Genomic DNA, 57,671 nt, shown 5'->3' on the forward strand with positions numbered 1-57,671 from the left:
CATTAAACGTTTCTTCGGTGTGCATCTCCTCGCCATTCATCGCGACAAATTGATAATCACCTTGTGAAGTGATGGTGAGGTTCACCCCTTTTTCTTTGGCCGTTTGTGTGATGCTCTCCAATTCAACTTCTTGCTTTTGTGCTAACTGATTTTTGAGTTTTTCCGCACGGCTATAATAAATTTCGTTATCAAAGGCTAATGGAATCCCTTTGACTAAACGCGCCATCAACTTTTCAATATCTTGGCGTAGCTTAACACCAATACCATTGGGCAACTTGAGCACTTTAGGCGTACGAATATCTTCAAAGTTTGCCACATAACACCAATCAAACAGCGCTTCGCTGCTATGTTGATGACGGTTTAAATAACGGAGAATCATGGTTCGTTTGCCCAATCCGTTTCGGCCAATGGCATACATGTTGTAGCCTTTTTCCCGAATGGACATGGCAAATTCGACCGCTTTTTGTGCACGCTCTTGACCGACGATTTCATCGATAGGCGGCAATTCCTTTGTTGACTTACATGGCAACACATCAAGGTCTGCAACCCTGTACAGCTCCTGTGCGGTTAGAGTCTTAATCGCCATCACTCCCCCTCCATTCATTGGTATGAATATTGTTTTAGCCTAAGTCTAGAATGAAATCATCGAATATTTAGTGACTTACCCCTTACCCCAGTTTAAGTGAACAAAAATCAACCAACTTGCCACTTATAACAATAACTATCATTTGCAATTGATAACCAATTGCATTTAAATATCAGTTCATCTGAATCCTTGGAGAACCGAAGATGGATTTACAACAGTGCTGGTCATGTTTCCTTAAAGCAGAAGAATTGCTCAAACAAGGCCACTGGCCGCAAGCTCATTATTTGCTTGAGGATGTATTACACGACTTGCCCGGACATATTCATCAAGCAGCCAGTCATCAAGACACTAAGCCGTGTCAGTTTGCCTGCCTGATTGCAGGCCTAAGAGATACCGCCGTTTATCAATCGGAAATTCTTAACAACATGGGACAACAGAGTCGCGCTTTTGAGGTTCTGAATCAGTCTTATGGGCTATTGCAGTTTCTCGCTATCGAGTCTTCAGATCTTATTGGCAGTGTTTCGCTTGTGCTGGAAAAACACAGTGAAGACCTGCTTAAGCACATGGGTGCGTTCTGCCACGCCCAGCGCAATGCGCAGTGGCAATTAGAATATGAACAAGTCGAACGCGCACACCATCATTTTTCTCAACTTAAACGTTTTAATGAATTGCAGCCGAGTTCGGTCGTAATAAATTAATTAGGAAGTATGCATGTCACAGACACCACTTTTACAGGTACGTAACTTGTCGGTCAGCTTTACCACCAACGATGGCATTGTCGACGCCGTACGTAACGTCAATTTTGACTTAAACATCGGTGAAACCTTAGCCATTGTAGGCGAGTCCGGCAGTGGTAAATCAGTCTCTACCAATGCGGTAATGCAGTTACTGCCAAAGAATGCGATATTGCACGAAGGTGCTAGCATTCTATTTGAAGGCGAAGAACTACTTAATCGAAGTGAAGCCGAAATGCGCAAGGTGCGCGGCAATCGCATGGGCATGATCTTCCAAGAACCGATGACCTCTCTAAACCCTTATATGCGAGTTGGGGGACAAGTTTCCGAAGCGGTAATGTGCCATCAAAACGTCACTCGTTCTCAAGCCAAACAGAAGGTTCTTGAGCTATTTGAATTGGTAAAACTACCAAATCCTGAAGGCGCCTACACTAAATTCCCTCATGAATTCTCAGGTGGTCAGCTACAACGCATCATGATTGCGATGGCTCTGATTAATGAACCCGATATTCTGATTGCCGACGAACCTACCACCGCTTTGGATGTGACGGTTCAAGCCGAAGTTCTGAACCTAATTAAAGAAATTCAAGCCAAGATGGGCATGGCAATTCTGTTCATCACTCATGATTTAGGCGTGGTTAAGCATGTAGCCGACCGAGTATTAGTCATGTGCACCGGGGATGTGATTGAAGAAGGACAAACCGAACAGCTGTTTCGTGACCCTCAAAAAGACTACACTCGTATGCTGATTAACTCTATCCCGCGCGGACAAAAGACGCCGGTAGAAGCATCGGCACCACTGCTATTAAAAGCTGATGACATTCGCGTCAAATTCCTTGTTAAGCCGCATTTCCTTGAAAGCCGCAACGAATATTTCGAAGCGGTAAAAGGCATTTCTCTTGAGCTCAAACAAGGAGAAACGTTAGGGATTGTAGGTGAATCTGGTAGTGGCAAATCGACACTTGGTCGTGCTTTGATTGGCCTATTACCTTCCACTGGCAATATTGAGTTTAAAGGGCAAGATTATCGCGCGCTGTCTAACAAACAGAAACTGAGCCTCAAAAAAGACATTCAAATGGTCTTCCAAGACCCATACGGTTCATTATCTCCTCGTATGACCGTTGGCGATATTATCACTGAAGGCTTGACGGTCCATCGCCCTGAAATGGGCAAACATGAACGTATGTTAAAAGCTAAACAGGCTTTGGAAGAGGTTCGTCTTGATGCTAGTGCAATTAACCGCTATCCCCACGAGTTTTCAGGTGGTCAGCGTCAACGTATCGCGATTGCGCGCGCTTTGATTCTTGAGCCGTCATTTATCTTACTTGATGAACCGACGTCAGCATTAGACCGCTCCGTGCAGTTAACCGTTATTGACTTACTGAAAGACATTCAGCAGCGTCGTAATATCGGATTTTTATTTATCAGTCACGATTTGAGCGTGGTTAAAGCCCTATCGGATCGCGTACTCGTGATGCAAAAAGGGGAAGTGATGGAAGAAGGCACAGCAAGTGACATTTTCTATCGCCCGCAGCATGATTACACGAAAAAGCTGATCGCTGCATCATTTGATGTGGAAGACGACGAAGTCGCCGCTTAATCCCCCCTAATGATCATCAGTTAGCAATCCAAATGCGCTGATGGTCATTTGTACTGACACGGCGACTAAATTTGCTCCGTCGCCGTGCTCTTGGCTGGAGCACGTTTTAACATTAGCAGTACGCCTGCAAATACAATCAATACCCCACCTAATAAGCTCTCATGTGTCGGTACTTCATCAAACCACCAATAACCCAGTAAACAAGCAAACACAATTTGGAAATAGAAGAATGGAGCCAAATACCTCTTCTCTATGCCAAATTATTTGGTAAAAGAAACCGCAAATTTTATTTACGCTTAACACTTTCTATTTTGTTTAAAGGCTCACATAGTGAGCCAGAATCTGCATGGTAAAGTCTTATACACTGAGCCAGCATCTTGAGGTGACTCGGGTATATTTAAAATAACAATGCAGTCTCTGCACTAGGAAGTCATATGTCCGCAAATGTTGTTTCATCTCAATCACAAACCAACCGTTATCCACTCTTGCTCGAGCGCTTGAAAAGTCAGCTTGAACCTGAGCAAATCATTACCGACTCAACCCGCCGCCTTGCTTATGGGACCGATGCCAGCTTTTATCGCCTCATTCCTGAGTTAATTTTACGTTTAGATACGCTAGAGCAAGTCATTTTTACCATCAAGCAATGTCGTGAATTGGTTATTCCTTATACCTTTCGCGCAGCAGGGACCAGTTTGTCGGGGCAAGCAATCTCCGATTCCGTCTTGATTACGCTTAGTGATAAATGGCGTTCACACCAGATACTCGATCAAGGTGAGCGCATCCGTCTGCAGCCAGGAGTCATCGGCAGTGATGCCAACCAATACCTAGCCCCTTTTCAACGTAAAATTGGGCCAGATCCTGCGTCGATTAATGCCTGTAAAATCGGCGGCATTGCGGCAAACAACGCCAGTGGTATGTGTTGTGGTACTGCGCAAAACTCTTATCAAACCATCGATAACATGAAAATCGTGTTTTACGATGGAACACTGCTCGACACAGCCTCTTCAGACAGCATTGAGCAGTTCTACCAAAGCCATCCAGCGTTGATTGCTCAGCTCTCCACGTTAGTAAACCAAACCCAAGCCAATAGCGAACTGTCGCAACTCATCAAACACAAATACCGCTTAAAAAACACCACAGGCTACGCGTTAAATGCCTTAGTGGATTATCACGATCCCATCGATGTGATTAAACATTTGATGATCGGCTCTGAAGGTACATTAGGCTTTATCGCTGAAGTGACCTATCGCACTGTGATAGAACACAGCCACAAAGCCTCCTGTTTAATTGTGTTCGCCAATATCGAGCAAGCGAGCCAAGCCGTTACAGCGCTCGCCAAAACAGAGATTGCAGCGATAGAGATGATGGATGGACGCGCAATGCGTTCGGTTGCCGATAAAGCGGGAATGCCTGATTTTATCGCCGAGCTGGATTTGGAAGCCGCCGCTCTCCTGATGGAATGTCGTGCCACCGAGCATGAGGCACTCGTGACACAGTGCGAACACGTTATGGCACTGCTCAATCAAGACCAAATGCTGCATTCAATCCCTTTTACTTCCGATGCCAAGACCGTCGAAACGCTATGGGGGATTCGTAAAGGCATGTTTCCAGCTGTGGGCGCCGTACGAGAAGTGGGTACTACCGTCATTATTGAGGATGTCTCATTTCCTATCGAACAACTTGCCCAAGGCGTTCGCGATTTACAAACTTTGTTTGACAAATACCACTACAGTGAAGCGATCATTTTTGGCCATGCTTTGGCGGGTAACCTGCATTTTGTGTTTACCCAAGCCTTTGATGACGAAAAAGAGATCACCCGCTATGGGGCATTTATGCAAGATGTGGCAGAGTTGGTTGCGGTCAAATATCAAGGTTCACTTAAAGCAGAACATGGTACAGGCCGTAATATGGCGCCTTTTATCGAATTAGAATGGGGAGAGGAAGGCTATCGTTTGATGCAAGCCATAAAAGCCCTGTTTGACCCAGAGAGATTGCTCAATCCGGGCGTTATCATCAACGATGATCAAAGCGCCCATCTGAAAAATCTTAAACCGATGCCAGCGGCCGATCCTTTGGTTAACCGCTGTATCGAATGTGGTTTTTGCGAAGCAGTCTGCCCCTCTCGCGGGTTAACCCTAACGCCAAGACAACGTATTGTGCTCTATCGTGAACTGCAAAAACGCCGCCGCGATAACGACATCGAAGGCGCGAAAAGTTTAGAAAAAGAGTTTGATTATCTTGGCATTGAAACCTGTGCTGCCACCGGATTATGTGCCCAGCGGTGCCCTGTTGAAATCAATACTGGCGCCTTAATCAAACAACTGCGTACCGCCAAATATCGCCGTTATACTTCCATTGCACGCTGGACATCAGAACACTTCTCAACCACCACGAAACTGGTTAACGCTAGCCTCAAAGCCAACCAAATCACTACATCGCTTATCGGCACCAAAGCCGTTGGTGCGATTACCTCCAGCATGCGAAGAGTCTCTCTCGATACGATTCCCAAATGGATTCCAGAACTGCCAACGGCAAACCGTTTTCCACTGAAACAAGAAGTTCAAGCGATGCATCAAGAGGGCAAAAAACGCGTGGTCTACATGCCTTCGTGTGCCAGTCGCAACATGGGACAACAACAAGACAATCCCGACCAACGTCCTATCACCCAAGTAGTGCTCTCAGTATTAAATAAGGCGGGTTACGATGTTATCTTGCCAGCCGCACTCAATGACACCTGTTGCGGTATGCCATATGACAGTAAAGGGATGACCGAAATAGCCACGCAAAAAGCCCAGCAGCTAGAAGCCATCTTATGGCAAGCCTCCGAACAAGGCCGCTACCCTGTCTTGATGGACATGAGTCCGTGTGCCAAACGCAGTATTGAACTCTTTCATATGCCACTTGAGATCTATGAACAGGTTGGTTTTATTACCCGTTATTTATTGCCTTATCTTACTATCGAGCAAAAAGAGGAAACCATCATGTTGCATATTACCTGCAGCACGCAACATCTGGGCTTGGCCAAAGAGATGCGGCAGATTGCCGAGCAGTGTGTGAGCCATGTGGTGATCCCTGAACACATCACTTGTTGTGCTTGGGCGGGAGATAAAGGATTTGTGACACCAGAGCTTAATGCTGCGGCGGTAGCCACATTAAGAGAGCAGGTGCCCGCAGATTGTCATCGCGGTTTTAGTAACAGCCGTACCTGTGAAATTGGGCTTTCTCATCACAGTGGCATTCCCTATCAGTCACTTTTTTATCTGCTTGACGAAGTTGCCAAACCTCGCTTTTAAACGTCATGACAACCTTAACTCCTTCTCTTAGGTTCGCGATTTAACCTAAGAGAAGTTGGTAATAAAAGGTCTTTGAAAAATGAACCGAATATGAATACCACTGACAGCTTTCTGACACTACGCTAACAGTGTTGAAAAACCCCTTACTAAACCGTGAAATCGCAAAAATCCCAAATGTTTTCTATCCAACAACTGACATTGCCTGACAGACTCCTAACTTAAGCATTGATAGGATGAATTCGTGTTCAAAAGAAACATCACGAAAACAATACATGAAGGAGATTTCGCATGAAGAAGACGATTTTTATCCTAGCCGCAATGACAGTTAGCGCAGGGGCTTTCGCAGCTCAAACTCATCTTAACGTCGGTGAAACGACCATCGATTCAGGTGTCTACAGCACTAAACAAGAAGCTTATGATGCTGGTTTACAGAAAATTCATGACCTACAACAGTTGCCAGGCACCAAGCTGAAAAACAAACTCGTAATCTACAACCCAGATATGGTTTACGGCAGCACTCGACTACGCGATATGGAAGTAAAAGTAGAACCATTTATGGAAGAAAGTGGTAAAACACAATACCGTTCAACAGTGGATGTCAACTACCACTATAAAGTGCATGAAAGTAAAAACAGCTAATGCTGGCGTTTTACCTAAATCATGATAACACCTGTAGCAAGAAGGCAAAGGAATGCCTGTTACAGCACTCCCTTACTCATATTCATCCAATCAGGCTTTAAATTGCTGAATAAGACGCGAAAGATCTTCTAAGTTATCAACCAAATCACGCGTGCGATCAACCGATTCACCTGAAGAAGCAGACGTTTTTTCGGTGAGCAGTTTGATATTCATCGTATTAGCAGCGATCTCTTTGGTTACAGTGGCTTGTTGCTCCACAGCTGCCGCCGTCTGCTGACTTTTGTCGGTAATCAGACCCAATTTATCAGAAATACTGCGGATAACTTGCCCTGTTTCATCAGCGCGCTGTTTACAGCGTTCAGATAACTCTGAACCTTGATTCATGCTGGCGACCACTTGATCGGTCAATTGTTGGAGCTCACCGATCATCGCTTGAATTTCATGAGTAGAATGACCCGTTTTAGCCGCTAACTGGCGCACTTCATCAGCAACAACTGCAAATCCACGGCCAGACTCGCCTGCGCGGGCCGCTTCAATTGCAGCATTTAACGCCAGCAAGTTAGTCTGCTCTGCAATGGTATTAATCACATCCAAAATCATGTCCACTTTCTGCGTATGCTCTGACAAACTCGTCAAAATAGCACGGCTATTGGCCAGCTCAGCATCCAGTACCCGAATTTGCTCAATTGTATTATCAATTTTTTGCAATCCAACCTGCGAAACTGACTGAGCATCTTCGGTAAAGTTGGAGCTTTCTGCCGCATTATTGGCAATATCATTGATCGCATAATTCAACTCTTCCACTGCCGTGGCCACTTGATCGGTTTCGTGCTGCTGAGATGTTAAGCGTTGCTCTACCTCTCTCATGTTTTCAAGCTCTTCATTGGCGTCCGAGAGAATACGTTCGGATGTATCAGCACAACGAGCCACGACAGCTCTAAGTTCGGCTTTGCGCATCATTAATGACAACTCAATCGCTGAAAAGTCATCAAAATGCCCAGTGTAAACCGTCTCCATAAGTGGGTTATCGTAAGCTTCACACGCCAATTTATTCACTTGATTCATACGCATTTTGCAATAAAAACTCGTGAGTAGAGCTCCAAGACCCAGTATTGTGCTGGCGGCAGTTAACCACCAAGGACTAGACATGAAGCTCCCTACCAAAGAAACAAGCAATGATGTGACAAGTAAACCTTGAGTCAGAGATAAAGAAGAAAAACGCCAAGATGATACCTTTTGGTTGTTATTCATTTTGGCATAGAGTGCTTCAGCACGCGCAACTTGTTCTGCGGTCGGTTTAGAGCGAATCGACTGATACTCCACCACTTTACCATCTGCATTTTTGATTGGCGTAACAAAAGCAGAAACCCAGTAGTGACGAGGCCCTTTACAACGGTTTTTGACTAATCCCATCCAACTATCACCACGCTTCACATAACTCCATAATTGAGCAAATGCGGCTTTTGGCATATCTGGGTGGCGAACAATATTGTGGGGATTTCCTCGCAACTCATCAGCTGAATACTCGGCAATGTCGCAAAAATCTTTATTCGCATAGGTAATATAGCTTGAACAATCGGTAGTAGAGATAAAGCTAATACTCTCTGAATACGATTTATTGCTCGTCGTCTTTGTCATGTTTTGAAGCTCAGTTGCGGCCTAGATTATTCATGGAATTTGTCAAATATTATCATGGGATAGATGTCACATAGTTGACAAGAATCAAGCACATTGGTTACTTTAACATTAATCTCAAAAAAGAGATTGAAGGTCAAATAGTTACAGATTGTTGTGATTATTATTCCTAGTCCTGTTTCTAGGTGAATGAATTTTATTCAAGAATATTTTGAAGTGAAACTTAGATAGGTAGTATGCAGCCTTTCTTTTTATACTGCCTAAGCGCAATCATGTTTGATATCAACTCCCATCGAGTCGATTGAATACGTAGCTAGAGGAATGAAAAGAAACCGATGGTCTATGAAAATCACTATCAAAATAAAAAATAATTTAAATTATGTGCTCCCTATTTAAAGGACGTCATTAATACGTGCTCAAAATAGGTAAAGCACTTATTGTCGCTAGGTATAATGTGTCGTACTGACGGGTTACACTGTCAGATCCGAAAGGATGAACACTTTTAGTATTTGCTCATCAGTTCAGCACGGATGCATTAGGCTTTATAAAAACAACGCTGTTTACTAAACAGCGTATGGGATGGATAGAAGAACTCAATGAATAATGCTGAACTTACCCGCTCTATTCCCAACGATCAGGCGCAGTTAATTGCGCAAATTGTTAACCAGTGCCCTTCAAGTATCGCTGTGGCACATACAGATGGATCGCTCATTTACTGTAACCACACTTTCTCCCACACCTTTGGCAATCAGCAAGGCGAATCCATCCTCAACATTTTTCCTCATACTTTTGCACACTATTCGCTAAGCCATGTCGTTGAACGATTACGAGCCAATAGTGAGCCGATTCATGTTATCGAAAGTCAATCAGATAATGAATGTCTACATGATGGAGAACGACACGATTGGTGCGTCATCAAAATCAGTTTGTTACAGATTCAAGATCGCACCTTGCTGCTGTTTTTTATTGAAGAACTGACTTCCACTGTCGTGAATAATCTTCGGGTTAATATCAAACTAGAAAGTATCGTCGATCACCTTCCTGTCTTGATTGGTCATGTGGATCACCAAGATCGCTATATTTTTGCTAATCGGACTTATGAAAAATTTTTCGACTGTTCACTTAATGACGTCATTGGCAAAAAAGTAGAAGATTTAATTGGCAAAGACGCCTACTTGGAGAGGAAACCTTATCTAAACCGAGTTAAGCAAGGGGAAAGCGTGGTGTTTGATAACGCCTTCTTTATGGGGGATGACATTCGCCTCTTGCAACTCAAACTAGTGCCTGGAGATAGTGAGCTCAAAGATTATTACATCTTTGCCCAAGACGTTACTGAGCTGCGTTCATTCCAGAAAAAACTTGAATACAGAGCCTATCATGACTCCTTGACCGGATTAACCAATCGAACCTACTTCGTGCGTTCACTACGACAAGCTATCGAACGTAAACAAACCGACATTGGACTGCTGTTTATTGATGTCGATGGTTTGAAAAACGCTAACGACCGATTCGGTCACGATGTAGGAGATGAGCTTCTCAAACGGTTTGCTGAATTACTTAAAAACACCCTTCGTCCCAACGATGTTGTCTCTAGATTGGCGGGAGATGAATTTACGGTATTACTGGCCAATTTGGATCGCCCCGAAACCAACTTAACTGACATTTGCGAACGAATTCAAGCCTCACTCCCTTCTGCCATGGTCATCGACAACAACATCGTTCCATGCAGTTGCAGCATCGGCGCAACCTACATCAATACCGAACTGGAATTCGATGAAGAAAAGTGGTTATCCATCGCGGATACTGCCATGTACCGAGTCAAAAAACAGGGCAAAGGTGGGTTTAATATTCACCTAGAGCTTTAGCACATTCACCTAAGCTTTAGGGTAACTGGCTTCACCTAGCTCTTTTTACAGTAGAGATAGAGGACCCGTAGGTCCTCTATTTAGTCGCAAGAACAATTAGGCGACGTTGAAGTGATGGCGCATAAAAGCATTGATCAGCGCGATGAAATCTTTTTCCGCCAACTTAGCGCATTTCAGCGTTTGCTCGTGCGATAGAACAACATCACTCAAACCTTCCGCCATATTAGTAATCGCACACACGGCCAGCACAGGCAGACCACAGTGCGCTGCTGAAATCACTTCAGGAACCACTGACATACCAACCACATCACCACCAATGATTTGCATCATGCGAATCTCAGCAGCGGTTTCAAAGTTAGGGCCAGTGTAGGAAACAAACACACCTTGATTAAGATGAATATTCTGTTGTTGAGCAACATCTAATACTTCGGCACGCAAATCTTTGTCATATGCGTTCGCAACACTAAAGAAACGTGGACCGTATTCATCATCGTTTGGACCCGTCATTGGTGATTCTGGCATGGTATTAATGTGATCGTTAAATACCACTAATGACCCCACATCGATGCGATCCGGACGTAACGACCCCGCGGCATTGGTCACCAACATGAATTCACATCCCAACCGTTTAAAAGTACGTACCGGGTTGGTCATCACTTTCATAGTTTGGTGCTCATAATAGTGACCACGACCTTTCATGCAGGCAACTTCAATACCAAACAGTTTACCTAGCACCAACTCACCAGAGTGCCCTTCCACTGTGCTTACCGGGAAACCCGCTAACTCCTCGTAAGGGATGACCACTTTTTCTTCTAAAGCATCGGCAATCACACCAAGGCCCGAGCCTAAGATAAAGCCCGCTTTGGGCGCAAAGCCGGGTTTACGAGCATAAATGGTTTCAAGAGCTTGATTCACTGGATCTGCAGACATGTTTTTTCCTTCGCTGTAACCGTTTTTTTCACTTTACCCTAATAATCATGCTGACAAAATCTCAAAATTCGGCACAATTATCCTGATTACCAACACAATAGAAAACGTTTGCTATGGATTTTGCCACTCAACGGGTCACGTTAAAAATGTTGCGTTACTTTTATCAAGTCGCGCACACCGAAAATTTCAGCTTAGCGGCACAGCAGCTTAACATCACCAAGTCGCCACTCAGTGCCCAAATTCGCGAATTAGAGCAATTAATGGAAGTCGAATTGTTTCTGCGTGATACGCGTAACGTGCAACTGACACCAGCAGGCAAGCAATTACAAAAAGAGTGTCGTTTGATTTTTGATGTGCTCGATACCTCCATTAGCCGAGTTAAACAGCGCTATCGGGTCGATCACCAAACAATCAATATCGGCTTGATGAGTTCAATTTTCTGGGCAGGTTTTGGCGACGCACTTTACCAACTCCAACAGCGTTATCCTGCGACCAAATACAATCTGATTGAGATGTCACCAGAGAAACAGAAACTGGCACTAGAACAAGGGCGTATTGATATTGGTTTGGTGCGGTATGCCGATACGGTCAATGTTGCACCACTCACGATGACCTCACTTTATCGCGAGAAAATGATGGTCGCCCTACCAGAACATCACCCTTTGGCTAACCATAAATTGCTCAGTCTAAACCATCTTAGTGAGCAAGAGTTTGTTATGCTCAGTCGCGAAAATTCATCGTCCACAGATTGGATTATTCAACGCTGTCAGCAAAGCGGCTTTCACCCTAACATCGTGCAGCAAGTGGTGGAACCTAATACGCTATTGGCGGTGATTTCCACCCGAGGCATTTTGTCGATTGTGCCGGAAAGTTACGCAAGTCTTGCTTGGCCACATGTCCGTTTTATCCCACTGCGCGAGATGATTGCCGCGGATATCTGTGCGCTCACCGTACAAGACACCCCTTTATTAAGACCAACTCTAAACGAGCTTAAGCAAGCATTACAGTAACAAAACCATGGTGTTCATTCACTTTAGGGGACGTAAGAGCTAGGAAAGGAAATGACAAACTATGAGGTAACTCGCTGAAATCAAAAAGCCTTGCTTCTAAAATCACCAGCTCTTTGAACAATGAGCATCTTAAATGAAACAGGTAAATCAACTCAATTTTCTGGTAACAGGAGCGACCTCTGGCATTGGCAAACTGCTGACTCAACAGTTAATCAACATGGGAGCAAATGTAGCATTTTGCGGTCGCTCTCCGGCAAAAATGGATGACCTGTTACAGCAAATAGGCGCGACTGGTAACACTCTTTATCACGATAGTTTTGATGCCACTGATTTTGCTCATGTAAAACAGTTTGTCGCTAACGCCCATGCTGCTTTAGGGGGTATCGATGTACTGGTTAACTGCGCTGGTGCTAACACCGCTCGCAGCACCGTGGCTGATTTAGCCATTACTGACTTACAAAATCTCATCACCTTAAATACCGTATCCCCATTTGTCTTTATGCAAGAAGTATACAATTTAGCCATGAAGCCCCGCGAGCAAGGCACCATCATCAACGTTCTTTCAACCGTGTGCCAATTTGCCAATGAAAATATCGGTGCTTACACAGCCGCCAAATCAGGGTTTGATGCGCTCACTCAAGTCTTTCGCAAAGAAGTACGACCAATGGGCGTTAAAGTGTGTGCTCTCTATCCCGGCGGCGTTGATACGCCATTTCGTAGCGCTGAACGCCCTGAGTATCTCGATGCACAAAGTGTCTGCGATGCGATTCTCTTTATGGCCACCCAAGAAGGCGTAGCCACCGTGGACGAATTAACCATTCGCCCACTGGTAGAAAGAAACTTCCGCTAAACGCTACGAGGACACTCGAAATCGCTACGAGGACACTCACCCAAAATTGCCGCCGCAAACGCTACAAGGACACTCACCCAAAATTGCCGCTGCTACAAAATCGCAAACGCTACGAGGACACTCACCCTAAAATGAGTCCTCCTTAAAAAATCGCTACGAGGACACTCACCTTAAAATGAGTCCTCCTCAAATGGATCTGGCACTGCTTATTGCAGTGCCTAAACTCAGAAGATAAAACGAGAACGCAAAGCCAATTTAAGAAAACAACACTTACATCACGTTGAATTTATGCCATTTTTCTAAGTACTGGTTATTGCTTAAATGAAACAACGGGCTTATTAAGCGTCACCAGATAGATACCACTGCATACCAAGATTAAGGCGATGATGTTTTTTGCTTCCAATATTGCTTCACCCAAAAAAAGTGATGACAAACTGCTACCAAATACTGGCACTAAAAAATTGAAGATAGTCACTTTACTTACTGAATTATACTTCAGCAATACACTCCAGAGAGCGAATGCAGCGGAAGACAATCCAGCCAAATAGATCAATAAAACGGTACTCGCAAGGTCGAATTCTCCCGAGTGTCCACCCAATATTAAACCGATTAGCAATAGCGCTAACCCACCAATCGCGAGTTGCCATGCTGTCATAACCATTGCATCAATCCCCTGAGAAATTTTCTTTCCGTAAATTGATGCAGCCGCAAGGATAAAAGCGGCGAAAACGACTGAACCTTCTCCTAGTAAACTAAAATCAAAATTGAGGAGTGATTTGTTGAAGTTTACAATGAAGACACCTAGGAAGCCGATAATGACACCTATTGTTCTTCTATGCGTTAATCGGTCATTCTGATAGATAAAATGCGCCAATAGCACACTGAAAAAAGTGCCTGTCGAGTTCATGATGGACGCTTTTACCCCCGTTGCAAAAGCAACACCAATATAAAAGAAAATGTACTGCAAACTGGTTTGGGTTAGACCTAACACTAAGATTTGCCGCATTTTTTGACGAGTTAATGAGCGAAATCGTTTCCTAAATAGAACGCATAGGATGATAAGAAATAGACCTGCAAGTAAAAAACGCTGCCCCGCAAATACCATCTGAGAAGCAACATCATGTGCTTCAATATTTAATAGTACATAGCCTGTTTTAATCGCTGGATAAGCACTTCCCCACAACAGAGTGCAAAGTGTCGCAAGACAAAAAACGATAATTGGCCGCGAAAAAAAATGTGTTGGTTCAGCAGGCATAAAATGAGATACCTATAAGTAAAAACGTAGTAGTGACAATACCTCAATAATGCCAATTGATCAGTGCATGCTTCAGTAAAATAAGCAAAAAACAATAAAGATGAAGTGGAAAAAGAAAGAGGACACTCACCCTTATTCAATTCACATGTAGCTTGAAAACACGCAAAACATCACCAGTGGTTCTTTGAAACGCCTCGAATAATCACTGCTTCACTCTTACGTTTACTTCAGTAAATCGTCACGCTAAAGCTTTCTATTTCTCGGAACAGTAATTTATGACTACCGCTCGCTCACAGCTAATTTGCCCCGACATCACGCCGTATTATCACTGCGTATCTCGCTGTGTTCGTCGTTCGTATTTGTGTGGTATTGATAGTCTTACCGGAAAATCTTATGAGCATCGCCGAGATTGGATTGAGCAGCGCATTCTTAGCCTTGCCAATGTTTATCTGATTCAAATATGCTCTTATGCAGTAATGAGCAATCATTACCATTTGGTCGTTCGTATTGATAAAAAAAGTGCTTTAGCTCTATCTGATTTAGAGGTGGTTGAACGCTGGCATGCTGAGCACCAACTGCCACCGATTATCCACCGTTGGTTAGCAGGAGAGATTCAATCGGACACAGAAAAAGAAGTGTGTAATCGATTTATTAGCGAGTGGCGAGAACGACTTTATTCCCTTAGCTGGTTTATGCGTGAGCTTAATTACGGCATTGCCGTTCAAGCCAACAAAGAAGACCAATGCACAGGTCGTTTTTGGGAAGGGAGATTCAAATCACAAGCGCTGCTTGATGAAAAAGCCTTGCTGGCAGCCATGGCGTATGTCGATTTAAACCCAATTCGAGCCAAGATGGCTGACACACCCGAGCAATCTGACTTTACCTCAATTAAAGCGAGACTAACGAGTTTAGAGAAAGGAAAAACCACCACACCATCGCTCGCCAATTTTATGGGCTACGAGCATCAAGATAAAACGCAAGGGGTCCCCTTTAGACTCAGCGACTACCTTGAGCTAGTAGATTGGCTTGGCCGACAAATAAGGCCAGACAAATCCGGTTATATCAATGATTCACAACCAAATATACTCGCAAGACTCACGCTGACCCAATCGGACTGTTTAACACTTTGTACCGAGCTAGAGAAAAAGCCAATAGTTTGGATTGGTTCTACTCCGCGTTTGCATCAAGTAAAAACCGCATTGAATAAGAAACGGATGGTCGCACTGCATATCGCCTAATTTATGAGCCAGCTTGCATAACTAAAGCCCTCCGCTACCCGCAACACTCTCGAAAATAGATAGCCCAATTATTCAAATTCAATTAGTTGATCACACTATCTAAATTAACCGCTACAGAATCAGAACAAACCATTATCGAGAACTGCTTTGCCATCATGGTTCGAAGGTGTGGTTCGAAGGTGTGTGTCCTCATAAAACTGCTCATAAAACTGATGGTGTGTGTCCTTTTAAAAAATGCTTTTTAAAAAATTGGTTGGGAATTTGTAGTATTTTCAGTAGGATGAATCTTATTATCTAGAGAAGGAGTCTCTCTATGTTTGTGGTTTCTTTGACCTACACCAATGGTATTGAGCAGGTTAACCAACATCTTGAAGAGCATCGTCGCTATCTTGACGAGCACTATGCCAAAGGTCATTTTATTGCATCGGGACGTAAAGAGCCGCGTACCGGCGGGGTGATATTAGCACATGGAATGACGCGCGCAGAGTTAGAAGAGATGATTACGTTTGATCCTTTCTATCGTAACCAAGCGGCAAGCTATCAAATCACCGAATTTGTGCCAAGCAAAACCAGCGAACAGCTAAACTTTTTACAAGAAGCATAAACCCGCATTACAGAAGAAAAGAGAGCCTCTTTCGCAGCTCTCTTTCTGACTAAACCCTTCAGGCCTAAAATTATTTTGCTTTACGCGCGGCAGCAACAAGACCATCTAACCACTCTTGGTGACCATTGATCATTGGATTTGGCTTAGTGTTTGCTAACTCTTTAGCTGGATTACCTTTTTGCGATTCCTGAGTCAGAATACGTACGCGATTTTCCGACAAATCTTCAATCAACCATGCGTGGTGCACATCGAGACGTGTTTCACCTTCACCAGCCCAACCGTGCCAAGCAAGACGTGCTGGTTGACCGGCAACAGGAGCTACGCACTCAACACATTGAGATTCAACAGGAAAACCGAAGGTTTCAAAGTAAAAACGTACGCCATCGGTTAGTTCAGGCCCTTGGTCATCATAGAAACGGGGATTGGCTGAGTTAGCGTAGTAAGTTGGCCATTGTGCTGGGGTATTTAATAGTGGCCAAATCTCTTTTGCAGACAAACCAACCACAATCACTTCATTAGAACAAAAGTTGTCAGTGAACCCTGGTACAAAACCTTCAGGCCAAATAATATCGCTCATGATCATTTCCTCTCGTAACACTAGATTAAACGGATTATTTCGTTGAGGTCGATATCATCTAAGATTTGCCGGGTTCACTCCAATCACATTAAACGATACCTAATATAACGAATCTTTAGATCAGAGACGTTCTAGGTAGCAAGGTACGCTTGTGTTTAAACAGCGGTATCGCTGCCCAAAAATCGTCGTGACTATTTTATGGCAGCCACATATTTGCCGCAGGTATGTCCTAAGCGAATCTCAGTAAGCGCATCGGGTATGTCAGCCAACTCGATCACGGTAAGTTTAGGGGCTTGAATTTTTTGCTGTTCCATCAACAAATTCATCGTCATTCCCGCATTAACAATTGAACGGAAACCACGGTCACCGTAGACATGCCCTGAGCCTAAACTCAGTTGATGAAGCGTCAGACCACGTTCAAATGCTCGTTCATGTTGAGCAGAGTCGATGGTATTGACCAACTCCACTAACTGCCCATCAAAGCCCAAACTTGCTGAAAGCACTCTTTGCCCCTTTTGACCAAAGCAATCCAGAGCGCAATCAACACCATCCAACCCCACCACCATTGCCAGTTTCTCAAGCAGCTTTTCATCGCGATAATCGAAGCAGTGAGTCGCCCCCAGCGATCGCACATAGTCAAAGTTTCGCTCAGAACAAATGGCTATCACTTGCGGTACGTTGAAGTAACGACAAAGCTGAACAGCGTAACTCCCCACCCCGCCACTCGCACCGTAAATCGCGACACTCTGTTTATGACTCGCCATATGCAGTTTATCGTTAATGGCTCGATAAGCCGTCCACCCCGCACAAGGTGAAGCTGCAGCTTCGCAGGCATTCACCTCAGGGTGCGGCGTGAGTGTACGTGAATCTTGTACTGCCAGCTGAGCAAATCCACCTTGGCGACGGCGCATGTTGCCATGATAAAGGACGCGATCCCCTAGCTGCCATTGGTGAACCTCTTTACCTTTAGCAATAATGGTTCCCGATACATCCAAACCACCCACAAACTCACGAGCCCCGTCAGACACTATTCCAAACCAGTAATTGACTTTGGCATCGACTGGGTTAAGACCAACCGCATCGACTTCAATCAATACATCGTAAGGCGATTCAAGCTGCGGTGTCGCCATATCACAGGCGCAAAAAATATCATTATCTGGTTGATAAATAATGGCTTTCATAGACAAGTCTCGATTTAGTTGTAAGCGCCGCTAGAGTAAGTTAATTCATAACTGTGGCTGTAGATTTCTAGGATATTGCCAAATGGGTCTTCCATATAAATCATGCGGTAAGGTTTCTCACCCGGGTAGTAAAAACGTGGTGCTTGCATGCGTTTCTTACCGCCAGCTGCAACGATTTTTTCTGCTAACTCTTCTACATTCGGATCTTGCACACAGAAGTGGAACACACCGGTACGCCAGTATTCGAAGTTGTTTTCTGGATTTTGTGCATTTTCAAATTGGAAGATTTCCACACCAATGCGATCACCGGTAGAAAGGTGAGCAATACGAAAACTCCCCCAGCCCTGACCAAAAACATCAGTACACATTTCACCAATCGGGCTTTCATCTTCAACGATGGTAGTTGGCTCCATAATGAGATACCAACCGAGCACTTCGGTATAAAACTTAACGGCCTTATCTAGATCGGGAACAGAAAGTCCGATATGAGAAAAGGTTCTTGGGTATTGCGTTGGGTTAGACATCAAAGATCTCCTCACTGCTTTTTCTTGGTGTTATTGACCATGGTGTTTCTGATCATGACGTCATTCTACGAACCCATTTTTCAAATAAAAAATTATTAATTTTTCTATTTTTAATAATTATACATTATGAATAAATTCCTCAATAATGCTTAGATAGAGCGAATTAAGCTATCACTCAAACACTTAACAACTCACCAATGTGAATCGATGTCGTAGTTTGACGAATGTGCAATCGCTGCTTAATGTAAATAACACCGAGGGGGTGTATCTAACGAAGATAGCCCTGATTTAACTCGATATGACGGACGAAGGAGCCAGTTAGAAGGTGAACAACGACATACGCAATTTAGATCTGAATTTATTAAAAGCGTTCGATGCCTTGATGGATGAAGGAACCGTCACCCATGCTGCGCAACGTCTCTCGCTAACTCAGCCAGCGGTTAGCGCGATGTTGACCCGCCTACGCGACTATTTTAATGATCCTCTTTTTGTACGTGCTCAACGTGGCATGATCCCGACCGAACGTGCACTAGCGCTTGCTCCCCCGATCAAACAAGTCCTGACCGACATCAACCTGCTTTTACAACCCGTCCATTTTGACCCTCTCACCGCAGACATGACGTACACCATCGCGGCGACCGACTATGCATTAAAAGCGGTGATCGTACCTTTGATGTCCGAGTTAAAGAAACAAGCTCCAGGGATTCGCGTCGCCGTGATTGCGATTAATCCCGAAACCATGGTGAAACAGATGGAGCAAGGGGATGTCGATTTGGCCTTAATGACCCCAGAAACTACGCCAGTCGATCTGCATAGTCGCTCTTTGTATCAAGAACGCTATGTGTGCATGATGCGCGCCGAACATCCAGCAGCGCAAACAGGACAAATCACGCTAGAACAATTTTGTGCCCTTGAACATATCTTGGTCTCCAACCATGGGGGCTTTTGGGGGCCAACTGACGATGCACTAGAAGAAATTGGAGTGAAACGTCGCATCGGGCTGTCCGTGAATAGCTTTTTGGTACTGCCAGAGATTCTGCGGATCACCGACATGATAGCCGTGGTGCCACGCCGACTGGCTTGTCGCCATGATCACGTGGTGATCATGGACACTCCATTGGAAGTTCAAGGGTTTACCAAGAGCATGGCTTGGCATGAGCGTTCACATCGCAATCCCGCCCATCAATGGATTCGCGCACTCTGTTTGGAAGCGAGCCAAATTCATCATCTCTGATATAAATTTTATTTATTTGGCAAATAAACAGATCGCCATTTTCCTTCCAATCTCATCGCACTAGCATGGTTCTGTTATACCCGTTCAGTTAACCGTTCGGGTATTTCCTCAATCTGTCATTTACCAGAGGAACCTAATATGACCGTGCTTTTTGATGATTATGTTTTAAGCGGAAAACCACTCAAAAATAGAGCGGTTGTCGCGCCGATGACCCGTGCTCGTGCGCCTGGTAATGTGCCAAATGAGGCCACTGTGCGTTACTACGCTCAGCGTACCGATGCCGGACTGATTGTGACGGAAGGAACGCCAATTAGTCAGCAAGGCTCTGGCTTTGTCGATTGTCCGGGGATCTGGAATCAGCCGCAGATAGAAGCTTGGCGCAAAGTGACGCAGCAGGTTCACGACTTAGGCAGTGTTATTTTTACGCAGATTTGGCATGTGGGTCGAATCAGTCATGTGTCGCTGCAACCCAATGGTCAAGCGCCGGTGAGTTCAACGGCAACACAAGCCATTCATAGTAAAGCGTTTGGGTATGATAAGCAGGGACAACCCGGTTTTGTTACCGCCAGTAAACCACATCAACTCACTACCGAAGAAGTGCAAGCCATCGTGAATGAATTTGCTCAAGCCGCCGAGAACGCCATGGCAGCCGGTTTTGATGGCGTAGAAATTCACGGCGCGAATGGCTACTTAGTCGAACAATTTATCAATGGTGCTGTCAACGATCGCCAAGACCAATACGGTAGCGAAAGCATCGACAATCGCGTGCGTTTTGCGTTGGAAGTGGTTGATGCCTGCATCGCTCGTATCGGTGCAGACAAAGTTGGTATTCGTCTTTCTCCTTTTGGACGCCTGCATGAATTAGGTGATTTTCCACAAGAAGCCGAAACCTTCCTTCACCTTGCCGCTGAATTAGATAAACGCCAGATAGCTTATGTCCACATCATGGACCAAGCCAGTCGCGGCGCACCAGCCATGCCCGAGGGATTTTTAGCGCGTTTTCGTCGCGCCTTCACAGGCCCTTTAATTCTCGCTGGCGGGCTTGATTTAGCCAAAGCCAACCAGCTTCTGGACTCTGGTGTGATTGACTTAGCGGCCTTTGGTGCAAGCTACATTGCCAATCCCGATTTGGTGGAGCGTTATCGTCATGGTTGGCCGATTGCTATCCCTAATCAAGACCTCTATTACGGTGGTGATGAACACGGTTATACCGACTACCCCACCTACAGCGGCCCCCAAAGCTAAGCCTATTGTTTACGAGCCACACCGGTTGTGGCTCGTTTTTAAACAGTTGCAAAATTCATTTTATTTTTTACATAACAGCCTGATTTAAGAGGTTCTATTTATGCCAGCGGCAAATCTAATCAAACCTGTACTCTTTGTCCTCACCAGTCATAAAGACTTGGGTCAAGGTCATGATGATTCGGGATTTTATCTTCCTGAATTGACTCATCCACTACACGTTCTTGAACAAGCCAACATCCCCACCGCATTGGCCTCGATTCAGGGCGGTTTACCTCCCGTTTATGGGGTTGACCTTTCTGATCCAATTAACGAGCACTATTGGAACGATGAGACGTTTCAAGATCAATTGCGCAATTCTATCGCACTGGATCAAGCCAAAGCGGAGGAATACAGCGCCATCTTGTTTGTCGGTGGACACGGCACAGTATGGGATTTTCCACAAAATCCAGCAGTATTAACCCTAACTCGCACACTGTTCGAGGCCGATAAAATCGTGGCTGCGGTATGTCATGGCCCTAGTGCCTTAGTCAACGTCAAACTCAGCAGTGGGGATTACTTAGTCGCCGGCAAAAAAGTGGCAGCGTTTACGGATTCTGAAGAACAAGCGGTCGGTATGACTGAGCTTGTACCGTTTCTTCTGGAAACCACTCTAAAACAGCGTGGTGCATTGCATCAATCCGCGCCTGATTGGACCAATAACGTGGTTGTCGATGGCAAGTTAATTACCGGACAAAACCCACAGTCAGCGCTAAGTGTCGGTGAAGCACTGCGCGATGCCTTATTAGCTTAACTTTATGGAGATATGTCACATGAAAGGGTTCAAACTTAGCTTACTCGCTTCTCTATTAATGGCGACAAGTACTTGGGCTAACGCAGCTAATGTGTTGGTCGTGTTGTCTGATAGTGACCATTTAGACCTAAAAAATGGTGTCACCTATTCAACGGGATTTTATCTTAATGAACTAATGCAACCAGTTAAGGCACTGCTTGATGCGGGTGATACCTTAACTTTCGCCACACCACTTGGCAAAGCCCCGACCTTAGACCAACACTCAGTTAACGTGAAAGATTTTGGTGGTGATCAGCAAGCATTCGACGCACATGTAAAATTGCTTAAAGACCTCAAACTCACCGATCCGGCACACTCTCCCGTCATCAGTCTTTCCCGTGTTGAGCAAATTGGCTACAACCATTTTGACGCGATTTTTGTCCCTGGTGGTCATGCGCCAATGCAAGATCTCTCCGTTAGCCCAGCAATGGGTAAACTGCTTCAAGCTTTCCATGCGGCCGGGAAACCAACCGCCTTAGTTTGTCATGGTCCAATCGCCTTAGTGTCCGCTTTGCCTGATGCCCAACAATACACGCAAAAATTGGAACAAAACCCCAAAGCAACCGATGCTCAGTGGATCTATGCTGGCTACAAAATGACATCGTTTACCAATAATGAGGAAGAAGCAGCCAAAGGTATGTTCAATGGCAGTCAGTTGAAATTTACCCCACAAACCGCATTGACCAACGCTGGAGCCAAATTCTCCATGGGCAATCAGTTTAAGAGCCATATTGTTCAAGATCGTGAGCTGATCACCGGGCAAAACCCTCAATCGGCATTAGCTGTCGTTCAAGCGTTAGAAAAACAGTTAACCCACTAGCCTAATACGGTAAAGCTTTCGATGAATCTGTTCTATTTTGTCATCGCTTTAGCGGGCGGTGCTGGCCTATCCATACAAGCGGCGGTGAATAGTCGTTTAAGTGTAACGGTCGGCTCACAACCTTTGATCGCCGCCTGTATCTCATTTGGGATTGGAGCCTTGTGTCTTGGCGTTGCTTCACTTGCCTTTGCCAATTGGCAAGGCACGGCTGTTAATTTAGTACACCAAGCCAGTTGGAAATGGTTAGGAGGCGTGATTGGTGCCGCCTTTGTCTTCACCTCCATTTTCCTTGCTCCAAAAATCGGCATTACCAACGTGATGTTTCTTTTTATCATTGGCCAATTGGCAACCGGTTTATGCATCGATACATGGGGTTGGCTTGAAATGCCGACGCGCCCTGTACACTGGTGGCACTTTACAGGGCTAGCGATTATGTTGAGTGGACTGGTGTTTTTTGTCTACGGTGAACGCCTGTTTGGCAAGATGTAACCTCTCTTAGTCGGTGTTTACAGAGTATTGTTAATAAATAAAACGGGCATCCTGATCAAAGGATGCCCGTATATTTTGGAATGACCTAACGCAGCACTTTTACGCTTTTACGCTCAATTAACGTCGGTTCTAACTGAATGATCTGCGGGGCACTTTCTGGATGTTGCAATTTGGCCAGCAGCGCTTCAACCGCCGCTTTGCCTAATCGATATTTAGGCTGATGAATGGTGGTCAGAGACGGCGTCATAAATTGGGCGATGCGAATGTCATCGTAACCAATAATCGAAATTTGCTCCGGCACGCTGATTTGCTGCTCAGCCGCGGCATTGATCGCTCCCATCGCCATCATATCGTTACTGACAAACAGTGCACTGGGGAATGAACTACCCGCCATGAGCTGATTCATCGCGGCAAAGCCACCTTCGCATTCAAAGTTCGACTCAACCACCCACTCAGGGTGCTGTTGCAAGCCGGCATCACTGAGCGCTTTTTGGTAACCTTCATAACGACTTTTGGCCTGATGTTGATTGAGCGGGCCTGTAATACAACCAATGCGCTGGTGCCCACAATCAATCAGATGCTGAGTCGCCATATAACCGCCGCGAAACGAGTTATCCAAAATCTTATCGCTACCGTTCACCATTGGCCCCCAGTCCATCACCACTACAGGGATATCTGGATAGCGCTCAAACTCATCAAGATGCTCGCCTTCGAGGGTAGTACACATCAGCATTAGTCCATCAACCCGCTTTTGTAATAGTGTATCAATCGAGGCACGCATGCGCTCACTGTCCCCTTCGGTGTTACATAAAATCAGGTTGTAACCTTGGTGATAACAGCTCCGCTCCACCCCTTTCACCACCTCGCCAAAGAAGGGGTTAGTTGATGTGGTAACGAGCATACCAATGGTTTTGGTGCGATTCATTTTCAAACTGCGCGCCAAAGCAGAAGGCGCGTAGTTGAGTTGCTTTGCAGCGGCGTTGACCTTCTCGGCAATTTCGTCACTGACAAAGCGGGTTTTATTGATCACATGGCTGACCGTGGAAGTCGATACTCCTGCAAGTTTCGCGATGTCTTTCATGGTCGGCATAAGATTCGTTCCTTACTACTGTTTGAGATGCTGCGCCAAAAACTCATCCACTTCCTGACGATGAGGAATCGAAGTTTGCGCGCCAAAGCGTGTTACCGAAATCGCGGCGGCAGCATGGGCAAATTTAATCGCTGATTCTAAAGGCATTTTCTCTAGCAGACCAGCCACAAACGCACCATTAAAAGTATCACCTGCTGCTGTGGTATCAGTCGCTTTAACGCGAAAACCAGCGATAATGCGACCTTGTCCTTGTTCACTCACCCAAACGCCTTTAGCGCCAAGGGTAATCATTACGGTGTGAATACCTTGGTCATGCAGTGCTTGGGCCGCTTTCGCAGCGGATGCTTCATCGATTACCGCAATGCCAGTTAACTCTTCTGCTTCGGTTTCATTTGGAGTAATGATGTCGATATTGGCAAGCAATTGTGCGGGTAGAGCTTTCGCTGGCGCAGGGTTTAAAATCACTTGTGTGTGCGCTTGTTTTGCCATGGCCGCTGCCGCAATCACCCCTTCCATCGGAGTTTCCAGTTGCATCAGCAGATAATCGGCTTGCTCAATCGCTTGGCGACTTTGGTTTACAACCTCAGTGGTCAAATGATCATTCGCTTCTGCGGAAATACAGATGGTATTTTCACCTTCGTCAGAGACTTGGATCATCGCAATGCCAGTTGGGCAATCTTGCTCAATACGCACATGCTCGATGTTCATACCGTCTTGAGCAAAATGGTCGCGAATATCACGGCCAAAGGCATCATCGCCGACACAGGCAATAAAGCCGATATCGGCTTGCAAACGGGCTGCCGCCACTGCTTGGTTTGCACCTTTACCACCAGGGATAACTTGATAACGATTCCCGTGAAGCGTTTCACCAGGACGAGGGAAACGAGGAACCTGAAGTACGTGGTCTGCGTTAACGCTGCCTAACACCACTAACTTATTCATAGAAACTTTCCTTTACGTGATAAAAACTGAAAGAAATACGCTCTGCACCCTAACTGTTCGTCACTAGACACCATCGCATGGAATCAGTAAATCAGAACCTATTTCTTTCAGCGCTGCTCCCCATTGAGGAGCAGCCTGAAACAATAAAATTATTTAGTCACTATCTTCAATGGAACGGGGATAGATTTTTCAACGGTTTGACCTTTTAGCATTTTATCTGCTGTTTCCACACCTAATGCACCAATCAAATCAGGTTGCTGGGCAATGGTTGCGCCCAATTTGCCACGTTTTACCGCTGCAATACCATCTTTTGTCCCATCAAAACCAACAATCAATACTTTCTTGCCTGATGCTTGCACAGCGCGTAAAGCACCCAATGCCATCTCATCGTTTTGTGCAAATACCGCTTGAACATCTGGATGGGCAGCCATTAGGTTTTCCATAACGTTCAACCCTTTAGTACGGTCGAAATCCGCAGGTTGGCTAGCGAGCAAGTCCATTTGTGAACCTTTAACTGCTTGCATAAAGCCTTGACCACGTTCACGCGCCGCAGAAGTTCCTGCAATACCTTCAAGTTGAATCACTTTGGCTTTTTGACCTACTTTTTCCATGATGAAACGACCAGCCATTTCACCACCAGCAACGTTGTCCGATGCAATGTGCGCAACCACTTTGCCATGACTTGCGCCACGGTCGAGTGTGAGCACTGGAATATTTGAACGGTTAGCCAGACGAATGGCGTTTGATACTGCATCAGAATCGGTTGGGTTGATCAAAATCGCTTTCACACCGCGTACGGTCAAGTCTTCCACATTAGAAAGCTCTTTACTTGGGTCATTTTGCGAATCAAGCACAATTAGGTCGTAACCTAATTCTTTCGCTTTTGCTTCTGCGCCTTCTTTCATCGATACGAAGAACGGGTTATTTAGGGTAGATAGAACAATCGCCATAGTATCTTGCGCTTGTGCCGCTACTGAAACAGTTGAACTCAAAAGAGCTGCTGAGATAAGCATCGTCAGTTTTTTCATTAGTAGGTTCCTTTGGGAGAGAGGTGGAGTCTGGTCATGGCCAGACTCATGTGTTGTTATTTGTTTTTATTGTCTACTAGCACAGCCAGCAGAATGACAACGGCTTTGGCAATCATTTGGTAGTAAGACGACACATCCAAAAGGTTAAGCGCGTTATTTAGGAAACCGATGATAAGCGCACCAATCAAGGTTCCCATGATTTTGCCTTTACCGCCCATGAGGCTGGTACCACCAAGCACCACGGCAGCAATCGCATCCAGTTCGTACCCCATACCAGCGGTAGGTTGAGCAGAAGATAGTCGTGAGGTCACAATCAATCCTGCCAGAGCCGCTAGCAGACCACAGATGGCATACACACCGATTTTGACGCGATCAACGTTAATCCCAGAAAGGCGCGTCGCCGATTCGTTACCACCAAGGGCATAAACATAACGACCAAAACGAGTGTGATTCAATAGATACCAAGCCCCTGCGAAAACAAAGACCATCAACCATACTGGCACAGGAATGCCCAGAAGATAGCCAGTACCAAACCAAGCAAAAGCATCCGCGGTATCAGTAAAGCCCGTTGAAATTGGTCGACCGTCGGTATACACCATGGTGACGCCGCGCAGTAAGGTCATGGTAACCAAAGTAGCGATAAAAGCCTGTACTTTGCCTTTTGCGATGATCACACCACTAATAGCCCCAAGTGCAGCTCCTGCCAATAAAGAGACAGGAACAGCCACAAGCACAGGTACTTCTAAAGCGATCATGCTGGCGGCAAATGCACCAGAGAGAGCAAGCACTGAGCCAACACTTAAGTCGATACCGGCAGTCAAAATCACCAAGGTCATCCCTACTGCGATGATCGCGTTGACAGAGGTTTGACGCAGGATGTTCATCAGGTTGCCAAAGGTGAAGAAGTTAGGGTTAAGCACCGACACTACAATCACAAGAACAAGCAACGCGATAAGCGATTTTTGCTCAACTAATGTCTCTTTGGTTAACCACTTCTTACTTGGAGTCGCGGTGGATTTATTCATGGTTTCGGTACTCATGCTGGTTCCTCGTTAGATACGTTTTTTGGCTGATTTTCAGTTGGGCGTTGAGGGAGTCGCCCTACCGCACAGGCCAATAAGTTTTCTTGGTTTGCTTCGGTAGCGCTAAATTCGCCACTGATGCGACCTTCATGCATCACTAGAATGCGATCGCTCATACCGAGCACTTCTGGCATTTCTGAGGACACCAAAATGATGCTCATGCCTTCCGCTTTAAACTCATTAATCAGTTGGTAAATCTCTTTTTTCGCACCGACATCGACACCGCGCGTCGGCTCATCGAGGATGAGAATTTTTGGTCGTGTCATCAAACCCTTAGCGATCGCCACTTTCTGCTGGTTACCACCAGAAAGGTTGCCAATGATCTGCTCGCGTTTCGGGGTTTTGATGTTGAACAATTGAATAAAGTCGTCCACCGCGAGTTTTTCAGCACCATGTTGAATTTGTATGCCTTTACTCAATTGTGGTAGAGCGCACAAGCTCATGTTTTCTTTTACCGATAAACCAAGGATCAAACCATCTCCTTTGCGATCTTCGGAAATATAGGCAATCCCTGCATTCAAACCATCTTGTGGTGAATGAGCGTCAACCAATTGCCCATCGACTTTCACTTCGCCAGCGGTTTTAGGCAATGCGCCATAGATGATCTTCATCAATTCTGTGCGGCCAGCGCCCATTAGCCCAGAAATACCTAAGATTTCCCCTTTGCGCAAAGTAAAGCTCACGTCATGCACGCCTTGGCCGCTGAGATGTTCAACCGCAAGAGAAACATCGCCTTCCTTTACCGAAACTCGTGGGTACTGCTCATCCAAACGGCGCCCCACCATCATTTCAATCAACCCTTCTTCATCGGTCTCTTTTACTGGACATTGACCGATAAATTTGCCGTCACGAAGCACTGTGATGTCATCACAAATTTCGAAGATCTCCTTAAGACGATGGGAGATATAAACAATGCCGCAACCTTGATCGCGCAGTTCATTAATGACGTTAAAGAGTGATTGGGTTTCTGTATCGGTTAGCGCATCGGTCGGCTCATCCATAATGATCACTTTGGATTCAAATGAGAGCGCTTTGGCGATTTCCACCATTTGCTGCTCACCTAAACTCAATTCACCCAGCAAAGTGTGGGCACTGTGCTTCACATTCAGACGCGCCAATAACTCATCCGCTTTGCGATACATGGTCTTCCATAGGATACGACCAAACGGCGATACCATTTCTCGCCCCAAAAAGATGTTCTCAGCAATCGTCAACTCAGGAATCAAATTCAACTCTTGGTGAATAATACTGATTCCGGCATGTTGTGATTCTCTTGGACCTTTAAACTTAACCGGTAGCCCTTGGTACTCAATGCTACCCGCGTCTTTGTTATAAATACCGGTGAGGACTTTCATTAGCGTGGATTTTCCCGCGCCGTTTTCCCCCATTAGCGCCATAACTCGTCCCGAATACACATTCAGACTTGCCTTATCCAACGCTTTCACGCCGGGAAACGCCTTTTCAATCTGCGTCAGAGCTAAAATTGGCTGGGTCATGTTCGGTCCTCAATTGTTCTGTTCTTACTAAGCTAAACTTCATTACTGCACACGTAATAGGCGTGAGTTAAAACACCACACCAACTTGGAAAATTACGTTGGCATAAGGCGTACATTCACCAGTACGAACCACCGCTTTGCTGTGGTGTGTACGGGTTTTAAATTCTTCGTGTGGCAAATAGGTAATAGAAAAGGCTTTACCACATTGCTGCTCTTCTTTATGCAGAACCGATAACAACTCATCGTGCAATTTAGGGCTTACTTTGGCGAACTCTTCCGCCAAAATCACACCTTCAATTTGCGATTCAGACAACAGTGTTTTAACCGTATCGATAAAAGAAGGAATGCCTTTAGTCAACGCCAAATCGATACGTTGTGCAGAAGCTGGAATCGGTAAACCGGCATCGCAAATGGTGTATTCATCGGTGTGGCCCAGAGTCGCCACTAAATGGGAGAGTTCAGCGTGGAGAAGTGTCGCTTTTTTCATGATTTCACCTTATATGGCATGCGATTCATATACATTTGGTGGCAAAAGAGCCGATCATCGAATCTTCATAAAATCGCCATCGAAACGTTTCGATGGCATAGTAATGAGTCAGCGAAACGTTTTCATCACGATCAAAATCAGAGTGTGAGATCAATCAGTAAAAATTGTCATTTTATAAAAATTTGAGTGATGAGGATCACGTAGACTTGCAATAAGCTCAGGACATTTAGCAGCGATTTAACATAGCAACAGCAGATCCCGCTAGACTTGATGAAATAGACATGCACAAATCCTATTCCTATAAAGACATTGGATACTCCTCATGATAAAACGAACGCTGTTATTAATTGTTACTACGATGGCACTTTCCGCTTGCGGCGATGAGGTCGGAAGCCAGTCTTGGTGTCAAGACTTACGCGATAAACCCAAAACCGATTGGAGTAGCCAAAATGCCATCGATTATGCTAAGCATTGTCTACTCAATAATGAAGTGGGCAGTGAACAGTGGTGTAAAGGCATGGACGACACACCTAAAGGAGATTGGACAGCAAACCAAGCCACATCCTACGCAAAACATTGTGTTTTGTAGACTGTACGATTCAACATGCAACAGAGCCACACTCTGTGTGGCTCTTTTTTATGCTAACCCTTTTATATATTGCGCGTTGGTAGTCGGGGCGACCGAGGCGAGTAACTGCTCACTTGCGCTCTCTCGTGATTGAGGTTCACAAAGCTGTTTAAACAGTGCCACCAGCGTTTCACGATCCAAATTCACCTTAGTTTCGGTCGGCACGTCACGCAAATCAATAAACAGATCGGTAAAGAGCTGTGGCAGATCCTGCACCACTTGCACGTTCATATTGTGATGCTGATGATAAATACTGTTGTGCTCACCTCTTTGTTTATCAATCACATAAGACGAGCCATTAAGATTGATAATTGAAGCCGATTTTTTACAACTCGCTAAACACCCTTTGGTCACCCGTTTTTTCCGGCATCCAATGGTTTGCTGGAACATACATTGACGACTGGTCAGTAGCACCAAAGGCTGATAAATGCTGTAACAGAGACGAAATTGCTCCGGACGTACCACATGTTTCATTTGTTTGGCGGAAAGCTCATTCGACAAGAAGGCCCCCGCACATTGATACTCTTCTTTTAAACAGTGCAATGCATAGGAGTTGGTTAAGTTAAGCTGTGGCCCCGCAACCCACGCGAGACCGAGCTGGTTAGCTAAGGTGGCAACACCAGTGTTATTGGTCACGATAAGCGCAGGGGATAAAGACTCGAGCAATGTTTGCGCTGCATCGAAATCGTCACCAATCAGTACCGCTGGGAACCACGGAATCAGATGCGGATGCTGTTCAAAAAGCTCAAGAATTGCAGGTAATTGGCGAGCTAGTGCAGATGGCAGAGCAAAGTAAACACTCACTTCTTGTCCATGATAACGCTCCACATCGGCACGGTCGCTAATCAACACATTCAACTGCATAGCGTTGGTTTGATTCGAGCTGTTTTGTGCTTTAAGGGATGGCACCTGAATATCAGCAATCTTATGTTTGCGGCTTGAGTCTTTATGCACTTCGTGGTCAAGGTCCGCAATACGCTGCTGCATTTGCGCCATGATTTGCGTGTTATCGTCGTACACCTTCTGTTTAATAAGACGCTTTTGCTCTTGATCAGACACACCCGCCAACTGAGCAAAATGTTCGCCCGCATGGTTACGCGGGTTATCAATGTACATATCGCGATTAATGGTGCCAGTTAAATAACCGGCTGAAAAATCGCGGTTAAACACCTTGTACAGCTCACTTGTATCGGTCAGCAACTGCCCTTTTTGCTCATAGCTGTCGATCTGCTTACGCCACTGATCCACCACGGTATATACATAGTGCGATTGCTTCATGCGCCCTTCCACTTTGAGGGAATAGACGCCAGCATCGGCCAATGGCGCAAAATCTTCGTAAGCGGAATTGTCTTTCATATTCAGCGGATGAGAGACGCCTACATCGGTTTTTTGGTAGGTATCGCGACATGGTTGGCTGCAACGCCCGCGGTTACCGGAAGCGCCGTTACGCGCCGAACTCATGTAACACAAACCCGAATAACCAATGCAGTAAGAGCCGTGCACAAACACTTCCAGCAGCATATTGTGCTGGCGGCCAAAATTGGCTAAACGCGTAATTTCGGGTAAGTCCAACTCACGGGACACATTGACCCGACTGGCATTGAGATGACCAAGAAACCGCACCTGCCCTTCGTTGTGGGTGTTCAACTGGGTCGAAGCATGCACGTCAAGCATCGGGAAATAGTGTTTGATGATGTAGCCCAAACCTAAATCCTGAATAATCACCCCATCAATCTCCGTGTGCACAAGCTGATTCAACAGGCGCACCACTGCTCGAATTTCACTTTCGAGCAAAATAATATTGAGGGTCAGGAATATTTTACAGTCGTGGTCATGAGCGATCACCAGAATGGCTTTGAGATCATCAAGGGTTAAATTGGAGGCGCGGTTACGAGCATTGAATCGTTCTAACCCACAATAAATCGCATCGGCACCTGCCACGATAGCGGCCTTAATCGACTCAAGATCACCACCGGGGGCCAACAATTCAAACTGACTTTTACTCACAACAACTTCCACTGACTTACTATTAATTTTGGGGCTGGGTATTCTACTACTCAAAGTAAGGGAATTACCAATAAGAGAGGACAATAGTTACGGAAAGAACAATTGAAAACGATAACCCCAATAGCATCAAACCATCAAGGTTATCATCGAATTAGAATAACTCGGCTAATGAGATTCTGATGGAGCAGATTGATTAAGACCTTGTTTTATCATTGGTTGTGATTCTCTCTCGCGAGATGCGAACAACAATGTAAGCAGCACTACTCCAATAATAGTCCCCGCAGGCCATCCCACTAATAGCAACAAACTAAAGGCATATTTGCTTGGGCGATGCTTTTTAAATACCGACCAAAAACCCAAAATCGCGATGATCAAACAAATAGCAGGAATAATCATCATGAGTGCCCCTGCCGAAGAATCAAACCCAAAACTCCCCATCACTCCCGATAGAAAAAATCCTGCAGCGGTAAATGCCACCATAAATAAGCTCATGATTGTAATTAGAATATTGATTAATGTATTCACGGTATTTCCTAATATCTATCTCATTTCTAGTTAAAACTACCTACTCGCCTTCGGCTAATGCTTTTGATAACGCCTCATTAAGATCATCAACAGACTGGTTAATAATTGGTTGGGAGCGCTCTCTTTGGGTGCATCCCGACTTGGCATGGCTAAGCGCTCGACTTATCGTTTCAGTCATAAAGAACGTTACATTTTTCACCTTCTCTATCGCTGGAATTTTATCTTTGCAATCTAGAGCTTCTGATAGCTCTATCTGCCAACAGGGTAATGTGTCTCGTACAATATCTTGGATATCATTATGTAGTATCTTGTTCCCTTGCTGCGTTAAATTCAGTTGAGGCATGATATTCATGGCGGCAAACCGAGACATCATGAGGTGATAAACACGCTCATCTAATTGCATTACAGCTTGAGACGCTTCTTGATAATGTTGCGAATCAAGAATATGACCGCTTTTTTGAGCTTGTTCTTGCAACTGTGGCAACACTGTGTGATTGAGTTGCGCTAAACGCAACTGCCCTGCGTCAATATGCACTTCCAGCTGTAAGAGCAGGTTTTCACAATTTCGACTTAAGATATCAATTTGCTTTACTTCATGCCCAAGCTTAGATAAGTGCTTTTGTAAACGATAAGAAAGTACATCGAGTTGAGTTTTAAGCACATCAAAATGGTGTGAACACAGTGGTAAAGACACAAATCGTTCACCCAACAAGGGGAGCTTAGAAAAAATAGATGGCTGGCTAAGTTGGTCAAGCCCCGAGTTCGCCACCGTATCGCACATTGCTTGCAAAACATTAACAGCGTCAACTACTTCAGTGGTCTGATGCCTCGGAGTGAACTGCGAGGTCAGTTCAGCTAGCTTTCCAACAATGGCAATACCAAAGTTCTTCATCGCACTCACATCAAGTGGATCAAATGTTTCGGCCAAATCCAGAGCGGCTTGCGATAAAACCAGTTCAGGTGCTTGTACAAAATTACTACTGGATGTGATTGAAGCTAACGCCATCTCATTCATAAGCATCTCCTAAGCATGACTAAGGCCAAGTTGTCGTGAAAACGAATTGGAATGAAAGACTAGGGAGAAAACGGAGCATAACTCTGAAACATCAGACAACAACATTGCTACCGGAGGCGCCATGCAAACGTCCATAACGATAAGGACAAACAGCAGTAGTGGTAAACAGAGACGTAAGACAAGTAAAAGCCTGTAGATTCATTTTTACCAACTGGACGTTAATTTATCTAATAATCGTTATAGTGTTCATACTCTTCATATACGGTATGAATCTGGACTAAAGCATCAAGCACCCGAAATTATTATCGGTTCTGTATTCACCTGATATGTTTATTTCGTTGTACTTAAGCAAAAACTTAACAATGCTATATTTTAAGCTGAGCTCGCTATAAGCACTTACTCTTTATATATTTCCTAGCCAAGAAATAGCCTACTTGATCCTTACTTAAGCACGTAGCAGCGCGAATATAAATTGGGTACAAGTTCTCATTTTTTCAGCACTGGTAACAACGATACTGAAATCAAATTGGGCTCTTGCTTCACAATCTTAAGTGGCGTATTTGCAATCGCCATAGCAAGTGCTTGACGTATTGACATTCGACCTCTAACGGGATTTACAGCAACAGCAGCTGTCTCTGATAAATCGGTTTCAACAAAGCACCCTGTGGCATGCGCTAGCTGTTGAGCTGTTTCGTCAAAACGCACAAAGTCGATATTGTATTGAGCCACTTTGTCACATGCCCCTGATAACTCTGGTATTTGACTCTCCGACGAGGCATGAAATAGTGAGCAGCCCGACAAAACAACACCAACCACCACTAACCATACATAGCGCATTCTTCTTCTCTCCTCATACAAGCAAGCGACTGTATCGACCACCTCACTCACTTGGTTTAATGAGATAACATGTTACACTCACTTATGGCACATTGTCTCATCGCTACTAATACTGTGATGTATAACCTGTATCGATAATCATCAATTCATACAAAAGGTAAGCCTAATGCTCGATATCAAAACGCTCACTAGCTCACTGTCGGTTAGCCCACAAATTGACAAGATGGATCTAAAGAAAATCGCCGATATGGGGTTTAAAACCATCATCAGCAATCGGCCAGATGGCGAAGCAGAAGAACAACCTTTGAATGGAGAGTTGGGAATGTTATCTGAACGCCTCGGTATGGCGTTTATCGAACAACCCGTGCTAGCAGGCGCAATTTGCGATGAAGACTACGTTCTGTTTTCTCAAGCACTAGAAACAGCAACGCCGCCTGTACTGGCTTTTTGCCGCACAGGCACACGTTGCACTACGCTTTGGGTAAATGGCACTGAAGACATGAATAGCCGCGAAGAACGCCTAAACCACGCAGCGGCACTTGGTTTTGTGATTAAGGCGTAACTTCCCCTACTCAAAAAAATTCGATAATGGTAATGCTGCAGCTTGCTTGTGCAGCATTCTCCTATCACTGATTTATACATCGTTTTGTTGAATGACATCTCCTTCATTAGCAAAATGAGACATTTCTCCAAAGAATGCACACTGCCCGCATAGAGAATTATATAACTCAATAATAACCGAATCATTTTAACTAACTGTTTTTATTGGTTTTACATGGTGAAATCTTCAATACCCCTGGCCTCGTAAAAGATGTATTACATACCTCTACTCTTTAGTAGATATTTACTAATTGCGACTCACTCGATATATTCTCACCATAAAAAAACAAATGGTTATTTAAATTTCAGTTAACTCCATATTTATAGTTATTATCGTAAGTATCATAATAATAAAAGTTATTATTGATATTATATCCCCGCTCAAGAGAATTCAGAAACGGCGAGAAAAACACATTGAGGAGTATGAATTCCCTCAGTCCATATTTGATAGCATTAAAATTAAATATAATCACCTAAGTGAAGATGATATTCATTTAACCTTAACAGCTTTAAAAGAATATTTTCTTATAAATTCTCGAGCCAAGAACTCCCAGATAGCGATGCCATCTAAAATAGTTGATCTAGCATGGCATGAGTTTATTCTTCATACTAAACAATATTCTTATTTCTGCTATAAATCCTTCGGTCATTTCCTTCATCATTGCCCAACAGCTTCAATATCTAAAGATGTACGCGTTCAACAAAAATCGGCGAGAAATGGTATGCGTTTGGCGTGGCAACTGAGTTCGAAAAGTCCATATACGCAAATTGAACATTTATCGATGCCATTACTCTTCGCAATTGATGAGCTATTAAAAATACCTGATGGACAGTTTTATCGTTTAAATTGCTCAAATGAAGACCAAAACAGTCATTCCACTAAGTGGTCTAAATCGGCAGCCAAGAAGAGATATAATAAACCCGACAACCCAATGTTTATCTGCGTAAGTGAGTTTGAAACAGAGAGTAACACCGAATCGTCAGATAATGATTGTAGTTCTTGCTCAAGTGATTCTGACTCTTACTCAAGCGATGATTCACATCGGTATAATGACTGCAGTTCAAGCACAGACGTAAGTAGTTGTAGCAGCTGCAGTAGTTGTAGCTCAGATTAGTATATTTTGTCTCAGCGAGAATGTATTTGAGCGTAGATAAGGTGATGGGTAATCTCATCACTTTTCTATTCTCGATATCACATCAGAAAATCCTTGGTACTCCAGGTACCCTTTCTTCATACGTTTCATTCGTCAATATATAATAAAAATACTTATTAAATGTTGAGACAACTGTTTCCGAAAGAATAACCTCACTCTCAGAAAGATAAGGACGCTCATTAATTATTGAATTTATTGCAACATGAATATTCAATAACATTGACTTAGGAACACACTCAACATCTTTTAAAGTAACGGTGATATTTTTTAGTACATCTATCAGCCTAAGGTAACAATTTTGGTCCAATTTCTTTTCAACTTGAACACTTAAAACCAATGATGTCACTTCCCGTTTTAATTGCTCAGCCAAAAAATCAATATCATACGTATCCATATAGTCATCTTGCTAATAAATTTATATCTATGCACTAGAAACTTAAACGGAAGTGAATACGACTACTGCCTTCGTATTCACCTCTCAATCAAATCGCCAAATTCAAAATCAAGTTAGGATCGGGGCAGTTGGTTAAATAGAAGTCCGCTTTAGCCGGATCAACCACTCCAGTGTAATCATCAGTTTGACCTTGCATATCACGCACTATTTGAAAATGTACGTGAGTAGGCCATCCACCGTTTTCACTTGATTCACCAATCGTTGCAAACTGCTCACCTTGGGCGATTTTTTGCCCAACTTGAAGCGTTGTTAAGGAGGTGCGAGATAAGTGTCCATACAAGGTGTGAAATACATGACCTTCTAACTCATGACGTAGAATGACGGTAGGACCGTAGTCTCCTTCAGCAGCATGATCAGCAAACCCGAGCACTTCGCCATCAAGCGGCGCAAAAACAGGATTGCCAGCTGGAATGCCCATATCAATACCAATGTGCAGCGTACACTGCTCACGCCCACTGAAGTTGTCCGTATCTTGGTAAATCATACGCTCTTCGTTGTAGCGCCCAACTTCCACTGTTGCATCAATTTCAGCGGCTAAACGCTTAATCTCTGCTGCATAGCAATGCTCAGCATTGATGCGCTGCCAAAGTTCACTGCTCGGTGATAAGTCGATATTCAATGGCGTGCCATGCTGAAGTTGCTCTGGAATCACAGGATGAAAGGTATGACGTTTTAAGATCTCTTCTAATGAATCCTTCATGCAGTAACCTCTTTTAATTCAGTTTGTTGCGTACGCGGAACTATCACAACGGTAATGATGTAGCTAACCGCCGCAACAATCGTTGGCAGAATAATATTTACATTGACCATAATGGCAGTGAGATATCCGGTTAGCGTCCAAGAAAGGCCAATCATGGTACTTGCCAATGCCATGACCCACCCTTGGTCTTGAGCGCTAGCTCGGTCTGACAACGCAGTGAAATAAAGCGGGAATGACAACGCCACCAACGTCGTAGTAAATACCATTGCAATAACGTGTGTTGTAAACGTGGGTGTATAGGCCAACAAAATCATGCCTAGAGCGGCCCCGCTCAACACAACTTTTAGTGCTGGAATGAGAGGAAAATAAGAGAGCACGATTCTTGGTACAAACAACAACGATGCCATCATGATGATACCAATACCCATCATGTAATATTGATAAGTGGTGCTCGCGACGGTTAAATCAAAACGCTCAGGAAAGATAAATGAGATGTTTTGGAAATAGAGGCTCCAGCTAAACTGACACAAAAACACAATGATTAAGCAGCGAACAATACCCGGCTGGCTGCGAGACAGTGGCGCAGCCATTGACAGTGGATTTTCCTGAGTGGTAATCACCTGCTTGGGCACTGAAATCATATTCAGTAAAGCAAAGCAGACCAGAGCAATGATTAAACACGCATAGAAAGGGGCTTGCGGACCATAAAGTGCCGACAATTTACTGCCTAAAGCGGGGCCAAATGACATCGCCGCTGTCATCACTACTGCTACCCAACTCATTAACGTCGCTTTGGTTTTACCTTGGCTATTATCTGCCAAAATAGCCTGAGCAATAGGCTGGCTAGAAGAACCGATACTGTTGATCATATTGCCCGCAAACAGCAGAGCAACTGAGCCAATCACTATCGCATAGATGGGAATAGCAAAGCCCAGCGCGCCAATCAACAAACAAATACTCATAACGAGTTTACGGCTAAAACGGTCGGCAAAGCGCGCAATAAAAGGTGTGAAAAACATAGAAATAAAAGGCGCGGCAGACATTACGGTACCAAATAGGGCACGACGTTGTTCCAATGCCATATTTTGCGATATTGCCATCGATTGGTCATTGGTAAGAAACAGTTCTACATAAGCAGGAATCGTGATGAAAAAGCCTGCAGAACCCAAGAAAATAATAAGGTATAAAACAAACAAGGTCGTTTTAGACACACTGGAAAGAGTTTGCGTGTTCATTGATATCTCCAAAAATTTACCCGAGTATATTACTCAGGTAATGACATCAATGCCATCAGTTCTACTAGGCATTTACATTTATAAAGTAGAAAACAACACATTGAAATTGACTAACGGAGACATCTACTGAGAGCCTTTAGTAATCTAATAATAAATCTAGTGAGGACACTCACCAATAAATGAGTTGATTTCTGCTTTTCACCACAACCTCCAGTGGATTTGTTCAGCCATTTACTTTATGGTTTTTGCCAAAGTCACCGCCAAGGTAAATCAAGATGGAACAATCTTATACAGAATTTAATCGCCATAAAAAACAACTGACAGCTGCTTATGAAAAAGCCAGCCCAGATGTGATGGCCGGATTTAGAAAGCTCCAACAAGCGGCACTAAAAGAAGGTGCATTGGATGTTAAACAAAAAGAGCTGATTGCACTAGGGATTGCCATCGCCGTGCGTTGTGACGGCTGTATCGGCGCACACGTGGCTGGTGCTATTCAACACGGCGCAACCAAACAAGAGCTAATTGAAACCATTGATATCGCCCTATTAATGGGTGGTGGCCCTTCTATCGTCTACGGCTCAGAAGCCTATGCTGCAGTTGAAGAACTGATTGGTGAGTAACGGAATCAGTCACATAAAAAAGAGCGCTGTAACAGCGCTCTTTTTAGATCATTTAGGTTTATTGTTCTTTGGGCTCAACCCACAATACACCCACTTCGGTCTCGACCACTTTGACCCATTGCCCTTTTACTAACGGACTGCGACTACGCACTTTCCAATTAATCCCAGAATAGGAATACAACACATCGTTTGACCCGCTGTTTACATCACCAGTTAATTGAAACGTTTCTTGCGCAAAGTCCGACTCTATCTTGTTCGTGTCAGGCTGACTTTGCATACGACGTAGCGGCTTCCATAATAGCAACGCAGAACCGAATGTAATGATCGTAATAGACCACATTGTATGGTTGATATCGACCGCAAGCCAACCGAACTGCATCATCAAACCAGTTGCCAAAAACCCTAACCCGAGGAAGAACAAGATAAAGGTCGCAAATCCCAATATCGCGACTTCAACCGCAAGAGCGACAATACCACTAGTAATCAATATTTGAGGAAGATAGTCGAGAAGCATAATTCGCTTTACCCTTTCGTGCTCAGTTTGTTAATAATAGACATTCCCTGCGCGACAAGAGAACTTGCATCGTAACCATTTTCAGGCAACAGTACGACCGAGGATTCTTTAGCAATCGCTTGTTTGGCTTCGATGGCTTTGCCCGCCAATTCTAACTGAATCGCTTTTTGGCCTTCTTCAGTATCAGCTGCTAAACCAACAATATTGAGTGCTTTTGCCTTTGCTTCAGCGACCGCCAAGATGGCTTGCGCTTCACCTTCCGCTTTAAGAATTTGCTCTGCTTTGTCTGCTTCTGCCGCAAGAACTTGGGCTTGCTTTTGACCTTCCGCAACGTTGATAGCTGCTTGGCGATCACCCTCAGATTCAAGAATTTGAGCACGTTTAACACGCTCAGCCTTCATCTGGGCTTCCATTGAATCCATGATGGATTGCGGTGGTACAATATCTTTAATTTCGTAACGTAATACCTGAATACCCCAAGGCTCAGAAGCTTGGTTAATAGCAGCAACGATATTAGTGTTCAGTACATCACGTTCTTCGAAGGTTTTGTCCAACTCCATCTTACCTAGCTCAGAACGCATGGTGGTTTGTGCCAACTGCGTCACCGCGAAGGTATAATCGTCGACACCGTAAGTTGCTTTGTAGGCATCAAGCACACGAAAATACAGCACACCATCAACCACAAGAGAAATATTGTCTTTAGTGATGGCAGATTGAGACGGAACATCTTGCGCCTGTTCTTTTAAGCTACGAACCGCTGCGATGCGATCAACAAAAGGAATAATGAAGTTTAAACCAGCCACTTTGGTCGATTGAAACTTACCAAACCGCTCTACAATCCAAGCTTGGTTTTGCGGCACAAACTTGATGCTGCTTTTGAGGATGATAATGATGAAAATCAGCGCCACAACGGGCACGATATTCGAAAATAAAAGATAGAGGATACTTTCCATAAACTAGCCTTCTGATTGTTATGTTTAAATAATTTTTTTCGATAATACTGCACATTTACGGAGTGACCGTGTGATTTCATTAATAAATGGGGAGCAAAGCACATCTTTACTCTTGCACAGCCTTTAAACACTACAAAGAAATCATTTTTCACACTCATTGCTGAGTCGTATGCAAAGGTTTTTACCTCTGAGTTCTCACTATCTAGCTATCTAAAATGACTTAATCTAGTGGTGTGTGTCCCGTTTAAACTCTTAAGTTGAAGTATCAACTCCAAGACAGTTTCGACATCAATTATCACCTATATCGCATAAGTATCACGAAGCCTAAACAAACACGCTGATAAAGTGGCTTACTCACTTGTTGTGATGATCTTTTCTCTGCGCTTTCCATAAGTAATAACGTCCAGTGTCAAGATGAGCTGGTAATGCAGCACCTAACTTTATGGAACATGTAAATCAGGAAATGATGATGAAAAAAATCGTATCAAAATGGTCTAAACGCCTAGCTGTTATCGCTCTAATGACAGGATCCTCATTTTTAGCTTTTGCCGGCGGTCATATGATGGATGTCGGAGTCTATGGAAACGAACAAGAGGTCTCCTCTGGCACTGTTTCTGCAGATATGATTCAAGCAGCAGAAAACGGCTGGCTTGTCGTGCACCGGACAGACAAGAAAATGAAACCTGGCCCAGTCATTGGCTATGCTCCAGTTAAAATGGGCAGCAATTATGATGTCTCTGCTATTTTAACCGAGACAGTCAAAAGCGGTGAAATGCTTATGCTGATGCTACACAGTGAAAAAGGTGGCATGAAAACGGGCGTTTTCGAATATACATTGGGCGCAAAAACTGATGGTCCAATTAAGGTACATGGCAAACTAGTGATGTCTGTCATTACAGTAAAGTAGGGTAAGAAAGAGATAAAGCGAACTCAGAGTTGAGTTCGCTTTTTAGCCGCTTCTCGACAGAGTTGGTCGACTTTTTTAAGTAATACTGGATTACGGTGTTTACCCGCCATAGACAGGATTGCCTCTTTGGCTTGTTCAACATCACCCGTTGAGGTCACATACAACGGTTTTTGACTACCACCTCTATACACAGCAAATTTTTCACTGATATCGACAAATGGTTTTTTCGCCACACCAATAATTTCCACCTCACCACCTAAACTGTCGTAAAGATGCTTACCTAAACCACTTTTGGCGACACCGTCTAAATAAACATAACCATCGACGACGATGATATCTGGCTTTAATTTATGCTCTTGAAGCAATTGCAAGATACAAGGAAGCTCCCTTTTGTAAAAACTCCCCGGCTCATATTCCGCAACCTGTGCAACCTCGGTTAAATAACACTGAGTTGCATCTAACGAAGACCAGTTTTCAAAAAGAACACCAGCAACATCCGCCTTATCATCGGTGTATTGAACATCTATAGCTAAAATCATTGTGTTAATCCAACCACTAATAAATATCAATTTTAACTCTAGGATTAGATTTTTCTATTTTTTTCATTATAGATAAATCTTTACGCTGCTATTACTTACCCTCAAATAATTAACATGAGAAAAGCTATTATTTTCCACAAATTCATCCAACCACGATTCTTTTATGGCATCACCTGAAATATTCACTCTAGGATAAAAACTATACTTTAACAACCTTGAAATATCGATAATATTTTTAAATTTAATTTTTTCATCTGACATAATTGAAAATTGTTTCCAATCACCTTCACATCTAAAGGTTTTAATAGTTTCACCATCAAATAGACAATACCAAGAAAATGTGGGATTTATTTTTATTGAAAATGAGCATATAGCACCTTGAGTATTGAATTCATAATATTGATAGATACCATTTTCCTTTCCGATGTGCTCATAAGATTCTATATTTCCATTTTTATAGAAAGTAACTTCCTCAATAACAACACCACTATCAATTCTTGCTTCACCAATACAATACGACATATCAAAATCATACGCTAAACCAGTGAACTTTTCATTTTTAAACAAAATAGGCTCACATGAGTAATCATCATCACTTTCATCTAAAGCATATCTTAAATAGATAGGATTGAACTTATTCTTATTCAAAAAACCTTTATATTCCCCAACTTCATCTCCATTTAAATATTCCTTCGAAAACAAAACCTGTACACTATCACAAGTAAATGCAATACCAGTAAAAAGAATACCATCATAATAAGCTTTATTAGCATTTATCGTTAGTTTTGAACTATCTATCTTCAACATTCTAATGTCATCTTCCTGTCGTTTAATAGTGTGTGTCCCAGTTAATTTTGTTAGGATTAGACAGAAGCAAAACCTTTAATATCAGATAAAAATATATTCTTACAATAAGAAGAAAATAATAACTCTTGTTTTAATGAATCTCGATAAAATCTCACACATATATCAGGGACACTTCCAGTACTTTCAACATAACAATTACAAGAAACATTACCTCTGATAATAGTATCTTCATTTAATGATGCTAGTTTTAGGTTTAGTGAAATAGAATCAAACCCTTTACTAAGCCAACGTTCTGGGAGTTTAATATTAGGTCTAAATATTGAAAAAACCACACTAACACTATCTCCTTTAAATATAATATTTTCAATGAAAAAACTTTCATTGATTTCATAACCCCCAAACAAATTAAACCATGTTTTATCTGACTTATCAGCAATATCTAACCAGTTCATCTCAATAACCGTTTTTTAAAAGATAGAGATTAGCTAAAGATTTTAGCTTAAATCGCTCGTTTGACAAAAGCGTGATTAAAGCTATTACCTCAAGAAAAACCCCAAAAACCTACGTTAACATGGGGTCACGTCTTGCTTTTTGCCACTATTCGACTGATACGAGAATAATGTAATCCAAAGTATTCCCCATATTCACCCGTATCGGATTGAGCAAAATATAACGCCCAACCTCAAGTAAATAGGCATCCTTATCAACCAATATCACTTTATAGCGCCCTTGGAATACATGTTCTACCCGATTATGCTTAAGATTGAATTTCTGGGTATACACACCATTTAGTTGACGTATACCTTTACTCAGATTGCCGTCTGGTGTTTAGACTAGAAGATGATAATGGTTGGTCATTAGACAGAAACTGTGAATCACCCAATTAAACCGTTCATAGGTTGAGGCTAACACCTCAAGAAAAAGCCCAAAATCCGCCTCATCCAAATAAATCGGCGGCTCGGGCATTTCCTCTGGATGTAACGTGATACAAAGATCCGGCGTACTCAATCCTTAATGGGCGACTCATCTTTTCTTACCTACTACTGTATGGAAGATAAATGCAGTCCATCTCAGCTAGTTAGGCAAAAGGCAAGATTTGGCCCATTATTCAAAAATATTTAATGGTGTTTTCCCGTCCTAGTTATTTAATGGGCTTTCCTGTTTATTTACTTGATACAAATATTATAAAGTTCACTGCGAAGTTCGCTGAATCGTAAATTATCTTTTAAATTCGGAACACCATTCTGATGCAAAACGATATCATTTAATGATCCCATTCCGCCGTACATCGAAACAATTCTTCTTTTCGCTTCTAAAGGTGAATCACTCATATATGACACATTCGATTTCAATGCCTTTGCCCAATCAAAATATCCATAGGTTTCTAGCAATTCAATCATGTCTGAAACAATAGAACTAATATTTTTCATATAAATATCCATAAGTTACTTCAGTGCGTTTGAACTCACAACTTCAACGCCTTCTAAAGCCCACGGCTGCAAAACAACAATTTGTTCTGTTCCACCAATAAATGCTTTACTCTGTGAGCCTACTTCCCCCACATAAACTTTCGTACCCGCAGGTATTTTTAATGCAAATACAGTATCGATTGGGGATTTTGCTCCTCCGGGCCATACGGGTAATACAGCCTTATCTATTCGTGTTTGAATCTCGCTAATTGGCGGCTCAACACTAAAAAATTGTCCATACGGATTACTTTCAGTACCAGCACGATAAAGTATTGTATCTTCTTTCAGTGAAACTACTTTGTATCTCCCTCCTGAAAATGTACCAGCAATTCCATCGTCTAAAGGTCCTGGGTCTATCGCCGAATATTCACCTTCTATTTCACCTAATTTATGGGAACTATTACTATAAGGAGGACAATCCCCCGGAATCTGCTGTAGCCCCAGCGGATCCACCCACCCCATCGGGTTTTTCACGTACTGATAGTTATTTAAACCACCCGCCAAACCAATGGGGTCTACCGTGATAAAACGCCCTGTTTCAGGACTATAATAGCGGTGGCGGTTGTAATGCAACCCTGTTTCTTCATCAAAGTACTGACCTTGAAAACGAAGTGGGCTTTTTACTACTCTCACGCGTTCACGAGCCACGTTACCGTAGGCTTGGTAATCCACCGCCCAAGCAATCGAACCTTCTACGTCAGTGATCTCAAGTGGCGTTCCCACTTGGTCTAAGTGGTAGAAGTAAGCTTGAGCCTGTTCCGCTCCTTCACCGGTTATCAGTGCAAGAGGGCGGAAAGAACCATATTCGTAGAGATAAGTTTGATAGCTTTCTTGTGACGATTCAGCAAGCAGTTTATTACCTTGCCATAAAAACTCAGTAGTCTTGTTCTGACCGATTTTATCCGTGACCGATTTTTCGATACGGCGACCGAATGCATCGTATTGATAGGTCGCAACTGTGCCATCATGTTTTGTGACTTTAATCAGTCGATGCTGAGCATCGTACTCATAATCCGTTACTAACTTACCACCATGACCACGGCTTTCACGAACAAGATTCCCAAACTCATCATATTGATAATGTTTGTCACCTTGGAACAGTAATTTGTTGCCTTCAACGTTGGCTTTACGATCCAACAGCAAGTTACCAGCCGGATCGTGCATAAACGTTTCGTTGATCACCCCACGAACCGCCGTTAATCGATCAAGCGGATCATATTCATACTCCGTTTGACCCCGTTGAGCATCTTCTATCTTGGTAAGGTTACCCGCTTGGCTGTATTCGTACCGACGACGCAGTTTCAACTGTGCTTGTTGATGCGATGTATGCTCAAGCAAACGCCCCATATCGTCATACAAGAATTGGCTGTTTAAGCTTCCTTGTTGGCGACTGGTCTCTAATCCGTTGGCTTTGTAATGGTGCGTAGTGAGCTTTTCTCCGTTGAGGTTAACCTGCTGCACTTGCCCTTTTGCAAATTGGTACTCCACCACCTGACCATCAGGCAGCAACATCGCACTTAATTGCCCCATCGGATTGTAGCGATAGCCTTGGCTTGCCCACCCTTGATGCTCCGCTTCCAACTGCCCGAGTAAGTTATAACGGTAAGCAAGAGGCCATTGGCCATCATCTACTTGTGTTAAGCGACCATGGTCGTCGTAGCTGTAATGCACTTCACTTTCATCGGGTAACGTTTTAAGCACCACATTGCCGAGCGCATCATATTGATATTGGGTGACGAGTTCCGTGCCTTCACTACCCACTTCAATTTTGGCGATCAGCTGGGTGTGCGCATCGTATTCATAACGAAACTCACGACCGTCAAAAGTGACTTCTCGACTTACGTGTCCTGTCGGCGCGTACTCTATGTGGTAATGTTCGCCACGTTCATTGACAATCTCACTCAGGAAATTGAAGCGGTTATTGTATGCATAGCGAATTGATGAACCATTCGGATTCACTCGACGGGTTACTTGGTGGTTTGGCCAAGCGTATTCAAACTCAGTCTTGCGCCCTTGCTCATCGGTCTGCTGAGTGACCTTACTATATGCATTGTATTGATAGGTCCGAACATGGCCACCCGGCAATACGTGTTTAAGCAGTCGTCCAACAGGGTCGTAGTGCATTTCACTTACGCCCATCGAATCCTGACGATAGCGCAAACGTCCCATCACATCGTAGCGATAACGAATGGTTTCACCTTGAGGCGTCACTTCCTCAATGAGGTGTCCATTCAGGTTCCACACCAATTTATGAACGCTGCCATCAGCGTAAGTGATTTTGTCGATTAAACCGTGTTCGTTGTAACGATAATGCGTGCTATGCCCGAGCGGGTTAACTTGTTCAGTAATATTACCGAAATCATCATGGCGATAACGCCACTTCGCTCTGTCCTGTATGACTTCAGTCAACAAACTTTTGTGATAGCTAAATTCAGTTACCAATCCGTTCGGATCGGTTTTGGCGATCATTTCGCCTTTCTTGTTGTAGGTAAATTCCGTTTTATTACCTAATGCATCAATCTCGGCCGTTAGTCGACCTTTTTCGTCATACTCTTTGAGATATTCACCGCCAGAGGCATCCACTTCTCTGACTAAGCGCGCATTGTTATCGTGCTGATAAACTTGTTGAGTGCCATTACTACTAGTTAAGGTAACGGTATTAGACGCGTCATCCCATTCATATTTGGTATCAACGTTGGCCAAGTTACTGTACTGGCGAATGGCTCGTACATCTTTACCCACGCCTTCCCAATCCCAATAGAAAATTGCGCCACCCGCTAATTCTCGAGATTGAATAACATGCAGCTCATCATAAGTGTATTTTTCTACTTCACCATTGGCGTTCATCGCAGCAATCAATTGCTGCTGTTCGTTATACGAGTAACGAACTTGTGTTTGCGCTAATTGCCACTCAGTGGTATTGGCCTGACAAGCATAAAGATCAACTTGTTGAATAAGGGAGGCATCGGTATAGGTGAGAACATACTTAACATTGGTATCACCACCAACTTCCACTGGACGCTGGTGTTTATCGTAACGAATGCGCAGTTGATGGTTATATTTATCGCGGATAGTAATTAATCGCCCGGTGTCACCATCAAGTTCAAACACATACTGTTTACTATCAGCAATAACAACGATGTGGTCATCGCTGTCGAGGAAGATGGCTGAGCCTGCAACAATATTGGTCACAGCAGGTAGCTGTTTCGTTGGCTTAGGGAAACGGGTTAACTTACTTTCACTGTCTTTCCATACTAATTCATCGCCATCCACACGCAGAGAATGCGCTAAGGGGTGTGTCCAGCCAAAACCTAAACCTAAGTTATGCTCTACGGCACTGGTGCGGTACAAGCGCTCCCACGAAAATGGCAAAAGCCCAATCAACTCCCCATCTACAACGGAAAGCAGTTCCTCTCCCGTTGCCATGGAAATTGGATCGTCATCGCATTTAGTTTCTTCTTTTTTCTGAGTGGGTTTCTCACTTTCCGTCTTCGGCGCACTACTCTCATCATGGACAGCTTTACTAGTATTAGTCTCATCCAATGTGGAATTGATTTTATTATCTGCCTTAATGTGAATATTGCCGTTATGGTACTCTTGAGTCCCACCTTTATTTATCGCTAGTCGCTTAAATTTAGCGCCTGCTTTTTCAACTAGATTTTTAGCAAATGTTAATAAATCATCAAAAATTTTGATGAAAGGCTTAAGCGCATTCCACGCCGCTACAGAGATATTTTTAACGATTTTAAAGCTAGCGTAAGCGACACCTAAAGCAGGAGTTGCTATAAAAGAGACAATGACGCCACCTAATAATCCCAATAACAAGTTAACGACGGCTTTACCGCCGAGTTCCGCTAACTCTTCGAAAAATGGCATCATGGGTGCCATGGAAAGATAAGTGATGATTGCATTGGTAAACAGAAACATCGCCGCTTCATCAGAAGCAAACAACATCAACTTTTCAAGCGTTGCAGGGGCACTTTGAGCGGCATTTTTTATCGAAGCGATGATGTCAGCTGCGCCTTCCTGCATCCCTTTCAGGGCCTTTTCAGGATCTTTAATTAGATCGTAAATATCACCGATCCCTTTCCAAAACTCGACTAAACCATCCCAAATGCCATCTGCAAACTTGCCGATAATAGAAAGTACATCATCCACACCTGAACGGCTAAATTCCTTTTCCCACGTAGGCTTAAAACCAGCCCATTTACCGTTGAGCCATGTAGTTAAATCGTTACCTAAGGCATCATAATGACCAAATAAAGCATCAAGTTCACTGGCACTAGGTTGATGGTTGATTTCTACTCTGTATTTTTTCCCTGGTGTTAAGCCAGTAAAGGTATATTGACCTTTTTCATCTAAATTTTTGGTAAGCTCAAAACTACCATCATCGGCTTTAATTGTGACGGGCACTGAACCAATCGGCACAGTATAAATAGATTCGTAGGCAGTGGTAACCGTCAGCTCGCCACTCAATGGACACGTTACAGAAGTTGACGCGTTATCATCATCTTTACCAACGGTTGTTTTCTCCTTGCCTACGCGCAACTGCTTATCCATTGAAAAAAGAGACGGTAAATCCATCGTTTCCGTAGCTTGGTCTGCCATTTTTGCATACCATTTTTTGGTCAGCTCACGGTATTTAGGAAGCAGATCGGGAATTCCATCAATTTGTTTATCTATATAAGAATAAAATTCTTGTTGTTCACTCATTAGAAATTCCCTAGCCAGTGTTGTTCTTTTTTAATTAATTCAATAAACGTTGCTAAATATTGCCCTTCAGGACCGCTGTAATGAGCAACGAACCTTTGCGCTTTTTTATGTAATACCGGTTCTGGATAAGCTTCATACAAAGCCTGACTGTAGTCGCTTAAACCATTAAGTAAGTTAGTGATCAGTACCGATGGATCTTCAGATAAACCTTTAACCACACTCTCCGGCACGTTCCACCATGGAAACTCTTTTTTATTGAGCACGGCAGGATCGCTGTTTTCTACATAAGTCTCTTTCGCGAGCCAAATGGCGGAGGGTCCCATCAGCTTTTTGCGTTCGGTGTCATCACATAGAGTGGCGACTTTGATGCCAAAGCGAGGATCGTAAAAACGAAAGAAGACATGTTGCACGTTTGGCATCCACACTTGGGTGAGGCTTTGCAGGTGATCGCGAACATCATTGAATGCGAAAGGTGAGGCTACCAGCATGCCCCAATCTTGAGGAGCGTCGTCGCTTAGTGCCCATTCCACAAAAGGATGGTCGGTGGTGATGGCAGCAATACGCGGCATCACTTCACGCCAGTCTTCATATGGTGTACCAAGCCACAAACCTTGCGCATCCGAGCCTTGCTGCTCGTAAAACGCCTGCATGATGTTGTCATCGCAGGTCGCATTCAGTACCACAAACCAATGCAAATCGGCATGTTGTTCTATTACGCTGCGCATGACCCATCCTTACATTTTTCGCACTCTTCACAGAATGGCGCAGCCGATTTCATCGTCGCGACCTGCGCTGGAGTCAGTATTGGATTAGGGTTAACTGGCGCTGCTTCTGCTGCACCCGGTAAGGTTGCTGCTTTACCGCTGTACGCCACCGCGCTACCCGCGCTGCCGCCAGCATTCAAATTGATCACAGAACCGGAGATCGAAACACCGCTACCATCAACTTTGACAAAGTTGCTGCCGTTGGTGAGGGTAATTTCCGCCCCCGCTTCTACCACAATTTTGGCACCCGCTTTGAGTGAAATGGTTTTGCCCGTTTGCACTGCCGTTAACGAGCCGACTTTATACTGGTCTAACGCACCCACTTCTTCACTGATGTCTTTCGTGACATTCAGGCGACTTTCGCCTTTTATTGTGGTGTGTTCGTCTTTACCCACTTTCGTAAAGGTGTCGTTATCGACGGTAAGATGCTTATCGTGATGAATCACTTCGGTGTGATCGTTGAGTACCAAGGCTTGATAGTCTTTCTGCGCATGCAGATAGATTTTCTCGCTGTCGGCTTGGTCTTCAAAACTCAGTTCGTTGTACCCTTCCCCTTGGTGGGTTTGGGTACGGATGATGGTTTTGGTCTTATTATCCGGCAGGGCATAAGGCACTGTGTTGGTCTGGTGATAGGTACGACCGGTAATAATCGGTTGATCTGGGTCGCCATTGAGAAACGAAACGATCACTTCGTGACCAATACGTGGCAAAGCCACCATACCGTATTGGCTGCCAGCCCAACCTTGAGAAACACGTACCCAGCAAGAGCTTTGCTCATTGGCGTTGGAATATCGATCCCAAGGGAAATGCACTTTAACTCGCCCATGTTCATCACAGAAAATTTCTTCGCCTTCTGGGCCGACGACTTTGGCGATCATTGGGCCATCAACTTGCGGTTTTGGCTGCGGTGTCGCGCGCCAATTCACGGTCGAAGGAACCAATTTAAACTGGTTTGAATAGGTTGTGGCACCACTACCAGCTTCTTCTTCTAACGCCTGCGGTTGAGTGCCTTGATGGCGAATGCTCACCACCAAATAGTCTGTGTTGAGCGTCTCGTTAAGATGCTCAGCTAAGGTAAACTGGTAACCTGCTTGCAGTTTCGGTTGATTGCTTTTGCCGACCAGCGTTTTAGCATTGCGTCGTAAATAATCGAGACGTATTTGGTTAAATGCCGCCCCAGAGGTGTCATCTTTAAAACGCCCAGGCGCATCAAAGTGCTCGTAAATGCTTTGTTGGTAAGCCATATCCGTACCTGTTGCTTGTTGAGCAAACAGATACGTCGGCTGTTTAAACGAGTAATCTTGTAAAGCAGTGGTGCTCACTTCCATCTCGGTTTTCAGATTCAAGTTCGAGACATAAGGTGTATCGACAGCGCCCCCCGCTATGGAGTTATAGGCAATTTCACCACCAAGTTTCGGTAAGCTTTCGGTACTATCAGTAAAGAGAACGGTATGCTTGCCTTCTTCGTGAATGACAGAATACACCAAGCCCTCTTCTGCTGCGAGACGCTGTAAGAAGGCTAAATCGGTTTCACGATATTGAACGCAGAATTCACGTTGAGCGCAGGTGCGTTTGATGGAAAAGGCGTAATCATTAATGCCCATCTCTTGCAATAGCACCGAGATGATTTCGGGAACCGTCTGCAATTGAAAAATGCGACTATTTTGACGCAATGATAAGCGCGCCAACGCAGGCACTAGCGTCAAAGAGTAGTAAGTGTAATTATGACCGATGTCGCCTTGGCTAAATTGACGGACGATGCCGTGAACGCGTTTAACCAGTTCATTGTCGCGATAGATTTTTAGCTCGGCTGTTTTATCGATCAGTTGATCAGGCGTGATGTCCGACTGACGACTGGCTAAATCGATCGTGTAACGAAAGCCGTAATCGCAATCGCCCACTTTATCGTCTGATAATACTTCTTGACCATCGAAGCCTCGTACCACCAAAGCTTCGCTGTCTAAACCTTCTACTTCTATGGTAAAGCCTAACGTTGTAGCCATCCTGCCAATTCCTTCTCCCCTTTCGTGAGGGGTATATTGTGACGTTGAATGTGCAGCCTTCGTTGTTATTTATTATCGCCGCATAAAGTCCGACTGCATTTTCACTGGTCGGGTCGGTATAAAATTCAGTGTGTTACTCTCATTTTGGTTTGACTATGTTGTCAGTTGCACGATAGATGCAGCGCACCAAATTTTCACCACTGATAAATCCAACCTGTTGTGCAGCAAAGTCGATGCCAACTTAAAATTACGATTTATCAGTGGGTTATATTTTTATTTTATCTATTAAGGCAACATTCTGCCTAAGTTGAGCAAAAAACTGCTTCAAGCCACGATTTATTGCCCATTTCTACTTGGGTTGCTTTTCCTTCTGTTGCAAAGCCGATTCAATCATCGACATTTGCCAACTGAGATTATTCAACCGCGTTTTTAGTACCGAAAATTCCTTACGCGCTTCCGCTAACTCACCCTGTTTTATCAAGGTTTGTACGTAATCGACGCGCCCATAAATGGGAGAAAGACTAACGGCAAAATCCTCTAGCGACTTGGTTTGCTTTTGTAAATCAGACCAATGCTGCTTTTGTGCCAGCAAAGAGATGTTCGCCATCTTGGTCCGAATATCACGAAAACGTTCAATGAAACGATCCGTCTGCTCTAGCGCTTCTTGTTGAGCTTGTGTAAAAGAAAGAGCGACTTGTTTAACCGCCTCCGATTCTGGGTAAAGCTCAGTTAATGCATGCACTTGCGCCGTGGCTGCCACTTTGTTTTGCTCAATAGACTCCGCCATATTTTTATTGATTGATGCCTGATAAAGCTTAATGAACGGTGCTTGCCAACTCCGTCGCTGCGTTTGTGACGTTTGTGCTTGAAAAGTCTCTACTTGAGACATGTTTGAGATGATAGGTTCATCGACTTGCGTGGTATAAATGTGTTTGCCAAACCAATGTTGATAACCCCAAGTTCCAGCCAGTGCAACCAATACCCCCACCAATAAGGCCATCAGTGCTGTAGTACGATAACGACGAACAGAAACCGAAGGTACAGCTTCACTTTGCTGTTTTTGCTGACGTTTTAGTAAGGTGTGGTATTGGGTTTCAATTCGATCAATGTGTTCAAAAAGGGCGAACCCCACCCCTTCAAAATCCACTAAATGCTCTGGTTGTTGCGCTTCCAATACCTGATGGAGTCGCTCACAACATTTTTCCGCACGATATAACTCACGAAGCGCTTCATAATTGGGCTTGAGCGCTTTTAACTCCGGCACAACTTTGCTATTGACCCAGTCAAACACCTCTTTGCGCATTTTGGCCGATTTGGTATCGGGCTTATCAAGCGCAGATAAACTGGCGAGAAGAATTTCTAGGCCATTAGCAAAGCCATTTAAGCCATGTACTTTTAAACTAGCAACGGCAAAATACCCCGCCATGAGCAAGTCTAATCCTTGCTCTTTTGCTAACGTTTCACAGCACGTAAACACCTTTTCCCAATCGGTGCCCCCCGCTAACGGGTTAAAACGACGATTGACCTCGTCACGAATTATTTGATAGTTATCCGAACCCCGAATGACTTCTGAATCATTGATAAGGCGGTAGAAGCCGTTATCCAGGAACAACACGTTCGACATATCGATATCGCTCTGTAAAGCTAAAAATAAAGAAAAGGAGCGAGTCTCCTCGCTCCTGATTAATTAATATAAGGTTTGAGATAGGTTGAACGACTTGAACAACCGCTCAGTGAATGGGTTCGCATCAGCTTCAGAGTTAATGCGATAAATCATGTCACCACCATCAACGGTAAATTTGTAGTCAACCGTGGTTGAGCTTGCAGAAATCACATCCCCTTCATCCAGTAAGCGGAAGAACGCCCAAGGACCTTGAATTGCGATACTACGTGGAGACACATTGCTCTTAGTTGGTACCAACGTTACTTTAGAAACGGCAGAATCACGTAAGGTGTTTGGCCAAATCAATTCAACGTTTTCACGAGGTCCATGGCTGTACGCTAAGTACTGACCATCCACGTTAAGTACGCTGCGGCGTTTATTGCCTGTTAGACGCAGTGGTTCAACCGAGAAGCTCACATCCAACACCCCTTTACGGTTAAAGAAGGCCTGACGAATACGTTCCGCTTGTTTGATCTCTTCAAGTACATCTTTACGAACGATTGAGTGGTCACCTTCGCCGTTACCGACACTGATGTTCTCATCGATGAACATTTTCAGTTGGTTTTTGTAGAAGCTATCCAATGTACCGTTTGGTGCAAAGAAGGATTCAAAATCATCTAAAGAGACATCTTTCTTCGACGCAGGATTAAACGGATAACGGTTCGCCAATTTCTCTTGGAACGTTGCATAAACATCATCATGCCAGCGTGTTTCCAGGTGCTTGATTGCCGCTTGTTTCACTACATACCAGCTTTCATCCGCCAATTTAGTCATCATGGTATCGAGAGGTTTTGGCAAACCAGACGCAATACGTTTGAGAGTGTAAATAGGGTCGGCATTGACCAGTTTCAAACGAGCTTTGGTCGCATCCAAGGCCGCAGTTCCGACATCAGGCGCATCTTGAATCGCTTTCAAATAGTTCTTCAGCTCTTCTATCGACGTTAATACCTCTTGGAAATATGCAGGTTTGTCACCCACTGGTTTTAACATGTCGTTAAGTTCAGAGAACGGCGCTTCAATATTGGCTGCCACTTTGTACTTAGAACTTTTCACTAGTTCTTTGCTGGCGTCATCGTCACTGATCTCACCAAACATCTCTGTGTTGTTGTCCAAAGTACGTAGCAAACGCTGTAGCGGCTCTACGTTGCCGGTGATGTTTTCCAACACAGTGACCGCATCATTGATATCACTAAAGTACTTCACATCAATTTCATTTAGCGCATTACGCCAAGTGTTGGTGTAGTCACCGATGTACAGCTGACGAATACGGTCACGTAACGCTTGCTTATCGGCTTCGCTAAAGTTAGCGGATTTAGTTTGACCTAATACCCAGCTATCAATTAGAGCCAATTCAGAAACCGATTCTGATTGCGGCATAAAGTAATCTTCAAAGCCTTGTTTGGTCAGCATTTGAGGAATATACAAATTGCCACTGTTCATAACACGTTCTTCGAAGACCACATCAAACACCGGACCGATTAAACTACGCAGGTTAATGGCAGGACCTAATACGGTTTGAGCACTCAATTTCAGGTTACGATATACCCGTTGTTCGTTCGGCATTGACCCTAACTGTTGTTGAACTTTGGCGATCGTTTGGTCATAAGGACGCATCACTTTCTCTGCCATCTTGTCGCCGTGTTTACGGTCTGCAGTCAAATCCGTATGACGCATTGCATAATCTAAGTGACCTTGCAGTTCATCTTGAATCTCACGCTCACCGGAGAACTCTTTTTGCCAATGCTTAGCAAAGTAGTCCATGACGTAATCTTTATAACGACCACTTTTATCGGTCATCATGCGATACACACGTAAAACGGCCAGTTTCTCTTCATCAGTACGTGCATGTTTCAGATCAACAATCACGTCAGCCATCAGCAGAGGTAAGAAACGCGTTTCAAGTAAGTTCAGGTACGTTTCTTCAACACGAGGACCAATGGTGTGACCTTGATATAATCCCAAATCAGAGATGTATTCTGGTTTTTCGCGGAAGAAACCGAACTCTAACGTCGCTTCACGAATCTTGTTCAAAGGCTCCAGCACCTCTTGCTGTGATGCCATTTTGAAATTAGATGGAAACTCTTGTTTATACTGGTTTACTTTGGCTAATACCGCGTCAGAGTGATGGATGTTAGCATCGTAGTTACGCTGCCAAGAGCCGATAAGAAGCACAGAGACAATCGCGCAAGAAAGCACTGACAATCCCATCAAACGACGTTTTTGACGCGTCACACGAAAGTTATCTGACGCCAAACCCGCTTCAGGGTAGATGATGTTATTGAACAGTTTCTGAGTGAAATAAACTGTTGAGTTTTTCGCATGTTGCGCACGGTTAACCGCATGGGTTAAACCATAACGACGCGATGCCGCATCATCAAATGCATTGGTTGGAACCCCTTGCTGATACACTGACGTAAAGTAAGCACCACGCACCAACGCTGAAGTTGAGAACTGGTCACTCGCCAATGCTTCTTCAAAGAACTGCAACAAGATGTCTTTTAAGCCCGCCATTTGGCGCGTAAAGCTGTAAATTGCATTACGCTCATCTAATGGCATTGTATCCGCAACAGCTTCAGGAAGAATGTCGTTAATACGTGAAACAAATTTGCCGTAATCTTTTGAAAATTCATCAAGCCAGTGGTCTAACTGCTCGATAGATTCTAGAGAGAACGTAAAGCCTAATACTTCTTCACGCTCTGATTTTGAGTAATGTTTGAAAAACGGTTCAAAACCGTAAAGCAAATCAAGCTTAGTTAACGCAATGTACACAGGTAAACGAGTCGAAAGTGTTTCCATCACTTCACGAATACGGGCACGCAGCAAACTTGCGTAGGCTTTACGCTCTGTTGCTGATGCCGTCGCAAGATGAGACACATCCAACGCCAAAACAATACCGTTAAGAGGACGACGACTACGAGTACGGTCAAGCCAGTTGACAAAATGTTGCCATAAACGACGCTCCATTTCGCCATCGTTATCCATCTCGCGGCTACCTTGCGTTAACAGCTCACCATCTGGGTCGATCAGGACGGAATCATCACCAATCCACCAGTCAAACGAATAAGGGTTATCACTTTTCTTACCAGAAGCGCGACGAACGGAAGAGAAAACGAAGTTTTGTCCAGAGCGGTTAATTAGGCTCGTTTTACCGGCATTCTCAAGGCCCATCACCAAATACCACGGCAGAGCGTACAAGTAATTACGCTTGTTCAAGTTCTGCTTCATATCAACCATCACTTGGTTGAGTTCCGCTTCTTGACGCTCTTCGTATACCTTGATTGGGTCTTCTCGAAGTTGCTCTTCACGCTGTTGCTGCACTTGGAAAGAGCGTAGTTTACGAGCTTGCCATAAACCCCATAAACCAAAACAACCTAAGGTAAAGAGTGCACTCGCGATCGATCTAGCCATAATCGATTCGAGCGGTTTCATGCCATAGATTTTGAGCCAAGGCCCTGCCCACCAAATTGCCACATTCAATAAAATGAATGTGGTGAATAGTAAAATGGGAAGTGCTGAGACCATTCCTGGCTTAAGCTTTTTCACTATTCCGACAATAAATTTCCACATGGATTGTGTCCTTCGTTTACTCTGACGTTGTATTTCTTTCTAGTTGTTCAATGAGTGACGGTTCCCATTCGGTTACGCTCATGGTGGTCACTTGTTTATGTAATGTTTGGTACTGCTCTTTAGCCATCCCATCAAGATGATTAGCCTGCATCACGTCTGCTGAAAGCATTCGCCAATAGAATTTATCGCGTGGCTCGGTCGCATTAACCAATCCTTCATTGAGCATCGAAAGTGCCACAGCAATGCCACCTTCTTTTGCCATTGAAAACGCTTCTTGACGCTTTTCCTGCCAATCACCACCTGCTGATGAACCACCCGCATTCGCGCCGCTTTTAGAAGCTAGCCACTCCTTTACGGCATCGGATACAAAGGGTTCACCCCCTTTAAATTTGAGGTCAAACAAGGATGGTAAACGTGCTAAAAACTGCTGAGTTTCTTCAATAATCGCTTGGCACCAATCATGTTTGCCAAGACTATCGGCAATGGTGTAACTCATTAAATGCCCATCAAACCAATAGGGTGCCATCGTTAGACTCTGCTCAACCTTGCGCCACAAAGCCAAATCTGGATGACGCATTTGGTCTTGATAATCTTTCACTCGGTCTTGTTGCATCCCGCGAAGAAGTGTTTCGCCATCCGGTTTGTGATCAGGAAGAGACGTAATACTGCCCCACACGGCATAACGACGAAGACGAACAGACAAAGCGATACCGAACTCTTGTTCTGCAAGAAAA

51 protein-coding genes (2 of these 51 cut by a window edge) are annotated in these 57,671 nt (G+C 44.1%); 18 read left to right on the plus strand and 33 right to left on the minus strand.

Annotated elements, in window-relative coordinates; all coding sequences use genetic code 11:
* A protein-coding gene (locus JCM16456_RS22485) for a Lon protease family protein (protein ID WP_068718687.1) crosses the window boundary here: on the minus strand, window positions 1-586 show its start. The gene continues 1,775 nt to the left of window position 1, outside the view; 586 of the gene's 2,361 nt are visible here — the first part of the coding sequence; it begins with the start codon at window positions 584-586; the stop codon falls past the left edge of the window.
* Window positions 587-789: 203 nt separating this feature from the next.
* On the opposite strand from JCM16456_RS22485, the gene JCM16456_RS22490 reads away from it, so the two are divergent.
* Both JCM16456_RS22490 and JCM16456_RS22495 read left to right on the plus strand, forming a co-directional pair.
* On the plus strand, window positions 790-1,284 hold the full coding sequence (locus JCM16456_RS22490; protein WP_068718689.1) for a hypothetical protein: 495 nt from the start codon (window positions 790-792) through the stop codon (window positions 1,282-1,284).
* A gap of 13 nt (window positions 1,285-1,297) precedes the next feature.
* On the plus strand, window positions 1,298-2,920 hold the full coding sequence (locus JCM16456_RS22495) for an ABC transporter ATP-binding protein (protein ID WP_068718691.1): 1,623 nt from the start codon (window positions 1,298-1,300) through the stop codon (window positions 2,918-2,920).
* A 65-nt stretch (window positions 2,921-2,985) separates the two neighbouring features.
* On the opposite strand, the gene JCM16456_RS23975 is transcribed toward JCM16456_RS22495, so the two are convergent.
* The gene (locus JCM16456_RS23975) at window positions 2,986-3,159 is read right to left on the minus strand and encodes a hypothetical protein (protein ID WP_156430631.1); all 174 of its coding nucleotides are present in this window, start codon (window positions 3,157-3,159) and stop codon (window positions 2,986-2,988) included.
* Between the two features lie 195 nt (window positions 3,160-3,354).
* Here JCM16456_RS23975 and JCM16456_RS22500 point away from each other — a divergent pair, with 195 nt between their 5' ends.
* Together JCM16456_RS22500 and JCM16456_RS22505 are read left to right on the plus strand one after the other, a co-directional pair.
* A complete protein-coding gene (locus JCM16456_RS22500) occupies window positions 3,355-6,213 on the plus strand; it encodes an FAD-binding and (Fe-S)-binding domain-containing protein (RefSeq protein ID WP_068718693.1) in 2,859 nt (952 codons plus the stop codon).
* A 288-nt stretch (window positions 6,214-6,501) separates the two neighbouring features.
* Window positions 6,502-6,852 (plus strand): DUF3316 domain-containing protein, encoded by a 351-nt coding sequence (locus tag JCM16456_RS22505; protein ID WP_068718695.1) that lies wholly within the window; start codon window positions 6,502-6,504, stop codon window positions 6,850-6,852.
* 90 nt (window positions 6,853-6,942) lie between these two features.
* Here the strand turns inward: JCM16456_RS22505 and JCM16456_RS22510 are convergent, their stop codons facing one another.
* Window positions 6,943-8,490: a methyl-accepting chemotaxis protein gene (locus JCM16456_RS22510; RefSeq protein WP_068718698.1), complete on the minus strand. Its 1,548-nt coding sequence runs from the start codon at window positions 8,488-8,490 to the stop codon at window positions 6,943-6,945.
* A 593-nt stretch (window positions 8,491-9,083) separates the two neighbouring features.
* Between JCM16456_RS22510 and JCM16456_RS22515 the strand changes: the two genes are divergently transcribed.
* Entirely contained in the window at window positions 9,084-10,352 is a 1,269-nt protein-coding gene (locus tag JCM16456_RS22515; protein ID WP_068718700.1) for a diguanylate cyclase domain-containing protein, read from the plus strand.
* 96 nt (window positions 10,353-10,448) lie between these two features.
* Here the strand turns inward: JCM16456_RS22515 and xapA are convergent, their stop codons facing one another.
* Window positions 10,449-11,282, minus strand: coding sequence for a xanthosine phosphorylase (gene xapA, locus JCM16456_RS22520; RefSeq protein ID WP_068718702.1), 834 nt, complete (start codon window positions 11,280-11,282; stop codon window positions 10,449-10,451).
* 113 nt (window positions 11,283-11,395) lie between these two features.
* Between xapA and JCM16456_RS22525 the strand changes: the two genes are divergently transcribed.
* The gene (locus JCM16456_RS22525; protein ID WP_068718704.1) at window positions 11,396-12,292 is read left to right on the plus strand and encodes a LysR family transcriptional regulator; all 897 of its coding nucleotides are present in this window, start codon (window positions 11,396-11,398) and stop codon (window positions 12,290-12,292) included.
* 133 nt (window positions 12,293-12,425) lie between these two features.
* Window positions 12,426-13,142, plus strand: coding sequence for an SDR family oxidoreductase (locus JCM16456_RS22530; protein ID WP_068718706.1), 717 nt, complete (start codon window positions 12,426-12,428; stop codon window positions 13,140-13,142).
* Between the two features lie 310 nt (window positions 13,143-13,452).
* Here JCM16456_RS22530 and JCM16456_RS22535 read toward each other — a convergent pair whose 3' ends face one another.
* A complete protein-coding gene (locus JCM16456_RS22535; protein WP_068718708.1) occupies window positions 13,453-14,397 on the minus strand; it encodes a DMT family transporter in 945 nt (314 codons plus the stop codon).
* A 275-nt stretch (window positions 14,398-14,672) separates the two neighbouring features.
* Here JCM16456_RS22535 and JCM16456_RS22540 point away from each other — a divergent pair, with 275 nt between their 5' ends.
* Window positions 14,673-15,635 carry a transposase gene (locus JCM16456_RS22540; RefSeq protein WP_068718710.1) on the plus strand — a complete coding sequence of 321 codons (963 nt, stop codon included), beginning with the start codon at window positions 14,673-14,675 and terminating at the stop codon, window positions 15,633-15,635.
* 313 nt (window positions 15,636-15,948) lie between these two features.
* Complete coding sequence (locus JCM16456_RS22545; protein ID WP_068718712.1) at window positions 15,949-16,239, plus strand: YciI family protein; 291 nt, start codon at window positions 15,949-15,951, stop codon at window positions 16,237-16,239.
* Window positions 16,240-16,309: 70 nt separating this feature from the next.
* Here JCM16456_RS22545 and JCM16456_RS22550 read toward each other — a convergent pair whose 3' ends face one another.
* The 3 genes from JCM16456_RS22550 to JCM16456_RS22560 all read right to left on the minus strand — a co-directional run bounded on the left by JCM16456_RS22550 (window position 16,310) and on the right by JCM16456_RS22560 (window position 18,521).
* Window positions 16,310-16,816: an SRPBCC family protein gene (locus tag JCM16456_RS22550; protein ID WP_068718713.1), complete on the minus strand. Its 507-nt coding sequence runs from the start codon at window positions 16,814-16,816 to the stop codon at window positions 16,310-16,312.
* Between the two features lie 191 nt (window positions 16,817-17,007).
* Window positions 17,008-17,997, minus strand: a complete 990-nt coding sequence (locus JCM16456_RS22555) for a zinc-binding dehydrogenase (RefSeq protein ID WP_068718715.1) — start codon at window positions 17,995-17,997, stop codon at window positions 17,008-17,010.
* Window positions 17,998-18,011: 14 nt separating this feature from the next.
* Window positions 18,012-18,521, minus strand: coding sequence for a lactoylglutathione lyase family protein (locus JCM16456_RS22560; protein ID WP_068718717.1), 510 nt, complete (start codon window positions 18,519-18,521; stop codon window positions 18,012-18,014).
* A gap of 325 nt (window positions 18,522-18,846) precedes the next feature.
* Here JCM16456_RS22560 and JCM16456_RS22565 point away from each other — a divergent pair, with 325 nt between their 5' ends.
* The 5 genes from JCM16456_RS22565 (at window position 18,847) to JCM16456_RS22585 (ending at window position 23,138) form a co-directional block, all read left to right on the plus strand.
* Window positions 18,847-19,755 carry a LysR family transcriptional regulator gene (locus JCM16456_RS22565; RefSeq protein ID WP_068718719.1) on the plus strand — a complete coding sequence of 303 codons (909 nt, stop codon included), beginning with the start codon at window positions 18,847-18,849 and terminating at the stop codon, window positions 19,753-19,755.
* 138 nt (window positions 19,756-19,893) lie between these two features.
* Window positions 19,894-21,000 carry an alkene reductase gene (locus JCM16456_RS22570; RefSeq protein WP_068718721.1) on the plus strand — a complete coding sequence of 369 codons (1,107 nt, stop codon included), beginning with the start codon at window positions 19,894-19,896 and terminating at the stop codon, window positions 20,998-21,000.
* Window positions 21,001-21,100: 100 nt separating this feature from the next.
* The gene (locus JCM16456_RS22575) at window positions 21,101-21,790 is read left to right on the plus strand and encodes a type 1 glutamine amidotransferase domain-containing protein (protein WP_068718723.1); all 690 of its coding nucleotides are present in this window, start codon (window positions 21,101-21,103) and stop codon (window positions 21,788-21,790) included.
* Between the two features lie 19 nt (window positions 21,791-21,809).
* The gene (locus tag JCM16456_RS22580; protein WP_068718725.1) at window positions 21,810-22,649 is read left to right on the plus strand and encodes a type 1 glutamine amidotransferase domain-containing protein; all 840 of its coding nucleotides are present in this window, start codon (window positions 21,810-21,812) and stop codon (window positions 22,647-22,649) included.
* A gap of 21 nt (window positions 22,650-22,670) precedes the next feature.
* On the plus strand, window positions 22,671-23,138 hold the full coding sequence (locus JCM16456_RS22585; RefSeq protein WP_068718727.1) for a DMT family transporter: 468 nt from the start codon (window positions 22,671-22,673) through the stop codon (window positions 23,136-23,138).
* A gap of 85 nt (window positions 23,139-23,223) precedes the next feature.
* Here the strand turns inward: JCM16456_RS22585 and JCM16456_RS22590 are convergent, their stop codons facing one another.
* From JCM16456_RS22590 to rbsD, 6 genes are all read right to left on the minus strand, one after another.
* Window positions 23,224-24,228 carry a substrate-binding domain-containing protein gene (locus JCM16456_RS22590; protein ID WP_068718729.1) on the minus strand — a complete coding sequence of 335 codons (1,005 nt, stop codon included), beginning with the start codon at window positions 24,226-24,228 and terminating at the stop codon, window positions 23,224-23,226.
* 15 nt (window positions 24,229-24,243) lie between these two features.
* Complete coding sequence (gene rbsK, locus JCM16456_RS22595) at window positions 24,244-25,170, minus strand: ribokinase (protein ID WP_068718731.1); 927 nt, start codon at window positions 25,168-25,170, stop codon at window positions 24,244-24,246.
* Window positions 25,171-25,319: 149 nt separating this feature from the next.
* A complete protein-coding gene (gene rbsB / locus JCM16456_RS22600; RefSeq protein ID WP_068718733.1) occupies window positions 25,320-26,198 on the minus strand; it encodes a ribose ABC transporter substrate-binding protein RbsB in 879 nt (292 codons plus the stop codon).
* 56 nt (window positions 26,199-26,254) lie between these two features.
* Window positions 26,255-27,238, minus strand: a complete 984-nt coding sequence (gene rbsC / locus JCM16456_RS22605; protein ID WP_068718735.1) for a ribose ABC transporter permease — start codon at window positions 27,236-27,238, stop codon at window positions 26,255-26,257.
* Entirely contained in the window at window positions 27,235-28,776 is a 1,542-nt protein-coding gene (gene rbsA / locus JCM16456_RS22610; RefSeq protein WP_068718737.1) for a ribose ABC transporter ATP-binding protein RbsA, read from the minus strand. Before rbsA ends, rbsC begins: the two co-directional genes overlap by 4 nt.
* 67 nt (window positions 28,777-28,843) lie before the next feature.
* A complete protein-coding gene (rbsD, locus tag JCM16456_RS22615; RefSeq protein ID WP_068718738.1) occupies window positions 28,844-29,263 on the minus strand; it encodes a D-ribose pyranase in 420 nt (139 codons plus the stop codon).
* A 322-nt stretch (window positions 29,264-29,585) separates the two neighbouring features.
* On the opposite strand from rbsD, the gene JCM16456_RS22620 reads away from it, so the two are divergent.
* Window positions 29,586-29,852: a DUF3012 domain-containing protein gene (locus tag JCM16456_RS22620; RefSeq protein ID WP_408068388.1), complete on the plus strand. Its 267-nt coding sequence runs from the start codon at window positions 29,586-29,588 to the stop codon at window positions 29,850-29,852.
* 48 nt (window positions 29,853-29,900) lie between these two features.
* Here the strand turns inward: JCM16456_RS22620 and JCM16456_RS22625 are convergent, their stop codons facing one another.
* The 4 genes from JCM16456_RS22625 to JCM16456_RS22640 form a co-directional block, all read right to left on the minus strand.
* Complete coding sequence (locus JCM16456_RS22625) at window positions 29,901-31,898, minus strand: peptidase U32 family protein (protein ID WP_068719141.1); 1,998 nt, start codon at window positions 31,896-31,898, stop codon at window positions 29,901-29,903.
* 165 nt (window positions 31,899-32,063) lie between these two features.
* Window positions 32,064-32,423, minus strand: a complete 360-nt coding sequence (locus JCM16456_RS22630; RefSeq protein WP_068718740.1) for a hypothetical protein — start codon at window positions 32,421-32,423, stop codon at window positions 32,064-32,066.
* 40 nt (window positions 32,424-32,463) lie between these two features.
* A complete protein-coding gene (locus tag JCM16456_RS22635; RefSeq protein WP_068718743.1) occupies window positions 32,464-33,438 on the minus strand; it encodes a toxic anion resistance protein in 975 nt (324 codons plus the stop codon).
* A gap of 486 nt (window positions 33,439-33,924) precedes the next feature.
* Window positions 33,925-34,275, minus strand: a complete 351-nt coding sequence (locus JCM16456_RS22640) for an STN domain-containing protein (RefSeq protein WP_068718745.1) — start codon at window positions 34,273-34,275, stop codon at window positions 33,925-33,927.
* A gap of 166 nt (window positions 34,276-34,441) precedes the next feature.
* On the opposite strand from JCM16456_RS22640, the gene JCM16456_RS22645 reads away from it, so the two are divergent.
* Window positions 34,442-34,837, plus strand: a complete 396-nt coding sequence (locus JCM16456_RS22645) for a TIGR01244 family sulfur transferase (protein WP_068718747.1) — start codon at window positions 34,442-34,444, stop codon at window positions 34,835-34,837.
* A gap of 1,235 nt (window positions 34,838-36,072) precedes the next feature.
* Here JCM16456_RS22645 and JCM16456_RS22650 read toward each other — a convergent pair.
* From JCM16456_RS22650 to JCM16456_RS22660, 3 genes are all read right to left on the minus strand, one after another.
* Window positions 36,073-36,423, minus strand: a complete 351-nt coding sequence (locus tag JCM16456_RS22650; RefSeq protein ID WP_068718749.1) for a hypothetical protein — start codon at window positions 36,421-36,423, stop codon at window positions 36,073-36,075.
* Between the two features lie 88 nt (window positions 36,424-36,511).
* Window positions 36,512-37,183, minus strand: a complete 672-nt coding sequence (locus tag JCM16456_RS22655; protein WP_068718751.1) for a peptidoglycan DD-metalloendopeptidase family protein — start codon at window positions 37,181-37,183, stop codon at window positions 36,512-36,514.
* Window positions 37,180-38,418, minus strand: coding sequence for an MFS transporter (locus tag JCM16456_RS22660; protein WP_068718753.1), 1,239 nt, complete (start codon window positions 38,416-38,418; stop codon window positions 37,180-37,182). Before JCM16456_RS22660 ends, JCM16456_RS22655 begins: the two co-directional genes overlap by 4 nt.
* Window positions 38,419-38,693: 275 nt before the next feature.
* Between JCM16456_RS22660 and JCM16456_RS22665 the strand changes: the two genes are divergently transcribed.
* The gene (locus JCM16456_RS22665) at window positions 38,694-39,038 is read left to right on the plus strand and encodes a carboxymuconolactone decarboxylase family protein (RefSeq protein WP_068718755.1); all 345 of its coding nucleotides are present in this window, start codon (window positions 38,694-38,696) and stop codon (window positions 39,036-39,038) included.
* Between the two features lie 58 nt (window positions 39,039-39,096).
* Here the strand turns inward: JCM16456_RS22665 and JCM16456_RS22670 are convergent, their stop codons facing one another.
* Both JCM16456_RS22670 and JCM16456_RS22675 read right to left on the minus strand, forming a co-directional pair.
* Window positions 39,097-39,552 carry an NfeD family protein gene (locus tag JCM16456_RS22670; protein WP_068718757.1) on the minus strand — a complete coding sequence of 152 codons (456 nt, stop codon included), beginning with the start codon at window positions 39,550-39,552 and terminating at the stop codon, window positions 39,097-39,099.
* An 8-nt stretch (window positions 39,553-39,560) separates the two neighbouring features.
* Window positions 39,561-40,505, minus strand: a complete 945-nt coding sequence (locus JCM16456_RS22675) for an SPFH domain-containing protein (protein ID WP_068718759.1) — start codon at window positions 40,503-40,505, stop codon at window positions 39,561-39,563.
* 442 nt (window positions 40,506-40,947) lie between these two features.
* On the opposite strand from JCM16456_RS22675, the gene JCM16456_RS22680 reads away from it, so the two are divergent.
* On the plus strand, window positions 40,948-41,412 hold the full coding sequence (locus JCM16456_RS22680) for a DUF7282 domain-containing protein (protein ID WP_231894465.1): 465 nt from the start codon (window positions 40,948-40,950) through the stop codon (window positions 41,410-41,412).
* A gap of 23 nt (window positions 41,413-41,435) precedes the next feature.
* Here the strand turns inward: JCM16456_RS22680 and JCM16456_RS22685 are convergent, their stop codons facing one another.
* The 10 genes from JCM16456_RS22685 to tssA all read right to left on the minus strand — a co-directional run.
* Window positions 41,436-41,951: an endonuclease V gene (locus JCM16456_RS22685; protein ID WP_068718763.1), complete on the minus strand. Its 516-nt coding sequence runs from the start codon at window positions 41,949-41,951 to the stop codon at window positions 41,436-41,438.
* A gap of 66 nt (window positions 41,952-42,017) precedes the next feature.
* Window positions 42,018-42,758, minus strand: coding sequence for a hypothetical protein (locus JCM16456_RS22690; protein WP_068718766.1), 741 nt, complete (start codon window positions 42,756-42,758; stop codon window positions 42,018-42,020).
* A gap of 56 nt (window positions 42,759-42,814) precedes the next feature.
* A complete protein-coding gene (locus JCM16456_RS22695) occupies window positions 42,815-43,210 on the minus strand; it encodes a hypothetical protein (RefSeq protein WP_068718768.1) in 396 nt (131 codons plus the stop codon).
* Window positions 43,211-43,924: 714 nt separating this feature from the next.
* Window positions 43,925-44,188 (minus strand): DUF6966 domain-containing protein, encoded by a 264-nt coding sequence (locus JCM16456_RS22700; RefSeq protein ID WP_068718771.1) that lies wholly within the window; start codon window positions 44,186-44,188, stop codon window positions 43,925-43,927.
* A gap of 15 nt (window positions 44,189-44,203) precedes the next feature.
* Complete coding sequence (locus tag JCM16456_RS22705; protein ID WP_068718773.1) at window positions 44,204-48,940, minus strand: RHS repeat-associated core domain-containing protein; 4,737 nt, start codon at window positions 48,938-48,940, stop codon at window positions 44,204-44,206.
* Window positions 48,940-49,665 (minus strand): DUF4123 domain-containing protein, encoded by a 726-nt coding sequence (locus JCM16456_RS22710; protein WP_068718775.1) that lies wholly within the window; start codon window positions 49,663-49,665, stop codon window positions 48,940-48,942. The genes JCM16456_RS22705 and JCM16456_RS22710 overlap by 1 nt, the downstream gene beginning before the upstream one ends.
* Window positions 49,653-51,707 (minus strand): type VI secretion system Vgr family protein, encoded by a 2,055-nt coding sequence (locus JCM16456_RS22715; protein ID WP_068718777.1) that lies wholly within the window; start codon window positions 51,705-51,707, stop codon window positions 49,653-49,655. The genes JCM16456_RS22710 and JCM16456_RS22715 overlap by 13 nt, the downstream gene beginning before the upstream one ends.
* A gap of 349 nt (window positions 51,708-52,056) precedes the next feature.
* Window positions 52,057-53,331 (minus strand): type VI secretion system ImpA family N-terminal domain-containing protein, encoded by a 1,275-nt coding sequence (locus tag JCM16456_RS22720; protein ID WP_068718779.1) that lies wholly within the window; start codon window positions 53,329-53,331, stop codon window positions 52,057-52,059.
* A gap of 63 nt (window positions 53,332-53,394) precedes the next feature.
* Window positions 53,395-56,937, minus strand: a complete 3,543-nt coding sequence (tssM, locus tag JCM16456_RS22725) for a type VI secretion system membrane subunit TssM (RefSeq protein ID WP_068718781.1) — start codon at window positions 56,935-56,937, stop codon at window positions 53,395-53,397.
* A 16-nt stretch (window positions 56,938-56,953) separates the two neighbouring features.
* Window positions 56,954-57,671, minus strand: partial view of a type VI secretion system protein TssA gene (gene tssA, locus JCM16456_RS22730; protein WP_068718783.1) — the 3' portion only. Its footprint extends 689 nt past the window's final position; 718 of the gene's 1,407 nt are visible here — the last part of the coding sequence; the start codon falls outside the window, past its right edge — the gene reads right to left on this strand; its stop codon occupies window positions 56,954-56,956.

The organism is Vibrio tritonius (assembly GCF_001547935.1).
Taxonomy (GTDB): domain Bacteria; phylum Pseudomonadota; class Gammaproteobacteria; order Enterobacterales; family Vibrionaceae; genus Vibrio; species Vibrio tritonius.

Excerpts from the sequence above, each read along its gene's own strand:
- JCM16456_RS22670 (WP_068718757.1), bottom strand. The coding sequence starts at position 39,552 with ATGCTTCTCGACTATCTTCCTCAAATATTGATTACTAGTGGTATTGTC.
- JCM16456_RS22710 (WP_068718775.1), bottom strand. The coding sequence starts at position 49,665 with ATGCGCAGCGTAATAGAACAACATGCCGATTTGCATTGGTTTGTGGTA.
- xapA (WP_068718702.1), bottom strand. The coding sequence starts at position 11,282 with ATGTCTGCAGATCCAGTGAATCAAGCTCTTGAAACCATTTATGCTCGT.
- JCM16456_RS22505 (WP_068718695.1), top strand. The coding sequence starts at position 6,502 with ATGAAGAAGACGATTTTTATCCTAGCCGCAATGACAGTTAGCGCAGGG.
- JCM16456_RS22545 (WP_068718712.1), top strand. The coding sequence starts at position 15,949 with ATGTTTGTGGTTTCTTTGACCTACACCAATGGTATTGAGCAGGTTAAC.
- JCM16456_RS22555 (WP_068718715.1), bottom strand. The coding sequence starts at position 17,997 with ATGAAAGCCATTATTTATCAACCAGATAATGATATTTTTTGCGCCTGT.
- rbsC (WP_068718735.1), bottom strand. The coding sequence starts at position 27,238 with ATGAGTACCGAAACCATGAATAAATCCACCGCGACTCCAAGTAAGAAG.
- JCM16456_RS22490 (WP_068718689.1), top strand. The coding sequence starts at position 790 with ATGGATTTACAACAGTGCTGGTCATGTTTCCTTAAAGCAGAAGAATTG.
- rbsD (WP_068718738.1), bottom strand. The coding sequence starts at position 29,263 with ATGAAAAAAGCGACACTTCTCCACGCTGAACTCTCCCATTTAGTGGCG.
- JCM16456_RS22575 (WP_068718723.1), top strand. The coding sequence starts at position 21,101 with ATGCCAGCGGCAAATCTAATCAAACCTGTACTCTTTGTCCTCACCAGT.
- JCM16456_RS22720 (WP_068718779.1), bottom strand. The coding sequence starts at position 53,331 with ATGTCGAACGTGTTGTTCCTGGATAACGGCTTCTACCGCCTTATCAAT.
- JCM16456_RS22560 (WP_068718717.1), bottom strand. The coding sequence starts at position 18,521 with ATGTCTAACCCAACGCAATACCCAAGAACCTTTTCTCATATCGGACTT.
- JCM16456_RS22580 (WP_068718725.1), top strand. The coding sequence starts at position 21,810 with ATGAAAGGGTTCAAACTTAGCTTACTCGCTTCTCTATTAATGGCGACA.
- JCM16456_RS22510 (WP_068718698.1), bottom strand. The coding sequence starts at position 8,490 with ATGACAAAGACGACGAGCAATAAATCGTATTCAGAGAGTATTAGCTTT.
- rbsA (WP_068718737.1), bottom strand. The coding sequence starts at position 28,776 with ATGACCCAGCCAATTTTAGCTCTGACGCAGATTGAAAAGGCGTTTCCC.
- JCM16456_RS22620 (WP_408068388.1), top strand. The coding sequence starts at position 29,586 with ATGATAAAACGAACGCTGTTATTAATTGTTACTACGATGGCACTTTCC.
- JCM16456_RS22645 (WP_068718747.1), top strand. The coding sequence starts at position 34,442 with ATGCTCGATATCAAAACGCTCACTAGCTCACTGTCGGTTAGCCCACAA.
- JCM16456_RS22570 (WP_068718721.1), top strand. The coding sequence starts at position 19,894 with ATGACCGTGCTTTTTGATGATTATGTTTTAAGCGGAAAACCACTCAAA.
- JCM16456_RS22675 (WP_068718759.1), bottom strand. The coding sequence starts at position 40,505 with ATGGAAAGTATCCTCTATCTTTTATTTTCGAATATCGTGCCCGTTGTG.
- JCM16456_RS22590 (WP_068718729.1), bottom strand. The coding sequence starts at position 24,228 with ATGCCGACCATGAAAGACATCGCGAAACTTGCAGGAGTATCGACTTCC.
- JCM16456_RS22525 (WP_068718704.1), top strand. The coding sequence starts at position 11,396 with ATGGATTTTGCCACTCAACGGGTCACGTTAAAAATGTTGCGTTACTTT.
- JCM16456_RS22685 (WP_068718763.1), bottom strand. The coding sequence starts at position 41,951 with ATGATTTTAGCTATAGATGTTCAATACACCGATGATAAGGCGGATGTT.
- JCM16456_RS22690 (WP_068718766.1), bottom strand. The coding sequence starts at position 42,758 with ATGTTGAAGATAGATAGTTCAAAACTAACGATAAATGCTAATAAAGCT.
- JCM16456_RS22495 (WP_068718691.1), top strand. The coding sequence starts at position 1,298 with ATGTCACAGACACCACTTTTACAGGTACGTAACTTGTCGGTCAGCTTT.
- JCM16456_RS22680 (WP_231894465.1), top strand. The coding sequence starts at position 40,948 with ATGGAACATGTAAATCAGGAAATGATGATGAAAAAAATCGTATCAAAA.
- JCM16456_RS22550 (WP_068718713.1), bottom strand. The coding sequence starts at position 16,816 with ATGAGCGATATTATTTGGCCTGAAGGTTTTGTACCAGGGTTCACTGAC.
- JCM16456_RS22695 (WP_068718768.1), bottom strand. The coding sequence starts at position 43,210 with ATGAACTGGTTAGATATTGCTGATAAGTCAGATAAAACATGGTTTAAT.
- JCM16456_RS22535 (WP_068718708.1), bottom strand. The coding sequence starts at position 14,397 with ATGCCTGCTGAACCAACACATTTTTTTTCGCGGCCAATTATCGTTTTT.
- tssM (WP_068718781.1), bottom strand. The coding sequence starts at position 56,937 with ATGTGGAAATTTATTGTCGGAATAGTGAAAAAGCTTAAGCCAGGAATG.
- JCM16456_RS22540 (WP_068718710.1), top strand. The coding sequence starts at position 14,673 with ATGACTACCGCTCGCTCACAGCTAATTTGCCCCGACATCACGCCGTAT.
- JCM16456_RS22530 (WP_068718706.1), top strand. The coding sequence starts at position 12,426 with ATGAAACAGGTAAATCAACTCAATTTTCTGGTAACAGGAGCGACCTCT.
- rbsB (WP_068718733.1), bottom strand. The coding sequence starts at position 26,198 with ATGAAAAAACTGACGATGCTTATCTCAGCAGCTCTTTTGAGTTCAACT.
- JCM16456_RS22585 (WP_068718727.1), top strand. The coding sequence starts at position 22,671 with ATGAATCTGTTCTATTTTGTCATCGCTTTAGCGGGCGGTGCTGGCCTA.
- JCM16456_RS22715 (WP_068718777.1), bottom strand. The coding sequence starts at position 51,707 with ATGGCTACAACGTTAGGCTTTACCATAGAAGTAGAAGGTTTAGACAGC.
- JCM16456_RS22655 (WP_068718751.1), bottom strand. The coding sequence starts at position 37,183 with ATGAAGGATTCATTAGAAGAGATCTTAAAACGTCATACCTTTCATCCT.
- rbsK (WP_068718731.1), bottom strand. The coding sequence starts at position 25,170 with ATGAATAAGTTAGTGGTGTTAGGCAGCGTTAACGCAGACCACGTACTT.
- JCM16456_RS22635 (WP_068718743.1), bottom strand. The coding sequence starts at position 33,438 with ATGAATGAGATGGCGTTAGCTTCAATCACATCCAGTAGTAATTTTGTA.
- JCM16456_RS22665 (WP_068718755.1), top strand. The coding sequence starts at position 38,694 with ATGGAACAATCTTATACAGAATTTAATCGCCATAAAAAACAACTGACA.
- JCM16456_RS22515 (WP_068718700.1), top strand. The coding sequence starts at position 9,084 with ATGAATAATGCTGAACTTACCCGCTCTATTCCCAACGATCAGGCGCAG.
- JCM16456_RS22650 (WP_068718749.1), bottom strand. The coding sequence starts at position 36,423 with ATGGATACGTATGATATTGATTTTTTGGCTGAGCAATTAAAACGGGAA.
- JCM16456_RS22660 (WP_068718753.1), bottom strand. The coding sequence starts at position 38,418 with ATGAACACGCAAACTCTTTCCAGTGTGTCTAAAACGACCTTGTTTGTT.
- JCM16456_RS22500 (WP_068718693.1), top strand. The coding sequence starts at position 3,355 with ATGTCCGCAAATGTTGTTTCATCTCAATCACAAACCAACCGTTATCCA.
- JCM16456_RS22700 (WP_068718771.1), bottom strand. The coding sequence starts at position 44,188 with ATGAAAAATATTAGTTCTATTGTTTCAGACATGATTGAATTGCTAGAA.
- JCM16456_RS22705 (WP_068718773.1), bottom strand. The coding sequence starts at position 48,940 with ATGAGTGAACAACAAGAATTTTATTCTTATATAGATAAACAAATTGAT.
- JCM16456_RS22640 (WP_068718745.1), bottom strand. The coding sequence starts at position 34,275 with ATGCGCTATGTATGGTTAGTGGTGGTTGGTGTTGTTTTGTCGGGCTGC.